This window comes from Rhodococcus sp. BP-160, from assembly GCF_019836205.1.
Lineage (GTDB): Bacteria > Actinomycetota > Actinomycetes > Mycobacteriales > Mycobacteriaceae > Rhodococcoides.
In genome coordinates this window covers 1089424-1147094 of the sequence record NZ_JABUEK010000002.1, presented here as the reverse complement: position 1 = coordinate 1147094, position 57671 = coordinate 1089424, and the positions used below count along the sequence as shown (strand labels likewise).

The 57671-nt window shown below is 69.6% G+C and carries 49 protein-coding genes and 2 pseudogenes (2 of these 51 only partly in view); 27 read left to right on the top strand and 24 right to left on the bottom strand.

What is annotated here, in order from left to right:
• Positions 1-247, top strand: the end of a protein-coding gene (locus HQ306_RS11785; protein WP_374197721.1) for a bifunctional lysylphosphatidylglycerol flippase/synthetase MprF. It extends 2294 nt beyond the left edge of the window; the window shows 247 of its 2541 coding nt (coding positions 2295-2541); the start codon falls outside the window, past its left edge; the stop codon is at positions 245-247.
• A 3-nt stretch (positions 248-250) separates the two neighbouring features.
• Here the strand turns inward: HQ306_RS11785 and HQ306_RS11780 are convergent, their stop codons facing one another.
• From HQ306_RS11780 to HQ306_RS11770, 3 genes are all read right to left on the bottom strand, one after another.
• Positions 251-1108 carry an ABC transporter ATP-binding protein gene (locus HQ306_RS11780; RefSeq protein WP_056444458.1) on the bottom strand — a complete coding sequence of 286 codons (858 nt, stop codon included), beginning with the start codon at positions 1106-1108 and terminating at the stop codon, positions 251-253.
• Positions 1105-2133 (bottom strand): iron chelate uptake ABC transporter family permease subunit, encoded by a 1029-nt coding sequence (locus HQ306_RS11775; protein ID WP_222631555.1) that lies wholly within the window; start codon positions 2131-2133, stop codon positions 1105-1107. The genes HQ306_RS11780 and HQ306_RS11775 overlap by 4 nt, the downstream gene beginning before the upstream one ends.
• A 65-nt stretch (positions 2134-2198) precedes the next feature.
• Complete coding sequence (locus HQ306_RS11770) at positions 2199-3629, bottom strand: iron chelate uptake ABC transporter family permease subunit (protein ID WP_222631553.1); 1431 nt, start codon at positions 3627-3629, stop codon at positions 2199-2201.
• 277 nt (positions 3630-3906) lie between these two features.
• Between HQ306_RS11770 and HQ306_RS11765 the strand changes: the two genes are divergently transcribed.
• The 8 genes from HQ306_RS11765 (at position 3907) to HQ306_RS11730 (ending at position 9815) form a co-directional block, all read left to right on the top strand.
• Positions 3907-4620, top strand: coding sequence for a hypothetical protein (locus tag HQ306_RS11765; protein WP_222631275.1), 714 nt, complete (start codon positions 3907-3909; stop codon positions 4618-4620).
• Positions 4621-4779: 159 nt separating this feature from the next.
• Positions 4780-5217: a PaaI family thioesterase gene (locus HQ306_RS11760; RefSeq protein ID WP_222631273.1), complete on the top strand. Its 438-nt coding sequence runs from the start codon at positions 4780-4782 to the stop codon at positions 5215-5217.
• A gap of 81 nt (positions 5218-5298) precedes the next feature.
• Complete coding sequence (locus HQ306_RS11755) at positions 5299-5601, top strand: urease subunit gamma (RefSeq protein WP_027505419.1); 303 nt, start codon at positions 5299-5301, stop codon at positions 5599-5601.
• Between the two features lie 10 nt (positions 5602-5611).
• Positions 5612-5944 (top strand): urease subunit beta, encoded by a 333-nt coding sequence (locus tag HQ306_RS11750; protein ID WP_222631271.1) that lies wholly within the window; start codon positions 5612-5614, stop codon positions 5942-5944.
• Positions 5944-7665: an urease subunit alpha gene (locus HQ306_RS11745; RefSeq protein WP_222631261.1), complete on the top strand. Its 1722-nt coding sequence runs from the start codon at positions 5944-5946 to the stop codon at positions 7663-7665. The genes HQ306_RS11750 and HQ306_RS11745 overlap by 1 nt, the downstream gene beginning before the upstream one ends.
• On the top strand, positions 7665-8327 hold the full coding sequence (locus HQ306_RS11740; RefSeq protein ID WP_222631253.1) for an urease accessory protein UreF: 663 nt from the start codon (positions 7665-7667) through the stop codon (positions 8325-8327). The genes HQ306_RS11745 and HQ306_RS11740 overlap by 1 nt, the downstream gene beginning before the upstream one ends.
• Before the next feature lie 26 nt (positions 8328-8353).
• Positions 8354-9034: an urease accessory protein UreG gene (gene ureG, locus HQ306_RS11735; protein ID WP_027505415.1), complete on the top strand. Its 681-nt coding sequence runs from the start codon at positions 8354-8356 to the stop codon at positions 9032-9034.
• A 1-nt stretch (position 9035) separates the two neighbouring features.
• The gene (locus tag HQ306_RS11730) at positions 9036-9815 is read left to right on the top strand and encodes an urease accessory protein UreD (protein ID WP_308115433.1); all 780 of its coding nucleotides are present in this window, start codon (positions 9036-9038) and stop codon (positions 9813-9815) included.
• A 169-nt stretch (positions 9816-9984) separates the two neighbouring features.
• Here the strand turns inward: HQ306_RS11730 and HQ306_RS11725 are convergent.
• Together HQ306_RS11725 and HQ306_RS11720 are read right to left on the bottom strand one after the other, a co-directional pair.
• Positions 9985-11323, bottom strand: a pseudogene (locus HQ306_RS11725) (NAD(P)/FAD-dependent oxidoreductase); the annotation flags it as partial.
• 78 nt (positions 11324-11401) lie between these two features.
• Entirely contained in the window at positions 11402-12352 is a 951-nt protein-coding gene (locus tag HQ306_RS11720) for an NADP-dependent oxidoreductase (protein WP_222631251.1), read from the bottom strand.
• Between the two features lie 90 nt (positions 12353-12442).
• Here HQ306_RS11720 and HQ306_RS11715 point away from each other — a divergent pair, with 90 nt between their 5' ends.
• Together HQ306_RS11715 and HQ306_RS11710 are read left to right on the top strand one after the other, a co-directional pair.
• The gene (locus HQ306_RS11715) at positions 12443-13318 is read left to right on the top strand and encodes an LLM class F420-dependent oxidoreductase (protein ID WP_222631248.1); all 876 of its coding nucleotides are present in this window, start codon (positions 12443-12445) and stop codon (positions 13316-13318) included.
• 1 nt (position 13319) lies between these two features.
• Positions 13320-13997: an SDR family oxidoreductase gene (locus HQ306_RS11710; RefSeq protein ID WP_222631246.1), complete on the top strand. Its 678-nt coding sequence runs from the start codon at positions 13320-13322 to the stop codon at positions 13995-13997.
• Between the two features lie 6 nt (positions 13998-14003).
• Here the strand turns inward: HQ306_RS11710 and HQ306_RS11705 are convergent, their stop codons facing one another.
• A complete protein-coding gene (locus HQ306_RS11705) occupies positions 14004-15044 on the bottom strand; it encodes an AraC family transcriptional regulator (RefSeq protein WP_261769395.1) in 1041 nt (346 codons plus the stop codon).
• Positions 15045-15098: 54 nt separating this feature from the next.
• Here HQ306_RS11705 and HQ306_RS11700 point away from each other — a divergent pair, with 54 nt between their 5' ends.
• Positions 15099-16628: an NAD(P)/FAD-dependent oxidoreductase gene (locus tag HQ306_RS11700; protein WP_222631243.1), complete on the top strand. Its 1530-nt coding sequence runs from the start codon at positions 15099-15101 to the stop codon at positions 16626-16628.
• Between the two features lie 72 nt (positions 16629-16700).
• Positions 16701-17420 carry a Clp protease N-terminal domain-containing protein gene (locus HQ306_RS11695; protein ID WP_222631241.1) on the top strand — a complete coding sequence of 240 codons (720 nt, stop codon included), beginning with the start codon at positions 16701-16703 and terminating at the stop codon, positions 17418-17420.
• Positions 17421-17437: 17 nt separating this feature from the next.
• On the opposite strand, the gene HQ306_RS11690 is transcribed toward HQ306_RS11695, so the two are convergent.
• The gene (locus HQ306_RS11690; RefSeq protein WP_037185420.1) at positions 17438-18262 is read right to left on the bottom strand and encodes an SDR family oxidoreductase; all 825 of its coding nucleotides are present in this window, start codon (positions 18260-18262) and stop codon (positions 17438-17440) included.
• Positions 18263-18388: 126 nt separating this feature from the next.
• Between HQ306_RS11690 and HQ306_RS11685 the strand changes: the two genes are divergently transcribed.
• The 4 genes from HQ306_RS11685 to HQ306_RS11670 are packed head-to-tail and all read left to right on the top strand — an operon-like array spanning position 18389 to position 22259.
• Entirely contained in the window at positions 18389-18883 is a 495-nt protein-coding gene (locus tag HQ306_RS11685) for an SRPBCC family protein (protein WP_222631239.1), read from the top strand.
• A gap of 27 nt (positions 18884-18910) precedes the next feature.
• Complete coding sequence (locus HQ306_RS11680) at positions 18911-19825, top strand: TIGR03620 family F420-dependent LLM class oxidoreductase (protein WP_037185417.1); 915 nt, start codon at positions 18911-18913, stop codon at positions 19823-19825.
• Between the two features lie 56 nt (positions 19826-19881).
• Positions 19882-20871 carry an ABC transporter substrate-binding protein gene (locus HQ306_RS11675; RefSeq protein WP_222631237.1) on the top strand — a complete coding sequence of 330 codons (990 nt, stop codon included), beginning with the start codon at positions 19882-19884 and terminating at the stop codon, positions 20869-20871.
• Positions 20872-20930: 59 nt separating this feature from the next.
• Complete coding sequence (locus tag HQ306_RS11670) at positions 20931-22259, top strand: lipase family protein (RefSeq protein ID WP_222631235.1); 1329 nt, start codon at positions 20931-20933, stop codon at positions 22257-22259.
• A 61-nt stretch (positions 22260-22320) separates the two neighbouring features.
• Here HQ306_RS11670 and katG read toward each other — a convergent pair whose 3' ends face one another.
• On the bottom strand, positions 22321-24501 hold the full coding sequence (gene katG / locus HQ306_RS11665) for a catalase/peroxidase HPI (RefSeq protein ID WP_222631233.1): 2181 nt from the start codon (positions 24499-24501) through the stop codon (positions 22321-22323).
• Between the two features lie 92 nt (positions 24502-24593).
• The gene (locus tag HQ306_RS11660; RefSeq protein ID WP_037185410.1) at positions 24594-24998 is read right to left on the bottom strand and encodes a Fur family transcriptional regulator; all 405 of its coding nucleotides are present in this window, start codon (positions 24996-24998) and stop codon (positions 24594-24596) included.
• A gap of 159 nt (positions 24999-25157) precedes the next feature.
• On the opposite strand from HQ306_RS11660, the gene HQ306_RS11655 reads away from it, so the two are divergent.
• A complete protein-coding gene (locus tag HQ306_RS11655) occupies positions 25158-25499 on the top strand; it encodes a nitroreductase/quinone reductase family protein (RefSeq protein ID WP_222631231.1) in 342 nt (113 codons plus the stop codon).
• Here the strand turns inward: HQ306_RS11655 and HQ306_RS11650 are convergent, their stop codons facing one another.
• The 5 genes from HQ306_RS11650 to HQ306_RS11630 all read right to left on the bottom strand — a co-directional run bounded on the left by HQ306_RS11650 (position 25500) and on the right by HQ306_RS11630 (position 27844).
• A complete protein-coding gene (locus HQ306_RS11650; RefSeq protein ID WP_222631230.1) occupies positions 25500-25835 on the bottom strand; it encodes a hypothetical protein in 336 nt (111 codons plus the stop codon).
• A gap of 346 nt (positions 25836-26181) precedes the next feature.
• Entirely contained in the window at positions 26182-26382 is a 201-nt protein-coding gene (locus HQ306_RS11645) for a hypothetical protein (protein WP_027505403.1), read from the bottom strand.
• Positions 26383-26387: 5 nt separating this feature from the next.
• Complete coding sequence (locus HQ306_RS11640; RefSeq protein ID WP_155956988.1) at positions 26388-27011, bottom strand: FKBP-type peptidyl-prolyl cis-trans isomerase; 624 nt, start codon at positions 27009-27011, stop codon at positions 26388-26390.
• A 15-nt stretch (positions 27012-27026) separates the two neighbouring features.
• Positions 27027-27503: an SRPBCC domain-containing protein gene (locus tag HQ306_RS11635; RefSeq protein WP_056444490.1), complete on the bottom strand. Its 477-nt coding sequence runs from the start codon at positions 27501-27503 to the stop codon at positions 27027-27029.
• Positions 27500-27844, bottom strand: a complete 345-nt coding sequence (locus HQ306_RS11630) for a helix-turn-helix transcriptional regulator (protein WP_222631228.1) — start codon at positions 27842-27844, stop codon at positions 27500-27502. The genes HQ306_RS11635 and HQ306_RS11630 overlap by 4 nt, the downstream gene beginning before the upstream one ends.
• A gap of 114 nt (positions 27845-27958) precedes the next feature.
• Here HQ306_RS11630 and HQ306_RS11625 point away from each other — a divergent pair, with 114 nt between their 5' ends.
• The 3 genes and pseudogenes from HQ306_RS11625 to HQ306_RS11615 all read left to right on the top strand — a co-directional run bounded on the left by HQ306_RS11625 (position 27959) and on the right by HQ306_RS11615 (position 30444).
• Entirely contained in the window at positions 27959-28522 is a 564-nt protein-coding gene (locus HQ306_RS11625; protein ID WP_222631219.1) for a dihydrofolate reductase family protein, read from the top strand.
• Positions 28523-28534: 12 nt separating this feature from the next.
• Positions 28535-29095, top strand: a pseudogene (locus tag HQ306_RS11620) (dihydrofolate reductase family protein); the annotation flags it as partial.
• A 164-nt stretch (positions 29096-29259) separates the two neighbouring features.
• Positions 29260-30444, top strand: a complete 1185-nt coding sequence (locus HQ306_RS11615) for an FAD-dependent monooxygenase (protein WP_222631209.1) — start codon at positions 29260-29262, stop codon at positions 30442-30444.
• Here HQ306_RS11615 and HQ306_RS11610 read toward each other — a convergent pair.
• The 3 genes from HQ306_RS11610 to HQ306_RS11600 are packed head-to-tail and all read right to left on the bottom strand — an operon-like array spanning position 30435 to position 31892.
• Positions 30435-30848 (bottom strand): VOC family protein, encoded by a 414-nt coding sequence (locus HQ306_RS11610; protein ID WP_027505395.1) that lies wholly within the window; start codon positions 30846-30848, stop codon positions 30435-30437. The genes HQ306_RS11615 and HQ306_RS11610 overlap by 10 nt on opposite strands.
• A 10-nt stretch (positions 30849-30858) precedes the next feature.
• Positions 30859-31302 (bottom strand): helix-turn-helix transcriptional regulator, encoded by a 444-nt coding sequence (locus HQ306_RS11605; protein WP_222631207.1) that lies wholly within the window; start codon positions 31300-31302, stop codon positions 30859-30861.
• Between the two features lie 11 nt (positions 31303-31313).
• A complete protein-coding gene (locus HQ306_RS11600; protein ID WP_222631197.1) occupies positions 31314-31892 on the bottom strand; it encodes a TetR/AcrR family transcriptional regulator in 579 nt (192 codons plus the stop codon).
• Positions 31893-32008: 116 nt separating this feature from the next.
• Here HQ306_RS11600 and HQ306_RS11595 point away from each other — a divergent pair, with 116 nt between their 5' ends.
• The 5 genes from HQ306_RS11595 (at position 32009) to HQ306_RS11575 (ending at position 37768) form a co-directional block, all read left to right on the top strand.
• Positions 32009-33394 carry a cytochrome P450 gene (locus tag HQ306_RS11595; RefSeq protein WP_222631195.1) on the top strand — a complete coding sequence of 462 codons (1386 nt, stop codon included), beginning with the start codon at positions 32009-32011 and terminating at the stop codon, positions 33392-33394.
• Between the two features lie 25 nt (positions 33395-33419).
• On the top strand, positions 33420-33974 hold the full coding sequence (locus HQ306_RS11590) for a TetR/AcrR family transcriptional regulator (RefSeq protein ID WP_222631193.1): 555 nt from the start codon (positions 33420-33422) through the stop codon (positions 33972-33974).
• 91 nt (positions 33975-34065) lie between these two features.
• Positions 34066-35346 carry a lipase family protein gene (locus tag HQ306_RS11585; protein WP_222631183.1) on the top strand — a complete coding sequence of 427 codons (1281 nt, stop codon included), beginning with the start codon at positions 34066-34068 and terminating at the stop codon, positions 35344-35346.
• A gap of 110 nt (positions 35347-35456) precedes the next feature.
• Positions 35457-36905 carry an aldehyde dehydrogenase family protein gene (locus HQ306_RS11580; RefSeq protein WP_056444508.1) on the top strand — a complete coding sequence of 483 codons (1449 nt, stop codon included), beginning with the start codon at positions 35457-35459 and terminating at the stop codon, positions 36903-36905.
• Positions 36902-37768: an oxygenase MpaB family protein gene (locus HQ306_RS11575; RefSeq protein WP_222631181.1), complete on the top strand. Its 867-nt coding sequence runs from the start codon at positions 36902-36904 to the stop codon at positions 37766-37768. Before HQ306_RS11580 ends, HQ306_RS11575 begins: the two co-directional genes overlap by 4 nt.
• A gap of 6 nt (positions 37769-37774) precedes the next feature.
• Here the strand turns inward: HQ306_RS11575 and HQ306_RS11570 are convergent, their stop codons facing one another.
• Positions 37775-38143, bottom strand: coding sequence for a hypothetical protein (locus HQ306_RS11570; protein WP_051613280.1), 369 nt, complete (start codon positions 38141-38143; stop codon positions 37775-37777).
• 142 nt (positions 38144-38285) lie between these two features.
• Between HQ306_RS11570 and HQ306_RS11565 the strand changes: the two genes are divergently transcribed.
• Positions 38286-38630, top strand: coding sequence for an RNA polymerase-binding protein RbpA (locus tag HQ306_RS11565; protein WP_027505388.1), 345 nt, complete (start codon positions 38286-38288; stop codon positions 38628-38630).
• 77 nt (positions 38631-38707) lie between these two features.
• Here HQ306_RS11565 and HQ306_RS11560 read toward each other — a convergent pair whose 3' ends face one another.
• The 6 genes from HQ306_RS11560 to HQ306_RS11535 all read right to left on the bottom strand — a co-directional run.
• A complete protein-coding gene (locus HQ306_RS11560; protein ID WP_222631180.1) occupies positions 38708-52234 on the bottom strand; it encodes an amino acid adenylation domain-containing protein in 13527 nt (4508 codons plus the stop codon).
• Between the two features lie 338 nt (positions 52235-52572).
• Complete coding sequence (lnt, locus tag HQ306_RS11555; protein WP_222631170.1) at positions 52573-54153, bottom strand: apolipoprotein N-acyltransferase; 1581 nt, start codon at positions 54151-54153, stop codon at positions 52573-52575.
• Entirely contained in the window at positions 54150-55739 is a 1590-nt protein-coding gene (locus HQ306_RS11550) for an amidohydrolase (protein WP_308115432.1), read from the bottom strand. The genes lnt and HQ306_RS11550 overlap by 4 nt, the downstream gene beginning before the upstream one ends.
• A gap of 43 nt (positions 55740-55782) precedes the next feature.
• Complete coding sequence (locus HQ306_RS11545) at positions 55783-56304, bottom strand: FxsA family protein (protein ID WP_222631168.1); 522 nt, start codon at positions 56302-56304, stop codon at positions 55783-55785.
• 77 nt (positions 56305-56381) lie between these two features.
• Positions 56382-57044 carry a response regulator transcription factor gene (locus HQ306_RS11540; protein WP_027505385.1) on the bottom strand — a complete coding sequence of 221 codons (663 nt, stop codon included), beginning with the start codon at positions 57042-57044 and terminating at the stop codon, positions 56382-56384.
• A gap of 10 nt (positions 57045-57054) precedes the next feature.
• Positions 57055-57671, bottom strand: partial view of a sensor histidine kinase gene (locus HQ306_RS11535; protein WP_222631167.1) — the 3' portion only. It continues 589 nt past the right edge of the window; only the last 617 of its 1206 coding nucleotides appear in the window; its start codon lies off the right edge, out of view; the stop codon is at positions 57055-57057.

Below are 57671 nucleotides of genomic sequence, written 5' to 3'. Positions count from 1 at the left end.
GTCGACACTCTCGGGGATGCTCGAGCGTCTGCTCGACGTCGTGGGCCGCACGCTCGAACCGGTCTACGGCTTCCGGTCGTTGCTGGCGTTCAAGTCGAAGTTCCAGCCGGTGTACGAACCGATGTACATGACGTTCCCCGATCCGGCTGCGCTACCGAGCATCGGCAACGCCATCGGACGGGCCTACCTGCCGGACGTGTCCTTCGGTCAGAGTGTCCGGCTCGTGAAGACGATGATCGACCGCTGACCGTCAGGCCGGTCGGATGCCGGCGCCCGCCCGGACGTGGCGGGTGCCGATGGGCACGATCAGCGGACGATCGGAGACCGGGTCGTCGATGACGGCCGCGGACAGGCCGAAGACGTCGAAGAGCATCTTCTCGGAGATGACCTCGGACGGCGTACCGCTGGCGACGATCGCTCCCTCGTGCATGACCACGAGACGGTCGCTGTAGCGGACGGCCAGGTTGAGGTCGTGCAGCACCATCACCACGGTCCGGCCCATCTCGTCGTGCATCCGGTCCACCAGGTCGAGGACCTCGATGGAGTGCGCGAGATCGAGGTAGGTGGTCGGCTCGTCGAGGAGCAGGACGTCGGTGCCCTGCGCCAGTGCCATGGAGATCCAGGCACGCTGGCGCTGTCCTCCCGAGAGCTGGTCGACGGGACGTTCGGCGAGATCCTCGATACCGGTGAGCTTCAGCGCACGCGCCACCTCGGACTCGTCGTCGCGGGACCACTGCCGGATCCAGGACTGGTGGGGATGGCGGCCTCGTGCCACCAGGTCCGCCACCGTCAGCCCCTCCGGGGCGATCGGCGACTGCGGGAGCACCCCGAGAGTGCGCGCGACGTCGCGGGTCTTCATGTGGCCGATCGCCTTGCCGTCCAGCGTCACCTGGCCCTGGCGCGGGGACAGCAGGCGGCCGAGGGCGCGCAGCAGAGTCGACTTGCCGCAGCCGTTGGGTCCGATGACCGTCGTGACGACGCCGGTGTGGATCTCGAGGTCGAGCCCCTCGATGATGATGCGGTCGCCGTAGCCCACCGAGATGTTCTCCGCGGCGAGACGGTGCGGAGGTGTGGCTCCGGTGATCTCCGGATGCGCGTGCACGCTCATACTGTCGCCTTTCGGTTGACTCGGACCAGCAGATAGAGGAGGAAGGGTCCGCCGAGGACGGACGTGACGATGCCGACGGGGAGCTCGACCGGCAGAATCGTGCGCGCCACCAGGTCGGACCCCACCACGGTGACGGCGCCGGTGAGGGCCGAGGCGATCAGCGGAGGCTCGGCGCACCGGGTCAGCCGCAGGGCGATCTGCGGCGCGGCGAGGGCCACGAATCCGATCGGGCCGGCGACGCTCGTGGCGATGGCGGCCATCGCGACCGAGATGACGAGCAGGACGGCCTGGGACCGCTGCACGTCCACGCCCAGCGAGCGGGCGGTGTCCGGCCCGAGCCGCATGGCGGACAGTCGGAACGACATGATCACCGAGCCCGCTCCGAGAACGACCACGGCGGCGGTGACGGGCCACACCTGCGACCACGTGGCGCCGGACAGCGTCCCGGTGAGCCACAGCTGGGCGCGGGTGACGTCGGTGATGTCGGCATTGACCAACATCCAGCCGATCAGCGCGACCATCATGGCGTTGATCGCGATGCCCACGAGCACCAGCCGCATGCCCTGCACTCCGCCCCGCCACGACAACAGGTACACCAGCGCTGCGGTGAGCAGCCCGCCGACGAGAGCGGCGAGGGTCACGCCGAGCGTGGCGAACAGGCCCACGGCCGTACTGGTGCCGCTCAGGACGATCAGCGAGATGGCGGCGACGCTCGCGCCGGACGTGATGCCGAGAATGTCCGGGCTCGCGAGTGAGTTGCGGGTGATCGACTGCATCAACGCGCCGGAGACGGCGAGCGCAGCTCCTACGAGCGCGCCCGTGAGGGCACGCGGCAGGCGGAGGTCCATGACGACGAAACGCTCGATCCGCGAGCCGCCGCCCACCAACACGTTCACGACGTCCGGGATCGACAGCGGGTAGTCGCCGCGCCCTACGTTCAGACAGAACACGAGGAACAGCACGATCGCGAGGGCGAGGGCGACGAGCACCCTGGCGGGGCGACGCACCGTCGACAGCGGTCCCATGCGGAAGGCCGGGCGACCCGCCACCGACGGCGCGGTCGCCGCGGAACGGACGGTCGGGTGGGCGGTCACAGCGACACCAACGTCCGACGGCGTACCAGGGCGATGAAGAACGGCGCGCCGATCAGCGCGAGCACGATGCCGACCTGCAGTTCACCGGGCCGCACGACGACGCGACCGATGACGTCGGCGAGCACGAGCAGGACACCGCCCAGCGCGCCGGCGAACGGGAGCAGCCAGCGATAGTCCGGGCCGGTGATGGCACGCGCGATGTGGGGCACCACCAGTCCGACGAAGGCCACGGGCCCACACGCAGCGGTCGCCGCGCCGGTCAGAAGTGTGATGGCCACGATGCCGACGACGCGCGTGAGGGTGATGTTGGTGCCCAGTGAGCGGGCGACGTCGTCACCGAGGCTGATCGTGTTGAGGGCGGGCGTGCCCGCGACGGCGATGATCAGCCCGATGACGATGAACGGGAGCACGGTCCAGAAGATGTCCGGCCCGCGTCCCGAGACGGAGCCGACGACCCAGAACCGGTAGCTGTCGAGGGTGGTCTGATCGAGCAGCACCACCGCGTTGGTCATGGCCTGCAGGAAGAACGCGATCGCGGCTCCCGCGAGGGCCAACGACAGCGGGTTGGCCCTCGCCCCGCCCAGAGACGCGGTACCGAACACGACGATGCTGGCCGCGGCAGCGCCGGCGAAGGCGAACCAGAGGTAGCCACCGGGGGACGTGATGCCGAAGAGGTAGATCGCCATGACGACGAAGAAGGCGGCACCGGCGTTGAGGCCGAGCAACCCGGCATCGGCGAGCGGATTGCGGGTGTGGCCCTGGATCAGGGCGCCGGCGACGCCGAGTGCGATGCCCACGACGAGTCCGAGGATCGTGCGGGGGAGGCGTAGCGACCGGACGATCACGTCGGTGTCGGTCCCGGTGGCGGAGAACAGCGCATGGAAGATCTCGGCGAAGGTGAGCGGCCGCGCACCGACGGCCACGCTCATGAGCGCGACGAGCACGATGGCGGCGACGAGGATGATCAGTCCGGAGGTTCGGCGTCGACGGGTCGCTGCCGAGGAGGTGTCCGGAGCGACCGGTTCGAAGTCCTCCGCGACCGCGACGGTGAGCCGGACCGTCTCGACACCGGGCTTCCGACGCAGCGTCAGAGCAGGTCGGACGCCCACCGCGTCACCGGTCTCGGCGTCCCGCAGCACGAGGGCGAACAGGGACTTTCCGACGCTCTGTCCGGCGCGACCGTCCCGGAACCCCCGGTTCCACACCAGCACACCCGCGGCCGCGAGCACCGCGATGACGCCGAAGACCGCGCGGTCGACCTGGCCGCCGCCGTTGTCGTCGGCGAGCGATCGGACGACGACGAGGCCGAGCACGAGGGGGAGCAGGACGACACCGACGTCGACCGCCGAGGCTGCCGCGACGGTCACCCGGCCGGGCGCCCGCCGATCCGCGTCGGCGATCGAGTAGTCGCGATCGGGACGAACCATGGTGCCGGGCTCGGGGAGGTCGTTCGGGCCGGGGTGAGATGCGAGAGGTCCGGACGCGGTGTCGGTCACGCGGTCCTCCTCGATCGGTGTGGTGGTGTCTCTCATGGAAGGTTACGCAAGCCTAAGCAGTCGTGTGGCGGCGCGGTCTCGCGGTGATGCGAACCACACCCGGTTGTCTTCGGTGTATTGGTTAGGCTTACCTTATGACTCGACCGGTCGCCTCGACCGGTCGGTGCGTGTCACCGTCCGGGCACCTGCAGACGAGGAGTTCCATCCGATGACAGTCACGATCGACACCGTCGTCTCACCGCACGATCGTCGAGCCGCGGTGTCCACCGCCTTCCGGCACACCATGACCGCTCTGCGACACCTCGATCCGGAGGCCCCCCGCGTGTACGCCGTCGCGGACATGGCCGAGCAGAGCAAGCGTCGCTGGTGGTCGTTCGCCACCGGGCTCGAGTCGGGCCGCTTCGAGGCCCTGCTGCGCCGGTCGTCGCTCGACCATCCGGACCCGCGTCGTGCGGTGGACCAGGTGGCGGCCGCACTCGTGCACGCGGTCGTGGGACGTTCGGCCGCGGCGTTCGTCGGATGCGGACGCGTGTGGGATCCCGGCCCCGAGAATCTCTGGATCCATCTCGACAGCGACGTGGGCATCGACTGGGCGGGCGTGCGGGACACGGCGCTGCGCTCGGTGTCCGGCTCGGGCGCGACCGCGGGAACGGTGGTCATGCCGTGCGACGAGGCGCTCGCGGCCTGGACCGCGCATCGCGCTGCTCGCTCGCTCGAGGTCGCCGCGGCAGGGTTGTCCGCGCTCGGTCCTCTGGACGTCACGCAGATGAGCCGCATCGTGGGCGAGTCGGTCCTCGGCGCCTCGGCACGAGTTCCGTTGCTGGGTGGCGTGTCTCGTGACGGCGGCTGGCGCAGGGGGCAGATGCTCCTCGATGCGTTCGTCGACGCGGGGTGGCGCGTTCGGTTACGGCGACCTGCGTGACTTAGGCAAGGCTATCCTGTATAGTCCGAGCCACACGAACTTCGGATCGTGCCGACGTCCTGAGGGCTGCAGCGACGTCGGCGTCCGTGCCCCGGCGGGCCTCGCGACACACTGCGAGGCCCGCCGCTTCGTGTCCGTCCACGTGATTCACTGAACGCCATGAACGATGTGTCACCGTCGGTGTCGGACGAACTTCGAGAGCAGCTGGACAGCGGTTTCGGGAAGGTGCTGGGTCTGCAGTTCCGCGAACTGGGGCCCGATCGGGTCACCGCGGAGTGGACCGTGCGCCCGGAACTCCTGCAGCCGTTCGGGATCGTGCACGGCGGCGTGCACTGCGCCGTCGTCGAGTCGCTGGCGAGCACGGCGGGCGCCCTGTGGTTGGGGGATCGCGGCCACGTCGTCGGAGTCAACAACACCACCGATTTCATCCGCGCCGCCCGCGAGGGCGTGCTCACCGCCGAGGCACTGCCCGTGCACCGCGGGCGGACCCAGCAGATCTGGACCGTCACCATCACCGATGCCGCGGACCGTCTCATCGCCCGCGGCCAGGTCCGACTGCAGAACATCGAGGACACGGGGCGGATCGGCGCGTCCTGACGCGCGTCCGGCGAGCGCGACGGCCCAGGTCGTGCCAGCATTGCCTGTCGCCGTCGTTCGCCGCGAAGGGAAGTGTCCCCCATGAGATTGTCTCCGCACGAGCAGGAGAGGTTGCTGCTCAGCTACGCCGCGGAACTGGCGCGTCGCCGGCAGCAGCGCGGACTCCGGTTGAACCATCCGGAGGCGATCGCGCTGATCACCGACCACCTGCTCGAGGGCGCACGCGACGGGCGGTCCGTGGCGGAACTGATGTCGTCGGGCCGTGAGGTGCTGACCCGCGCCGACGTGATGGACGGCATCCCGGAGATGCTGCACGAGGTGCAGGTGGAGGCCACGTTCCCGGACGGCACCAAGCTCATCACCGTTCATGACCCGATCTCGTGAAGGAGTACGCGTGATTCCCGGAGAGATCATCACCGAGGACGGGTCGATCGAGCTCAACGCCGGTCGTGCGTCGCTCACTCTCGACGTCGTGAACGACGGCGATCGGCCGGTGCAGGTGGGAAGTCACGTCCATTTCCCGCAGGCCAACGCCGCGCTGACGTTCGATCGCGTCGCCGCGCACGGGAAGCGCCTCGACATCCCGGCGGGCACCGCGATGCGGTTCGAACCGGGTATCGCTCAGGAGGTCGTGCTCGTCGACATCGGCGGTCTCCGCGAGGTTCACGGCATCTCGCTCACCCCGCCCGGCGCACTGGACGACACGACACCCCGGGACGGTCACTGATGGCGTACCTCGATCGTTCGCGCTACGCGGAGCTGTACGGACCCACCACGGGTGACCGGATCCGCCTGGCAGACACCGACCTGCTGATCGAGATCACCGAGGACCGCAGCGGTGGGCCGGGTCTCGCCGGCGACGAGGCCGTGTTCGGCGGCGGCAAGGTGATCCGCGAGTCGATGGGACAGTCGCGGGCCACGCGGGCCGACGGTGCGCCCGACACCGTCATCACCGGTGTCGTGGTGCTCGACCACTGGGGTGTGATCAAGGCCGACGTCGGACTGCGTGACGGACGGATCGTGGCGCTGGGCAAGGCCGGGAACCCGGACACCATGCCGGGAGTGCATCCCGGTCTCGTCATCGGGCCGTCCACCGAGATCATCGCCGGCAACGGCAAGATCCTGACCGCCGGCGCCATCGACTGCCACGTGCACCTCATCGCCCCCCAGCTCATGGAGGAGGCGCTCGGCGGTGGCATCACCACCATCATCGCCGGCGGCACCGGCCCCGCCGAGGGCACGAAGGCGACCACCGTGACCCCGGGTGCCTGGCATCTGGCGCGGATGCTCGAGGCCATGGACGGGTGGCCGCTGAACGTGGCGCTGCTGGGCAAGGGCAACACCGTCTCACCCGACGCGATGTGGGAGCAGTTACGTTCCGGCGCATCGGGATTCAAGCTGCACGAGGACTGGGGCTCGACCCCGGCCGCCATCGACGCGTGCCTGCGGGTCTGCGACGAGGCCGGTGTGCAGGCGGCGCTCCACTCGGACACTCTGAACGAGGCGGGCTTCGTCGAGGACACCCTCGGCGCGATCGCCGGTCGCGGCATCCACTCGTACCACACGGAGGGTGCGGGCGGCGGGCACGCGCCGGACATCATCACGGTCGCCTCGCAGCCCCACGTGCTCCCGAGTTCGACCAACCCGACTCGGCCGCACACGGTCAACACTCTCGACGAGCATCTCGACATGCTGATGGTCTGTCACCACCTCAGCCCGTCCATTCCCGAGGACCTCGCCTTCGCCGAGAGCCGCATCCGCCCCTCGACCATCGCGGCCGAGGATCTGTTGCACGACATGGGTGCCATCTCGATGATCGGCAGCGACTCGCAGGCAATGGGACGCATCGGTGAGGTGGTCATGCGGACGTGGCAGACCGCACACGTGATGAAGAAGCGTCGTGGCTTCCTCGCCGGTGACTACCGTGCGGACAACAACCGCGCGATGCGGTACGTCGCGAAGTACACGATCTGCCCGGCCGTGGCGCACGGACTCGACGGCGAGGTCGGATCCGTCGAGCCCGGCAAGTTGGCCGACCTCGTGCTGTGGGAGCCGGCGTTCTTCGGTGTCCGGCCGCATCTGGTGATCAAGGGCGGCATGATCGCGTGGGCCACCATGGGCGACGCCAACGCCTCGATTCCGACACCGCAGCCGGAACTGCCGCGACCGATGTTCGGAGCGGCACCCAAGGCGGCGGCCGCCACGTCCGTGCACTTCGTCGCGCCCCAGGCGCTCGACGACGGGCTGGCCGATCGCCTCGACGTCGCGCGTCGATTCGTTCCGGTCGGGAACGTCCGCGGCATCGGAAAGGCACAGATGGTGAACAACGACGCGGTTCCCCGCATCGAGGTCGATCCGGACACCTTCACCGTCCGCATCGACGGCGACGTCTGGACCGAGCAGCCGGCGACGGAGCTGCCGATGGCGCAGCGGTACTTCCTGTTCTGATGACGAATCCGCATTCCGGTGTCGGCCTCGCCACGTTGCTCACCCTCGCCGACTCACGGCTCCCGATCGGTGGGCACGTGCACTCGGGGGGAGTCGAGGAGGCGATCGCCGAGGGACTCGTCCGGGACCTGCCGACGCTCGAGGCGTATCTGCTGCGGCGTATGCGCATCAGCGGCGCCGTGGCGGCGTCGGTCGCTGCCGCTGTGGCCGCCGGTGTCCTGCCCGCGGACGCCGCCGATCGCGAGACCGACGCCCGCACGCCGTCTCCTGCGGCTCGCGCCGCGTCCCGCGCCCAGGGGAGGGGGTTGCGTCGCCTCGCCGAGACGGTATGGCCGGACCACGACTGGACGGCGGTCGGACGGCGCCCGCACCTGCCCGTCGTGGCGGGAGTCGTCGGTGCCGTCACCGGCGCGGGACCGTACGAGACGGCGTCCGTGCAGATCTACACGGCCATGACGGGCGCCGCCATCGCCGCCCAGCGACTTCTCGCGTTGGACCCGGGCGCCGTGGCGGGGTGCACCGTGGCGCTCGCGGCCGAGTGCGACCGGATCGCGGCGTCGGTGGCACGCGCGCTCCCGGCTCTGTCCGACGAATCGGATCCGCTGCTGGACCACCTCGGCGAACGTCACGTCCGGCGCGAACGCCCGCTCTTCGTCTCCTGATCACCCCACAGAAAGAGAGAACACCCATGCCTCCGCATCTCATCGACGGCGAGCCCCACTCCCACGCCCTGGACCGGCCCAAGCGCGTCCGCACACCCGGAGAAGCGCTGCGCGTGGGTATCGGCGGTCCCGTCGGATCCGGCAAGACCGCACTGGTGGCGGCGCTGTGCCGCCAGCTGCGCGAAGAATTGTCACTGGCCGTGCTGACCAACGACATCTACACGACGGAGGACGCCGACTTCCTGCGCCGTCACGCAGTTCTGCCGGACGAGCGCATCACGGCCGTGCAGACCGGCGGCTGCCCGCACACGGCGATCCGTGACGACATCACGGCGAACCTGGATGCCATCGACGACCTGGTCGACGCCAATCCGCCGCTCGATCTGATCCTCGTCGAGTCGGGCGGCGACAATCTCACCGCGACCTTCTCGTCCGGGCTGATCGACGTGCAGATCTTCGTCGTGGACGTCGCCGGCGGTGACAAGGTGCCGCGCAAGGGCGGTCCCGGCGTGACGTTCTCGGATCTTCTCGTGATCAACAAGACCGATCTCGCCCCCATGGTGGGTGCCGACCTCACGGTCATGGAGAACGACGCGGTGCGGGTGCGCGAGGGTCGTCCCACCGCTCTGATCTCGCTCACGGAGGATCCTGCCGCGACGGTGGTGCTCACCTGGGTGCGCGAGCAGCTCGCTGCCGTCGCCGCCTGACGTGACGACGCACGGCGCGCTGCGCTCGACGGTGCTCGTCGTCGCGTCGCGGAGCAGGTCACCGCGCATCGAGGCGGTGGGCGGGCTCGCCGTACGCCGGACCGGAGTCGACCGTGTCCACCTCGTCGGCTCGGCCGCGACCCCGCTGGGTGGGGACACCATCGACGTCCGGATCGTGGTCGAGGCGGGGGCGCGGCTGCACGTGTGCAGTGTCGCCGCCTCGGTGGCGTTGCCCGGGCGCTCGACCGACGTGTCGCACGCGTCGTGGACCGTGGACGTCGAGGACGGCGCCGAGGTGATCGTGGACCCGGAACCCACCATCGTCGCCGGATCGGCGGACCACCGATCGTCGGTGTCGCTGCATCTCGGCGACCGGGTGCGCGCCGCCGTGCGCGAACGAATCCAGATCGGCCGGACCGGGGACATTGACGGCCGGTGGTCGGGTCTCTTTCGAGTCGACGGCGTGGCCGGTCCGGTGCTCCGCCACCGACTCGACCTGGGTAGGGGCGCTGCCGGGCACGACGCGCTCTTCGCGCCGACCGCATCGATCAGTACGTTGACCTGGCCGGAGTGTCTGGCGGACAGTCCTTCCGGAGACGCCGTGGCCGGTCTGGAGACGACGATGCCGATGGCCGGAGGCGGAACACTGTCCACCTGGCTCGGCCATCGGCTCCCGGTCACCCGGTCGGTCGCTGCGCTCTCGGCGCGGGGAGATCAGCCTGCGCGCTTGGCCTCCGCGGTCTCCGCCGCTCCGTCGTTCGCGGAGGGCTCCTCGCCCTGACGCTCCGCCGGTGTGGGTGAGGCGCCGGAGGCGGCCCGCTTCTCCGTGCTGTCGAGCTGCTTGCTCTGTTCCGCTGCATCGGCCGTGGCACCGGACTCGCGGTCCGCCGCCTTCGAGGTCGCCTCGACCGTGCGGGTGGGGATCGCCACGCCGTCGACGCGGTTCTCCTGCTCGAGCGTGTGGAGTTGCTCGATCGCGAGGCGCGCGAACACCTGCTGTTCGGTGGACGCCATCTGCGCCCGACCCTTGCCCAGGAAGGTGACGAACCAGGAGATCACCGTCGTCAGACGGTTCCGGTATCCCACCTGGTAGAAGAGGTGGAGTCCGAGCCATGCGACCCAGGCGATGAACCCGCCGAACTCCAGCTTGCCGACCTTGCACACGGCGCTGAATCGCGACACGGTGGCCATCGACCCCTTGTCGAAGTACGAGAAAGGCTTGCGCTCGGACGGGTTCTGTCCGTCGAGTGACGCCTTGATCTGCTTCACCGCGTACTTGGCGCCCTGGATCGCGCCCTGCGCCATACCCGGGACGTCCTTGACCGACATCATGTCGCCGACCACGAACACGTTGGGGTGTCCCTTGACGGTCAGATCCGGCTCCACCACGACACGGCCCGCGCGGTCGACCTCGGTGCCGTCCGACTGGTCGGCGAGCTGCTTGCCCAGCGGGCTGGCCTGCACGCCGGCGGACCAGACCTTGCACTGCGCCTCGATGCGGCGTTCGGTGCCGTCCTTGTCCTTGACGGTGAGACCGTCGTTGTCGACGCCGGTGACCATCGCGTTGAGCTGGATGTCGACACCGAGCTTGGTGAGGCGCTTCGCGGCCTTCTCGCCCAGCTTCTTGCCCATCGGGGGGAGCACGGCGGGCGCCGCGTCGAGCAGCACCACCTTCGCGTCCTTGGCGTCGATGTTGCGGAAGGCTCCGTCGAGCGTGCGCGTCGCGAGCTCGGAGATCTGGCCCGCGAGCTCGACGCCGGTGGGGCCTGCGCCGACTACGACGAACGTCATCAGGCGCTCGCGCTCGGCCGGATCGGTGGACAACTCGGCCTGCTCGAACGCGCCGAGGATGCGTCCGCGCAGTTCCAGGGCGTCGTCGATCGTCTTCATGCCAGGTGCGAACTCGGCGAAGTGGTCGTTGCCGAAGTAGGACTGCTGGGCGCCCGCAGCCACGATGAGGCTGTCGAACGGCGTCACGGTCTCGCGCTCGAGCAGCCGCGAGGTGACGGTCTTGTTCGTCAGGTCGATGGTCTCGACGTCACCCATCAGAACCTCGGCGTTCTTCTGCTTGCGCAGGATGACGCGGGTCGCGGGGGCGATCTCGCCGACCGAGAGGATGCCCGTGGCCACCTGGTAGAGCAGTGGCTGGAACAGGTGGTGGGTGGTCCGCGCGATGAGCGTGACGTCCACATCGGCTCGCTTGAGGGCCTGTGTGCCGAAGAGGCCACCAAAGCCGGACCCGATGACGACGACGCGGTGGCGCTTCTTCTCGTTCGTCTCGACGCTCATGTATCCGCTCCTAGATGTCTATGCGTTCTGAGCTCAACGGTAGTCTCCCCACCCCCGCGCGTCTCCGCGAGGCCGTCGTCAGGGGACGAGGACGTACTTGCCGCGCGGGTGGTGCGTCTGCAGTTCGCGGTGGGCGGTGGCCGCCTCCGCGAGGGGAAACGTCCCGGCCACCGTCACGGTGATCACCGATCCGGCCAACTCGAGCAGAGGTAGACGCGCCTCCTTGCGCCGTGCGGCGCTCTCGTTGTTCCCGCCGCCCGCGGACCGGAAACCCTCGTCGGCTGCCCGACCGAAGGCAGTGATGGTCACGATGCGCGTCCGGTCCTGCACCACCGCCAGGGACACGTCGATCGCCTCGTCGGTGCCGGCCGTGTCCAGCGCGGCATCCACGCCGTCGGGCGCCGCGGTGCGTACCCGGTCGAGCAGACCGTCGCCGTACGCGACCGCGACGGCGCCGAGGGCGCGCACCGCGTCGAGGTTGCGAGGACTCGCGGTGCCGATCACCTGTGCTCCGCGGTGCAGGGCGAGCTGGACCGCCTGCGAGCCGACGGCGCCGGATGCTCCGTGGACCAGGACGCGGTCGCCCCCCTCGACGTTCGCGAGCTCCGCCATGTCGTAGGCGGTGGCCGCAGTGAGGGAGTACCCGGCCGCTTCCTCCCAGCCCAGCGCCCGCGGTTTCGGCAGCACCGCGTCGGCATCGACGAGAAGGCGATCGGCGTAGGCGCCGTCTGCCAGAACGATGACCTCGTCGCCGACACGGACGGGACCCGCCGGTCCGACGGCATCGCGCCCCACCGCGGACACCACGCCCGACGCCTCGCTGCCGAGGTGCAGCGGGAGTGTGCTCTCGTCCGTCCCGAATGCGCCGCTGTAGAGCTTGTGATCGAACGGATTGACGCCGGCGGCGCGAATGTCCACGACGACCTGTCCGGGACCCGGTTCGTCGACCACCTCGTCGCGGATCGCCAGGACGTCGGGTCCACCGAAGGCCGTGGCGACCACGGTGCGTGTCGTTCTCGAACCAGTCATACGAGGACCAACGGTGCCCGGTGCTCCGAATGTTCCCCGGGAGTGCACCGCGTCGGCGGAGTGCTGATCCGACCATCGAGGAGAACCATCGTGCAGTTGGCAGTCCACTATCCCTACTTCACCCTTCAGGGTGGCTCCGCGGCCACGGCGGGACTGCTCTCCGACTCCGCGCGCGCTGCGGAGGACGGCGGGTGCACGCTGTTCACGCTCATGGACCACTGGTTCCAGATGGAGAATCTGGCGACCGCGCAGGACCCCATGCTCGAGGGCTACACCTCGCTGGGCTTCCTCGCGGGCCGGACCGAGAGCATCCGCCTGGGCCTGCTCGTCACGGGCGTGACCTATCGGCATCCGGGGCTCCTGGCGAAGACGGTCACGACCCTGGACGTGCTCTCCGGCGGTCGAGCGATGCTCGGCATCGGTGCGGCCTGGTACGAGCGCGAGCACCGCGGCCTCGGTGTGCCGTTCCCGTCGATGTCCGAGCGGTTCGAGCGTCTCGAGGAGACGTTACGCATCTGCAGACAGATGTGGAGCGACGACGACGGACCCTTCGAGGGCACGCACTACTCGCTGGCCGAGACGCTCTGCGAGCCGAGGCCGCTGCAGAGTCCGGGTCCGCCCATCATGGTCGGCGGGTCGGGGGAGAAGAAGACACTCGCGTTCGTCGCGCGGTACGCCTCGCTGTGCAACCTCTTCGCCCCCGACCAGGAGACCGTGGCACACAAGCTCGACGTGCTGCGCGGTCACTGCGAGCGCGAGAACCGCGACTACGCGGAGATCGAGAAGACCATCATCACCTCGCTCGACCCGGTGGCCGACGAGGCCGGCTTCCTCCGGGAGATGGAAGGGTTCGCCGCGCTCGGAGTCGACACCGTGTGCGTGAGCCCGCAGGGACAGGACCCGGTGACCTGGACCCGGTCCGCCACCGCAGCCGTGGTCGACACACTCGCCGGATTGGAGAACTGACATGGACCTCCCGGGCAAGCACTTCCTGGTGACCGGCGCTTCCGGCGCTCTCGGATCGCGCATCACTCGCCGCCTGCTCGACGCCGGCGCCACCGTCACCGCGTCCGGCCGCTCGGAGCAGACGCTGGCCGGTGTCGACCTGGGCAGCGCGCACCTCGTGGCGTCGGACCTGACCCACCCCGCGGCCCCGGCCGACCTGATCGCGGCGGCCAAGAGCCACACCGGAACGCTCGACGGCGTCGTCATCGCCTCGGGCGTGGTGGCGTTCGGACCCGCGGCCGAGGTGGACGACGACACCGTCGACGATCTGCTGCTGGTGGATCTGCTGGCGCCTCTGCGGCTGGTGCGATCGGCACTCACCGAGGTGGAGTCCGGGGGCGTCGTCGTCAGCATCAGTGGAGTGATCGCGGAGAAGCCCGTCGGCGGGATGGCGGCGTACTGCGCGGCGAAGGCCGGCATCAGCGCGTTCGTCGAGGCGGCGCGACCGGAAGCGCGTCGGCGGAAGCTGCGCGTGGTGGACGTACGTCCGCCGCACACCGAGACCGGTCTGGCCGGGCGCGCGATCGCGGGCACGGCGCCCACCATGCCGGACGGTCTCGATCCGGACGCTGTCGCCGACCGGATCGTCAAGGCCATCGTGGACGACGAGAAGGATCTGGCGTCGACCGACTTCAGTTGAGTCGGGTCAGAGAGCGCCGCGGCGGACGGTGGTGGGCGTCGCGTTCCACCACCGTCGGCACGCACGAGTGAAGGCGGACTGCTCGGACAGTCCCACAGCGGCCGCGATCTGACTCATCGGCAGCGACGTCGTCGTGAGGTACCGATGGGCCTCCGTGCGGCGCACCTCGTCGACGATCGCCGCGAACGACGTTCCCTCCCCGGCCAATCGGCGTTGCAACGTCCGCGGGTGCAGGTTCAGCAGATGTGCGGCACCGTCGATGTGCGGTGGGGTGGTGCCGAGGGACTGCTGCAGGATGGTGCGCACCCGCGGAGCCACCTCGGTGGTGGGTCCGGCGCCCTGCCGAGCGAGGAAGGCCAGGGCCAGCCGTTTGAGGTTCGAGTCCCCGCCGTGGAGCGGTCGGTTCTGGAGTGTGGCCGGGACCCGGAGGACGGCGGCGGGACGGCCGACGCTGACCGCGACGCCGAAGAAGTTCTCGTAGACCGACACCGGAGCCGCCGGCACGTAGGGGAGCTCGACCGAGCGGAGTCCGTACGACCCGCCGACCAGTGCGATGGTGGCGCGGTGGAGGAACCCCAGCCCCATGTCGGTGCCCTGGACGGGCGCGACGACCCCGGGCTTCGTTCCGTACCGCAGCGCGACGATCCCCGGCGTCCCGTACGGGTCGGGTTCGGCACGCAGGCTGAGTGACTGGGCATGGATGAACAGGTAGTGCTCGGTGCACTCGAGTGCCTCGCCCACGGTCGAGGAGTTCTGGATCGCGAGTGCGAGCGGCCCGAGCATGCCGAGATCCTGGCGCCGTGCGATCCGCAACCCCAGATCGGGGCACGCCAGCTCCGCCGCGGCGATCTCGAGAACCGCGGCCATGGCGACGTCCTCGACGAGGAGGTCGTCGGCGTCGAGCGCGTCCACGGGCAGCCCCGCCGCGACCGCGTACGCCTCGGCGTCCCCGCCCAGTTCGGCCACGGTCGCGCGGAAGCCGCGGAGACCGGCGGAGCGGATGGCGGGCACAGCGCTCACCTTGGGGTAGCTGTCGTCTGAAGTCAACTAGTTGTCGTGTGGTGTCAAGCCATCGGGTGGTGGCACGAGGACACTGGAGTCATGACGTCCACCACCGATCGACTCGACTCGTCCCCGACCGACACCACCCTCGAGCATCTCGACGTGATCGTCGTCGGCGCCGGGCTCTCCGGCGTCGGTGCGGGCTACCGCCTGTCGACGGAGCATCCCGGCAAGTCGTGGGCCATCCTCGAGGCGCGGTCCTCGATGGGCGGCACCTGGGATCTGTTCCGCTACCCCGGTGTGCGCTCGGATTCCGACATGTACACGCTCGGCTACCAGTTCAAGCCGTGGCGCGAAGCGAAGTCCATCGCCGACGGGCACTCGATTCTGAAGTACATCGAGGAGACCGCTGCGGAGTTCGGGATCGACGAGCACATCCGGTACGGGACCCGCGTCGTCCGCGCGGATTTCTCCACCGCGGAGGCTCGCTGGACCCTGACTCTCGACGTGACCGACGAGTCGGGAACCTCGCAGCAGCAGATGACGTGTGGCTTCCTGTACTGCTGCTCGGGCTACTACGACTACGCCAAGGGCTACAACCCCGACATCCCGGGACTCGACACGTTCGAGGGCACCGTGGTGCATCCCCAGTTCTGGCCCGACGATCTGGACTACGCCGGCAAGAACGTGGTCGTGATCGGCAGTGGCGCCACCGCGGTGACTCTCGTGCCGTCGATGGCGCGCGACGCCGGTCACGTCACGATGCTGCAGCGTTCACCCACCTGGATCAGCGCGGTCCCCGGACGTGACAAGCAGGCGGACAAGATTCGTGATCTTCTCCCGGCTGGTCTGGCGCACAGCGTGATCCGGGTCAAGAACATTCTGTTCAGCACCGGCTTCTATCAGTTCTGCCGGCGTCGTCCGCAGGCGGCACGGCGACTCCTCACCAACCTCTCGACCAAGATCCTGGGTGACGAGAAGCTGGTGGCCGAGCACTTCACGCCCGAGTACAACCCGTGGGATCAGCGACTGTGCGCCGTCCCCGACGCCGATCTGTTCAAGGCGATGAAGAAGGGGAAGGCGTCGGTGGTCACCGACCGCATCGCCTCCGTGCGCGCCGACGGTATCGACCTGCAGTCGGGCGCCTCGTTGCCCGCCGACGTGATCGTCACGGCGACGGGGCTGCAACTGCTCGCCTTCGGCGGCATCGAACCCAAGGTGGACGGCGTGACCGTCGATCTGTCGAAGCAATTCGTGTGGCAGGGCGCCATGATGACAGGTGTCCCGAACTTCGCCATCTGCATCGGATACACCAACGCGTCGTGGACTCTGCGCGCCGATCTGACGTCGCGTCTCGTGTGCCGCGTGCTCGGCTACATGGACGACAAGGACTTCGCGTCCATCGTCCCGCAGCCCGACGGCCCGCTCGAGGAGCGTCCGCTGCTGGACCTGCAGTCCGGCTACGTCCAGCGCTCGATCGACGCCTTTCCCCGGCAGGGCGATCACGGCCCGTGGCTGGTGCGTCAGAACTACATCCTCGACTCCATCACCACGCTGCGGGGCGACCTCGGCAAGACCCTCTCGGGAACGCCGCGTCGGTCGGTGCGACGCGCCGCCGGAGTCGCCTGACCCGCCATGCACAGGACCACCCATCGTCAACTTGGGGTTGACGGTGGGTGGTCGTCACCCTACGGTTGACGCATGACCGATACCGATCCCGCGCCCGGCGTGCGCCTCGACGATCTGATCGTCGCCGTCTCTCGCACCGATACCGACCCCCTGATCCAGCTCTCGCGAGCCGTCGTCGCCGCCGAGCGACTCGGCGACGTGGCCGACCATCTCGTCGGACACTTCGTCGACCAGGCTCGTCGGTCCGGGGCGTCCTGGACCGACATCGGCCGCAGTATGGGAGTGAGCAAACAGGCCGTGCAGAAGAAGTTCGTGGCCAGGCCGCACGCCGACGAGGCATTGAACGCGAGCCAGGGTTTCGCTCGTTTCACCGAGCGCGCGAAGAACATCGTGGTGGCGGCGCAGACCGAGGCCCGAGCGCAACGAGCATCGTCGATCACTCCCGACCATCTCGTCATCGGACTGGTGCAGGACCCCGACTCGTTCGGCACCCGTCTGCTCGCGACACAGTCGGTGACGCCCGACGACGTACGCGCCGCCGTCGCGGCACGAGGTTCGTCCGCGGGGGAGCACGGTGACCCGCCGGCACTCGTTCCGTTCGACGCTGCGACGGCGAAAATTCTGGAACTGACGTTCCGCGAGGCGCTACGCCTCGGCCACGACTACGTCGGCACCGAACACGTGCTCCTCGCGCTGCTGGAGTTCGAGAACGGGACGGGGCTGCTCAGTGGTCTGGGCGTGACGAGGGACCAGGTGGAGACCGACCTCGCTGCCGCTCTCGATCTGTCCTGAGAGCGGCAGCGCGTCCGTCACATGCCGCGGCGCATCACGGCGTAGTAGGCGGACGGGAACACGCGGGCGAGGATGTCGACGGTGTGGGCACTCGCGGCGATGAGGACCCGTCCCTTGCGCTTCTCGACCCCGTCGAGGATGCGGAGTGCAGCCTTGTCCGCGGGATAGGTGAGCAGTTTGGCGAAGGTGGCCTTGCCGTCCGCGATCTCCTTGTCCGTCGCTCCGGCGGCCGAACCGGCCGTCTCGGCGATGCGGGTCTTGATGCCGCCGGGGTGCACCGACGTCACGCCGATCGTCGGCGCCAGTTCGTGGCGCAGGCACTCGGTGAACCCGCGGATGGCGAACTTCGACGACGAGTAGGCCGACTGCCCCGGAGGCGCCACGATGCCGAACAAGCTCGACACGTTGACGATGTGCGCGCCCGTGGATCGGCGCATCGTCGGCAGCAGACGTCGGGTGATGTCCACCGGCGCATGGAAGTTGATGGTCATCACCGAGTCGAAGTCCTTGGCGGTGAGTTGCTCGAACGAGCCGCCGAACGCGATACCGGCGTTGTTGATCAGCAGGTCGATGCGCTCGTGCCGCTCGATCACACCGTCGATGACCACGCCGAGCGCGTCGAGGTCGGAGAGGTCCGCGACGACGACGTCGACGCTGCGTGCCGGTGAGGCGGACTCGATGGCGCGTGCGACGTCGGCGAGCCGATCGGCGTCCCGGTCGAGCAGGATCAGATCGGTGCCCCGTCGCGCGAGCTCGTGGGCCATCTGCTCACCCATGCCACTGGCGGCGCCGGTGACGAGCGCGGTGGCGCCGGGAAAGCGGAAGGGGGGCAAGGACGACATGACAACTCCTGAGCTCGGCGGTACCAACGTCTCGATCATCGCGGACGGCGGGCCGTCGTTCTTGACTTCAGGCGACACCGTCGTCGATCGCCCGCATCGAGGCTGTCGGGTCGCTACGGTGCACCGGTGACGCCTGACTCGACCGCTCCGCTCGCGTCCGGATCCGTGACGGTCCGCGCCGATGCCGAGGACGTGTACGCCCTCCTGACCGATCTCGACCGACTCGCCGATCTGGCGGACGAGACGCACTCGATGCGGTGGGTGGGGAGCTCCGGCGCCCGTCCGGGTGCGTCCTTCGTCGGTCGAAATCGCAACGGTCTGCATCGATGGTCGACCACATGCACCGTGACCGCCGCCGACCCCGGAGCAACCTTCGCCTTCGACGTGCACTACGGCCCGTTCTCGCTGCCGATCGCGCACTGGCGCTACGACATCGACGGCGGTGGCGACGGCGGCGAGACCACGGTGACCGAGCGGATGTGGGACCGGCGTCCGCGGTGGTTCGTCGGCGTCGGCGGACTGGCGACGGGTGTCCGCGACCGCGCCACGGTCAACGGCGACCACATCGCGGCCACCCTCGAACGGCTCCGGCAGACCGTCGACGGTCCCCTGGATTCGTAGGGTGCGAGTGCGGGCACACTGGACGCCATGACGGCACACGCGACGATCGGCATCTGGACCGGAACGCTCGACGGGGTCTCCGCCTCGGCGGTTCCCGACGTGGTGGGGGAGGTGGAGTCGCAGGGCTGGCACTCGCTCTGGTTCGGCGAGGCCTACGGCCGCGAGGCGCTCACCGCCGCGCAGATGTACCTCGGCGCCTCGTCGTCGCTCATCGTCGGTACCGGCATCGCGAGCATCTACGCCCGCGACGCCGTGGCGACCGCATCGGCGGCACGTACCCTGCATGCCGTCTCGGGTGGTCGGTTCGTCCTGGGACTCGGCGTGTCGCACGCTCCGCTGGTCGAGCGCATGCGCGGTCACAACTACGGCAAGCCCGTCGCGGCGATGCGGGAGTATCTCGACGCACTCGACAACGCACCCGCGGCAGTGGCGGGGGAAGAGCAGAACCCACCACGACTGCTGGCGGCGCTGGGTCCGAAGATGCTCGAGCTGTCCCGCGATCGCACCGCGGGGGCGCATCCGTACCTCGTCACACCGGAGCACACGGCGACGGCCCGCGAGATCCTCGATGCCGGAGACGGCGAGAAGCGCCCGGAACTGGTCGTCGAGCAGGCGGCGGTGGTGGACCCGGTCGCCGACACCGACGCGGAGGTGTGGGCCGAACGCGCGCACGCGCATCTGAACATCTACACCGGGCTGCCCAACTACCGGAACAACTGGGAGCGTCTGGGTTTCGGGCAGGACGACTTCGTCCGCGGCGGCAGCGAGAAGCTCGCCGAGGCGATGGTGACGCGCGGACTCGACGCGACTGTGGCCCGAGTGCGCGAGCACATCGAGGCGGGAGCCACCAGCGTCCTCGTCCAGGTCCTCGGATCCGCGATGAACGTTCCGCCGGTGGACGACTGGCGTCGACTGGGTGAGGCCCTCGAGCTCTCCCGTTGAGCTGAGGGTAGCCTTACCGCAAGCCTGCTCCACCAGTCGTCCCCGAAAGGTTCTTCATGCGCGTCTCCGTCGGTGTGTCCGTCGCGGCCACCGTTCTTCTGCTCGGAACGGCGGCGTGCAGCTCGTCGGACACGGACTCGGCGCCGGCCGCGGACGCGTCGCGAGCCTTCCCGGCCGAGGTCACCGACAAGTTCGGGACCGTGACGGTCGAGGGTGCGCCGGAGCGTCTGGTGACCGCCGGGTACAACGACCAGGACTTCGCGCTCGCTCTCGGTGTCACACCCGTGGCCACCCGCGGATTCACGGGGTACGACTACACCACCCGACCGTGGGCCCAGCAGCAGCTGAACGGTGCCACGATTCCCGAGGTGGGAAGCGACACACTCGATCTCGAAGGTGTCGCGGCCGCGGAGCCCGACCTCATCATGGCGACGTACGCCTATCTGGAGGAGCCCGAGTACCAGCAGCTCGGACAGATCGCCACGACGGTCGGCGACATCCCCGGCTCGGACGGGTCGGAGACCCCGTCGTGGCGAGACCAGTTGGCCGCGTACGGAACCGCCCTGGGCAAGACGGCCGAGGCAGAGACCGTGCGTGACGAGGTCGACGCGACGTTCGTAGACGCCACGACCGAGAACCCGTCCTTCGCCGGCCGCACGGCTGCGGTCGCGCTCTATCTCGACGGCACCTTCTACATCCTCGACAGCGGTGACCCGCGGAACAGGTTCTTCACCGACCTCGGCTTCGCGACGCCCGAGACCACCGGGACGGTGAGCCCGGAGCGCTACGACCTGCTCGATCAGCAGACTCTCGTGCTGCTGGGCGTCACTCCCGAGGACGTCGCCGGTGATCCGCTGCTGCAGAGCCTGAACGTGGTGAAGGAGGATCGCACCGTCTACGTCGGCGAATTCGGGACCACCGTGCCGGCCGCTCTCGGTTTCGCCAGCCCCCTCAGCCTTCCGTACGCGGTGGACGCGCTCGTCCCGGTGCTCGCACGGGCCTCGGACGACGATCCGGCCACCCGCGTCGGCACCGTCGAGGGCTGATCGGTCCTGCTCACGGGTCGGAAGGTTAGTGTGACCCGACGACAGGGGTAACCGTGGGCATGAGCATCGAGCAGTACGACAGGGACGCGGGCGGCCCGCCCGAGACCGAGCACTGGTCCGAGGGCCCGGTCACCACCCCGGAGCGAGACCCGTTCTACGCCGCGCCCGACGGTTTCGAGAGTGCCGCGTGCGGCGACGTCCTGCGCACCAGACCCGTGCGCATCGGTGTGTTCGGCCGGGTGCGGCAGCGCGTGCAGGCCTGGCAGCTGCTGTATCGCACCGAGGATCTCGAGCGCGTGCCACGCGTGAGTGTCACCACGGTCTTGCTGCCCGCCGGAGCCGTCCCCGACGCGACGCGACCACTCCTGTCGTATCAGTGCGCCATCGACGCCGTGTCCGGTCGATCGTTCCCGTCGTACGCGCTCCGGCTCGGGTCACGTGCGCGCGGCACGGTGCCGCAGTACGAGTTCCTGCTCGTCCTGCACGCCCTGCGCTTGGGTTGGGCGGTCTCGATCCCGGATCACGAAGGTGCCGAGGGGCATTGGGGCGCCCCGCTCGAGCCCGGGTACTGCACTCTCGATGCCGTCCGGGCCGCGCTCTCGTTCGACGAGCTCGGTCTCGACACGACCACACCGGTCGGACTGTGGGGATACTCGGGTGGTGGGCTCGCGTCGTCCTGGGCGGCGGAGGCCGCGGAGGAGTACGCACCCGAGATCGATGTCGTCGGAGCCGTTCTCGGGTCGCCGGTGGGTGACCCGGCGTCAGCGTTCTTCCGGCTGAACGCCACCCGCTACGCCGCGCTGCCGACTCTCGTCATCGAGGGGCTGCGGCGTACCTACCCGGCCCTGGACGACGTGATGCAGGAGTTCGTCACCGAGGAGGGTCTCGAGCTGCTGGCGTCGACGAACAAGATGACCACGATGCAGGCCATCATCGCGCTTCGCGGATTCGACCTCGACGACTACTCGACCATTCCCATCGCCGACGTCATGGCTCGTCCGGAGATGGTGACGATCTTCGAGGAGATCCAGCCGGGCCGCTCGGCGCCCGGGTTCCCGCTGCTCGTCCTGCAGGCCACGCACGATCAGATCATCGCCGTGGACGATGTCGACGGGCAGGTGACGCGCTACCGGGACGCGGGTGCCTCCGTGCAGTACATCCGAGACCGGACCAGCGAACACATCACGCTGCTGCCGCTGTCGGTCCCGCTGACGCTCCGATGGCTCGACGACCGGTTCGCCGGGCGCCGACCGGGACCCGCGGCCACCAGGACCGTCTTCTCGGTGGCGGCGTCGTGGCGCAGCGCCGCGGGCTATCTGGCCATGGCAGGCTCGGCGGCGAGAGCGCTGACCGGGCTCCCCATCTCCGTCCGCCGCACCCGACGCTGAGACGACACCACCCCCGCACCGAGGACTCGGTGCGGGGGTGGTGTGGTGTTCAGGAGCGAGATCAGGCCAGTTCGAAGCGATCCAGCATCATGACCTTGTCCCACGCGGCGACGAAGTCCTGGACGAACTTGTCCTTCGCGTCGTCGCAGGCGTACACCTCGGCGATGGCGCGGAGTTCGGAGTTCGAGCCGAACACCAGGTCGTTGCGGGTGCCGGTCCACTTCGTCTCACCGGTGGCAGCATCCTTGGCCTCGTAGATGCCGTCCTCCGACGTGGGAACCCACTCGGTGCCCATGTCGAGAAGGTTCACGAAGAAGTCGTTGGACAGTGTGCCGACCTTGTCGGTCAGAACGCCGTGCGACGAGTTCTGGTAGTTGGCGCCGAGAACACGCAGACCACCGACGAGGACGGTCAGCTCGGGTGCGCTGAGTGACAACAGGTTCGCCCGGTCGACGAGGGAGTACTCCGCCGGCAGCTTCTGGCCCTTGCCGAGGAAGTTACGGAAGCCGTCGGCCTTCAGCTCGAGGTCCGAGAACGAATCGACGTCCGTCTGCTCCTGCGTGGTGTCCATGCGGCCCGGGGTGAACGGAACGCTGACGCCCGATGCCTTCTCGAGTGCCGCGACGCCGCCGAGGACGACGAGGTCGGCAAACGACACCGTTCCGGAGAACGACTCCTGGATGCCCTCGAGCACGCGGATGACCTGTGCCAACTCGTCAGGCTCGTTGACCTCCCAGCCCGCCTGCGGCTGCAGGCGCAGGCGACCGCCGTTGGCGCCGCCGCGCTTGTCGCTGACGCGGAAGGACGATGCTGCGGCCCACGCGGTCGAGATGAGCTGCTCGGTGCTCAGTCCGGAATCGAGGATGGTGGACTTGAGCTCGGCGATCTGTGCATCGTCGATCAGTTCGTGGTCGACGGCCGGGATCGGGTCCTGCCACAGCAGGGTCTCCGACGGCACCTCGGGTCCGAGGTACCGGCTGACAGGTCCCATGTCGCGGTGGGTGAGCTTGAACCACGCCTTCTGGAACTCTTCTGCGAGCTCCTCGGGGTGGTCGAGCCAGCGACGGGTGATCTGTTCGTAGATCGGGTCGACGCGCATCGCGATGTCCGAGGTCAGCATCGACGGATGGCGACGCTTCGTCGGGTCGGCGGGGTCGGGAACCAGGTCCGCACCCTCACCGTTCTTCGGACGCCACTGGTGTGCGCCGCCGGGGCTCTTGTAGAGCTCCCACTCGAAGCCGTAGAGCGTCTCGAGGAAGGTGTTGTCCCACTGCGTCGGGGTCGGGGTCCAGATGACCTCGAGGCCACTCGTGATCGCGTCTGCGCCGACACCGCTCTGGAAGCTGTTCTTCCAGCCCAGGCCCATCTGCTCGATCGGGGCGCCCTCGGGCTCGGCTCCGATGTGCGCATCGGGGTCGGCCGCACCGTGGGTCTTGCCGAAGGTGTGTCCGCCGACGGCCAGTGCTGCGGTCTCGACGTCGTTCATGGCCATGCGGCCGAAGGTCTCGCGGATGTCCAGTGCGGACTGCACGGGATCCGGGTTGCCGTTCGGGCCTTCGGGATTGACGTAGATCAGGCCCATCTGCACGGCTGCCAGCGGGTTCTCGAGGCTCGTACGATCACCGTCGTAGCGCTCGTCGCCCAGCCAGGTCTGCTCGGGGCCCCAGTAGACGTCCTCGTCCGGCTCCCAGGCGTCGACGCGACCGCCGGCGTAGCCGTAGGTGGGCAGTCCCATGGACTCGATGGCGACGTTGCCTGTCAGGACGATGAGGTCGGCCCAGGAGAGCTTGCGGCCGTACTTCTGCTTCACGGGCCAGATCAGGCGACGGGCCTTGTCCAGGCTCGCGTTGTCCGGCCAGCTGTTCAGCGGTGCGAAGCGCTGCATGCCGGCTCCGGCTCCGCCGCGTCCGTCCTGCTTGCGGTACGTGCCGGCTGCGTGCCACGCCATACGGATGAAGAAGGGGCCGTAGTGGCCGAAGTCCGCGGGCCACCACGGCTGCGAGTTCGTCATGACCGCTTCGATGTCGCGCTTGACCTCGGCGAGATCGAGCGAGTTGAACTCGGCCGCGTAGTCGTAGTCGGCGCCCATCGGATCGCCGACGGCGGGGTTCTTCTTCAGGATCTTGAGGTTCAGTGCCTTGGGCCACCACTCGTGGTTGGTGCCACCCTCGACCGGCATCGGCATCTTGTCGTGCATGACAGGGCAGCCGCCGGACGCGTCCTGCGGCTGGTCCTGGTTCATCTCTTTTTCGCGTGTTGTGTGGTCCTCGGACACGAGTTTCCCTCCAAGAGAAGATGAATGAACTGATTTCGCGGCGCCTTCGCGCCTCGAGATCAGGGGCTGACGCTGGTGGAGCAGTTCTCGCACAGGCCCCAGTAGATGACCTCTGCCTCGTCGACGACGAAACCATGGGCCTCCGACGGAGTGAGGCACGGAGCCTCGCCGACGGCGCATTCCACGTCGGCGATGGTGCCGCACGCGCGGCACACGACATGGTGGTGATTGTCGCCGATTCTGCTCTCGTACCGCGAGACCGAGCCGGACGGCTGGATGCGCCGTACCAGTCCCGCGGTGGTGAGAGCGTGGAGCACGTCGTACACGGCCTGGCGGGAGACGTCGGGCAGGGTGGCCCGAACGGCTCCGTAGACGGTGTCGGTGTCGGCGTGCGGATGTTCGTGCACCGCGTCGAGCACCGCCAGACGGGGGCGGGTGACTCGGAGCGCGGCACCACGCAGCATCTCCGGGTAGTTCGACGATGGGCTCACGTCGAACAGTATGCACGACTTTTCTGGAATGAGTCAGGAAACGGGGCGCGAACACGGGTCGAACGGCGTGTCGTCCGGCCCCCGCGGGGGCATGATGCGAGGCGACATCCATCGCTCGCAGGGGGTACGAAGATGACCGCGTTCCAGACCGTCGCCAACGTCGCGAACCAGGTCGTTCGACCGCTGATGCGACTGCCTGTGCTGTCCGCCGTTCTCGGGCGTGGCCTGGCCACCATCACCTACACCGGCCGACGGTCGGGCCGGACCATCTCGCTGCCCGTCTCCTACCGGCGATCGGGCGACAGGGTCACCGTGATGGTCGCGGCACCGAGCCAGAAAGCCTGGTGGCGCAACTTCCATCCCGACCCCGCCCCGGTGACCGTCGACATCGCGGGCCATCAGCATCGGGGGAGCGCACAGGCGGTGGTCGCCGACAAGGGTGGCGTGCGTGTGGTGATCACCCTCGACAGCTGATCAACGGAGTACGACGAGCTGCTGGGTCGCGCGGGTCATCGCCACGTGCCGATCGACGGCGCTGTCCGCACTCGACCGGTCGACGAGATCGAACCCGAGGCCCTTCGCCGATCGTGCGCTCGACGATCGGATCCTCGCGGTGTCCGGTAGAGACGGCATCCCGATGACGCAGGCCACACCCTCACTCGTCGCGGCCCGCTCGTCCAGCACCGCCGCCAGGTCGTCGACGTCGGCGTGCCGGACGCCCACGCCGGTGGTGCGCACCGAGCGTGGCACGAGCGCGGCGCGCGCGCATCGCCGTCGCCCGTGGATCGCCGAGGCGGCGACGAGCGACATCGAGGACCGGGAGATCTGCTGTGGTCCAGGGGGACCCGACGTTCCTGCGGACCGCCGCCCTGTCATCGTCGTCGAGCCAGGGTGCGCAGTGGCGTAGGTACGCCGGCACAGTCCAGAGGTCGGCGACGAGATCGGGAGCATCGATCACCGTCCACGACGACTCCACTCGGTCGCAGAGCTCGTCGATTTCACGCAGCGACGACGCCAGCTCGCGGGCCGACACGTTCGCGACGAGGCGGTCGACGAGGATCTCGCCCAGAACCGCCCAGATCTCCTCTCGCGCATCGTTGTGCGGAGTCTCCGCCTGCGGTGCCGCAGTGCCGCGTCGATTCTGGCGAGGTTCCCCTCATCGCCGATCGTCGCGTGCCTCGGCCAACCGCCTGATCGCGGACGGCCCCACTCCGTGTAGCGCGGACAAAGTCGCGAGGTTCGCCGGGAGGTCGTGCACCGTGCGATACCCCGCGTCGATCAACGCACCGGTCGCCGGCCGGCCGATGCGGACACCGTCGAACAGCGGTCCGCGGTCGACCGGCACGTCCCTCGTCATGCTGCTCAGCTGACGCCGAGAACCTTGATCGCGAAGATCAGAGAATCGCCCTGCTGGATGCCCGCGCGCGGCTGACCGTTGGGGTAACCGTCCGCGGAGGTCACCGCGACGCCGATCGTCGATCCCACGGTCTGGCCGGCGATGGCCTTCTGGAAACCGGCCACGACACCGTCGAGGGGGAATTCGACCGGGGCGCCGCGCTCGTAGCTGCTGTCGAAGGTGGATCCGTCGCGTCCGTTGACGCCCATGTAGCAGACGGAGACGGTGGCGTCCGCCGCGACGACGGGGCCGTCGCCGGCCTGCAATGTCTGCACCTGCGTCTCCGCGACGCTGAAGGGTGCCTCGACGGTGACCAGGGGAGCGGCATCGTCGGTGGACCCGGTCACCGCGATGCTGCCCGTGTCACCGTCGAGGTCCCACTCGGCCGCGGCACCGGACTCGGGCGCCGCGGTGGGGCACGACTCGGCAGCTGCGGTCGACGACGACCCCGCGGACGAGGATGCGGCGCTGGAGGAGGTGGCGGCAGATGGCGTGTCGTTGTCGGAGCTGCATCCGGACAGCACCAGGACGAGCGACGCGGACGAGGCCAGCAGGACACCGAGGGTACGAGAGGAGTTCACGCCCGACACGCTACAGCCGCCCGACTACTCGACCAGCCGGGCGAGTGCTGCGGTGACCGAGCCCCACCCTTCCGCGAACCCGAGGCTCGCGTGACGATCGCGTGTCGTCGGATCTCCGTGACGGACGACGGCCCGGTAAGCAGTGCCGCGCGGGTGGTCGGTCAGCGTGATCTCCGCTGACATCGCGACCGGCTGCGGCGACGCGGGGCGCCACCCGCTGTCGAGAGTGTTGGTGAACACCAGCCGGGTGTCGGGCTCGACGACGAGGAACACGGCGTCGGTGTGGGGCACGAATGTCGTTCCGTCGTCGCTCATCTCGGTGACGAACGCCCCGCCCGGTCGCACCTCCAGGTGGTCCACCCGAGTGACGGTGGGTGCCGGTGTCCACCACTGTGACAGCAACGACGAGTTCGTCCATGCCTCCCAGATGCGGTGACGAGGAGCCGCGATGACGCGATCGAGTACGAGGTCGAGGGCAGGATCGATCGGGAGCGCGGTCATGAGTCTTCTTCCGTCGGAGTCGGGGAGGTGACGAGTTGTTCGAGCCGATCCGTGCGGCTCTCCCAGAGGTGTCGTTGATCGTCGAGCCAGTCCTGGACGAGGTCGAGTCGTTCCCTGTGCAGAGTGCACGTCCGGACGCGTCCTACTTTGGCCGTGCGAATGAGCCCGCTCGACTCGAGACTGCGGACGTGTTTGAGGAAGGTGGGAAGCGCGATCGGGAACGGCGCCGCCAGTTCACCGACGCTTGCCGGACCGGCACCGAGACGCCGGACGACTGCTCGCCGCGTCGGATCTCCGAGGGCGGTGAGCACGGCGTCGAGTTCTGCCGTATGGTTAGTCATAAGGGTAAGTATTACAGGCGATCCGGGGTGTGGCGCAACCGATGACTTTCGACGTGTGCGTCGGTCGGAGTGTTCGTGGGCCGACCAGCGCCCACGGGGAACGAAGGAGTGCACATGCGCACGTTGATCGTCACCGCGTTCGTCTCGCTCGACGGCGTGATGGAGGCGCCTGGTGGAGAGGCCGGATACCGCAATGCGGGCTGGACCTTCACGGACGTCGAATTCGACGAGGCCGCGTACGAGATCAAGGGGCGGGAGCAGGGGGAGGCCGCCGCGCTGCTGCTCGGTCGCCGGTCCTACGAGGCGTTCGCGCCCGTGTGGCCCACGATGGAGGACTTCGCCGGATACAACGCCATGCCGCGGTACGTGGTCTCGACGACGCTCGATGATGATGATTCGCGTTGGCCTGCAACGGTTCTTCGATCACTCGACGACGTCGCCGCGCTGAAGGAGACCGAGGGCGGACCGATCCTCGTGCACGGGAGCGCGACGCTGGGACGTGCGTTGGCCGACGCCGGGCTGGTCGACAGGTACCACCTGCTGGTGTTCCCGTTGCTGCTCGGCGCCGGCCTGCGCCTGTTCAGCGACACGGACAAGGGCGCCACGGTGCTGACGCTCGTCGAGCACGAGGTGTACGGCAACGGTGTCCAGAAGCAGGTGTTCGATGTGCGCCGCTGACGGGGAAACGTCATGCGCACACTGAGATTCGCGATGAACACGAGTGTGGACGGTTACGTCGCGGCGCCCGATGGCGACCTCGGCTGGAGCGTGCCGAGCGACGAGGCGTTCCAGTGGTGGTCCGACCGCGTCGACTCGACGGGCCTCACGCTCTACGGGCGGAGGCTGTGGGAGGCGCTGAACGCGCACTGGCCGACGGCCGATCGGCAGCCAGGGGCGACGCCCGCGCACGTCGAGTACGCCCGTCGGTGGCGCGACATGCCCAAGGTGGTGTTCTCGTCGACCCTGGACGCGGTGGAGGGCAACGCGCGGCTCGTCACAGGTGACGCCGTGGCGGAGATCGTCCGTCTGAAGGCCGGCGACGGTGGCCCGATGAACATCGGCGGCGCCACACTGGCCGCGGCGGCGATGAGGGCCGGGCTGATCGACGAGTTTGTGATCATGACGCATCCCGTTCTGGTGGGCGCCGGTACGCCGTTCTTCACGGTGCTCGACGAGTGGGCGGGCCTGGAGTTGGCGGAGACGCGGACGTTCTCGGGGGGACTGCACCTGATGAGGTACCTGACGCGGCAAGGGGTGGGGAGATTCCCGGGAGTTGACATAATGTCGATTATCGGCACGATTTGGTATCACCTGGAACCCTGCCTGAGCGTCGCACGTCGACCGACGTACCGTCGGTCGACGAAGTCCTTCCTGTACCGCACAGGTCGTGAGCACGGAAGGCGAAGATCGTGACTGTGGAACGACGTGTACTGATCACCGGGGCCAGCATCGCCGGCCCGACCCTCGCGTACTGGCTCGCGAGGTCGGGTCGTGCCGTGACGGTCGTCGAGCGCGCGCCGTCGCCTCGGCTCGGCGGGCAGAACATCGACATTCGTGGTCCCGGCCGCGAGGTCGTGCGCCGCATGGGTCTGGAGGACGCTCTCTTCGCCGCGACCACGACGGAACAGGGCACCCGGTTCGTCGATCGACGGGGCGCGACGATCGCGGCGTTCCCGGCCGGTACGGCGGACAGCGGAGGCGCGACGGCCGAGCTGGAGATCCTCCGCGGTGAACTCGCGCGCATCCTCGTCGACGCGTCGGGACCGGACGTCGAGTACCGCTACGGCGACCGGGTCGTGGGCTGCGATCAGGACGCCCACGGTGTCGACGTGACGTTCGAGCACGGCGCTCCCGAGCGCTACGACCTCGTCGTGTTCGCCGACGGAGTGCGGTCCGGGAGCCGGGAGATCGTCTTTCCCGGCGAGGCCGTCACGCGAGATCTCGGGCTGTACACCGCCTACGGGGTGCTCCCCCGCACCCCGGACGACGATGCATGGTGGCGCTGGTACAACGCGACCGGCGGACGTGTGGCCGGCTTGCGCCCGGACAACCAGGGCACCACGCGCTTCAGCCTGTCCTGGTTGTCGGGGCCGACCGGCCTCGAGCGGGCAGGGCAGCCGGAGGTCGTCGCCGCCCTTCGGGCGACGTTCGCCGGCGCCGGCTGGGAGACTCCCCGCATCCTGGAGTCGCTCGATTCCGCCTCGGAGCTGTACGTCGACCGCCTCGCTCAGGTCCACGCCCCACGGTGGTCGTCGGGCCGGGTCGCGATGGTGGGCGACGCGGCCTGGTGCGCGACTCCGGTGAGTGGGATGGGCACGACACTGGCCATCACCGGTGCCTACGTACTGGCCGCCGAACTCGCCCGCACCGATGATCACCGGGCCGCGTTCACGGCGTGGGACGCGCGGATGCGGCCCTTCGTCGACACGGTGCAGTCGCTGCCGCCGGGAACGCCGAGGCTGGCGCACCCGAAGACGGCAGTGGGGCTCGCGGTCTTCAACTCTGCTGTGCGACTGGCCGGTTCGGCGCCGGTGCGAGCGCTGGCCGGCAGGTTCGGCGGCTCGGACGACGCGAACCTCGATCTGAGCGACTACCGCTGACGCTGCTGGATGCGGATCAGGTTGCCCGCGGGATCACGCACCGCGCAGTCCCGGATCCCATAGGGCTGGTCGGTCGGTTCCTGCACGATGTCGGCATCCGCGGCCTGAAGTGCATCGAAGGTCGCCTCGAGGTCGTCGCTCGCGAGCAGGATGCCGCCGTACGTGCCCTTGGCCATCATCTCGGTGATGGTGCGGCGCTCGTCCTCGGTGATGGCGGGGTCGACCGCGGGCGGTGTCAGAACGATGGCGGTGTCCGGCTGCCCGGGCGGGCCGACGGTGAGCCACCGCAGGTTCTCGTACCCGACGTCGAGGCGGACCTCGAAGCCGAGAAGGTCGCGGTAGAAGGCCAGTGCGGCCTCCGGATCGTCCTGCGGGAGGAAGCTGGAGGCGATGGTGAGTGTCATGGCGACGACACTAGGTTCGCCTGGCGCGGTCCGCTTCTCGATTCCTGATCGGTCGGGTGACCACTTTCTCGACACACGACGGCGCGCCGGCCTCCGTGGACTGGTTCTGCTGCCGATACGCGGACGGGGACAGTCCGGTCAGTTCGGAGAAACGGGTACTGAAGGTGCCCAGTGAGGAGCACCCCACCGTGAAGCAGATCTCCGTCACCGACCTCTCCGACCCCCGGAGCAGCGCCATGGCTCGTTCGATGCGCCGCGTCATCAGGTACGCGTAGGGCGACTCTCCGTACGCGGCGCGGAACTGCCGGCTCAGGTGCCCCGCGGACATGTGCGCGTCGCGCGCGAGGGTCTCGAGGTTCAGTGGCGTGGCGTACTCGCGGTCCATTCGGTCCCGTACTCGACGGAGACGACGCAGATCGTCGAGGTGTCGCGAGTCCGCACCGGTGTCGGTCACGCGTCCTCCTCTCAGGAATGCCGCAGCAGTCCGTGCAGTGCGCGCATGCAGAGATCATGCACCTCGTCGGCCGAGATCGACTGCCTGTCCACCCAGTCCACGCACACGGCGCGAACGAACGACACCCACCCGGCCACGGCCACCCGGGTCACCTCGTCCGCGCCGTCGTCGGGTCCCAGAGCCGCCAGGATCCGTTGCTGCTGCGTCTCGAACTCGGCCGTGAGGATCGCCTGGATACCGACGTCGCCCGACATCGTTCCTCGATCGATGGCCCGTAGTCCGTGAGCGTGATCGGTGGAGTAGCGGATGTAGGCGCGCAGTCCGGCGGACACCTGGTGCTCGACGGGCAGCGTGGTGTCGGGAGCCGTGATCTCGACCATCCGAGCGGATTCGAGCCGGATGATGTCGGCGAAGAAATCCCTCTTGGACGAGAAGTAGTGATACATCAGCCCACGCGAGACGCCGGCCAGGTCGGCGACCTCCTCGATCCACACCTCGTCGTAGGGCCGTTCCGCGAACAGTCGTGACCCGATCTCGAGCAACTGGTGCCGACGCTGATCGGGTGACAGGCGTTTGCGGGGAGTGGTCATGACCTGCGCCATGTTACGGGACTGCTCGTGATACTTGACACGCGTTCAGTAGGGGGTACCGTCCGCTGTTGTATCCCGGTTCAGTACGCCGGCCACCCACGCGAAAGGGTCCGACCGTGGTCACCACGATCTCGTCCACTTCTCCGCTTCCCCATCCCCCTCGACGACTCCCGGTGCTGGGCGACGTGCTGGGCGTACACGCGAGCACCCCGGTGCAGGACTCGGTGGCGCTGGCCGCGCAGCTGGGCCCCATCTTCGAGCGGGTGGTCCTGGGGCGCCGGTTCGTGATCGTGTCGGGCGCCGATCTCGTGGAGGAACTCAGCGACGAGTCGCGGTTCGTCAAGCACGTGGCACCCGCGGTCGCCGGACTGCGCTCGATCGGCGGGGACGGACTGTTCACGGCGTACTCGCACGAACCGAACTGGCGCAAGGCCCACGATCTCCTCCGGCCGGCGTTCACGCAGTCGGCCATGCGGAGCTACCACGACATCATGGTGGACGTCGCCGGACAGCTGGTGTCGCACTGGTCGTCCCGTGATCGGGTCGACGTCTCCTCGGACATGACCAAGTTGACGCTCGAGACCATCGGCCGCACGGGGTTCAGCTACAGCTTCGACTCGTTCACCCGCGCCGAGACGCATCCGTTCGTCGGGGCCATGGTGCGGACCCTGCAGCACAACCAGCGCCGCGCACTGCTGCCGCTCCCCGTCGTCGGCGACCTGGTGTTCCGGCGTCGCGAACGGCGGAACGATGCCGACAAGGCCTTCATGGCCGAGCTGCTCGACGACATCGTGCGGGCCCGCCGGGACGGTGAGTCGAGCGGCGACGGCGATCTGCTGGACATCATGCTCGAGGCGGCACGCGACGGTGATCCCAACGCGCTGGACGAGGTGAACATCCGGCATCAGATCGTCACCTTCCTCATCGCCGGACACGAAACGACCTCCGGCTCACTGTCGTTCGCCCTGTACTACCTGTCGAGGCATCCCGAGATGTGGGCTCGGGCGCGTGCGGAGGTGGACGAGGTGTGGGGTGCGGACACGCCGTCCTTCGAGCAGGTGGCGAAGTTGCGCTTCGTCCGACGGGTTCTCGACGAGGGACTGCGCCTGTGGCCGACGGCCCCTGGTTACGCGCGCGAGGCACGCCACGACACGACGGTCGGCGGGCGTCCCATGGCCGCGGGCGACTGGGCCCTGGTGCTGATCCCCGGTCTGCATCGCGATCCCGTATGGGGGCCGGATCCCGAAGTGTTCGACCCGGACCGCTTCCTGTCGGCGAACGTGCGGGCCAGGCCGCCGCACGCCTACAAGCCGTTCGGCACGGGCGAGCGTGCCTGCATCGGGCGCCAGTTCGCTCTCCACGAGTCGCTGCTGGTGCTGGGCACGATCCTCCAGACCTTCGACGTCGCTCCCGATCCGGGCTACGAGCTCGCCATCGACGAACGCCTCACCCTCATGCCGGCCGGGTTCGAGCTCGAGGTGGCTCGGCGCGACCGCAGCTGACGTGAGGATCCCGCACACTGGTCCCATGCGATCGCGCGGCAAGATCATGGAGGCCACCCTCGAGGTGATCGCGGAGCACGGTTTCGACGGCGTCACCATCGCGGGTGTGTCCGCCGCTGCCGGGGTCTCCCGACAGACCGTGTACTCCATCTTCGGCACGCGCGAGGTGTTGGTGACCCGCACGATGGAGCATTTGGCGGTCGAGGTCATGACCGAGATCCGGTCGCGCCTCGACGGCCCGGAGACCGTGCGCGACTACGTCGTGGAGATGGTGATCGGTGGTCGGCGGGCGGTGCGCGACATTCCCGCGATGGGAGCGCTGCTGCGGTTGGACGGCATCAACCCGGTGCTGCATCCCGATGTCGTCCAGCACGCCATTCCCGTCGTGCGAGATCTACTGTCCCCGCTGACCGCACTCGACCCCCGGGTCGCGGAGGTGTTGGACGACATCGTCCTCATCACCACTCGTCTCGGACTGTCCGTCGTGCTCTTCGACGATCCGTCCATCGCGGACGACGACGACCTCCGCGCCTTCCTCCTGCGGTGGCTCCCGGCGTCGATGACCGTGCCGCCGGAGTGACGGGCTTCACCTCGTGACCTTGACACCTGGTGCCAGAACTGTCTAACTTCAGGGCGCCTGCCGGGGGGTCTGCGCAGCGGGAAGGAAGTCGATGACACTGTCACGCAGTCTGATCGTCGGAGCCGTGCTCGTGGCGTTGGTCGGTGTCGCACCCGCACTCGCCGACGCAGCCCCCGGTGACGACTTCTACTCCCCACCGACGGACGTCGCTGGTGCGCCGGGCACGGTGCTCCGCACCGAGCCGATGTCGCTCTTTCTCGCTGCGCCGGGAGTGGACGGTCGCTATCCCGCCACCGCGCAGCGCGTCATGTACACCTCGCGGACCGAGAACGACGAGCCCGTCGCGGTGACCGGAACGTTCATCGACTCGGCCGTTCCCTGGCGCGGCGTCGGCCCCAGACCCACCGTCGTGGTCGCTCCGGGGACGGTGGGGCAGGGCGACCAGTGCGCGCCGTCGCGGGCGTTCCCGCTCGGGCTGAACCTCACGACGGACCCCCTGTCCCTCTCGGCGAACCAGGAACTCGTGTCGTCGACGCTCTGGGGGTCGATGGGCGCGCGCGTCTTCGTGACCGACTACATCGGTCTCGGCACGCCGGGATTGCACACCTACGTCAACCGGCCGGAGGAGGCGCACGCGGTGCTCGACGGCGCGCGAGCGGCGAACGCGCTGGCGGGCGACCCCGACTCCCCCATCGGTCTCTGGGGCTATTCGCAGGGCGGCGGCGCCACCGCCGCCGCGGCCGAGTCGGCGGCGAGGTACGCACCGGAACTGAACATCAAGGGCACGTGGGCGGGCGCACCGACGGCCGACCTGCTCGACGTGCTGAACACGGTGGACGGCACTCTCATCGGCGGAGTCATCGGGTACGCACTGAACGGAGTCCTCGAGCGAAACCCGTCGTTGCGGGCCCGCGTCGAGGAGCGCGTCTCCGATCACGGCAAGACGGTGCTGAACGACCTGTCGACCCAGTGCATCGCCGACACGATCCTGACGTATCCGTTCCTGCGCACCGAGACGCTGACGAAGGACGGGCGCTCGATGTCGGAGAATCTGAGATCCGTGCCCGAGGCCGGTCCCATCTTCGAGAAGCTGCGTACGGGCACCCTGCGGCCGTCGGCCCCGGTGTTGATCACCAGCGGCATCAACGACGACACGGTGCCGTACGGGCAGGCGCGGGAGTTGGCGGAGGAGTGGTGCGGCCAGGGTGCGTCGGTGACGTTCCGGTCGAACCCGCTGCCGCCGATCCTGCCGGGTGCGGTGCTGCCCAATCACTTCGGTCCGCAGATCATCGACGGCTACGGCGGTGCGGCCGCGGCGTACCTGATGGACAGGTTCGCCGACGTACCCACCGACGGGTGCGACATCGCCTGACGGTCGGTTCGGGTCACCGACCACGGTCGGCTCGGTCATTGTCGCGGACGGCGATCAGCCATAGTGTCACCGATCACAGTGGATCATTCGGCTGACTGAGGGGTACACACATGACGGTCCAGCACTCTCCGGAACGCACCGCGGCACCGACGCCGTCCGACGGAGAGGTGCACGCGGCCGTCGCCCGCGCGCGTGACGCGGCACTGTGGTGGGGCGCTCTCGATTTCACGGATCGCAAGGGGTGGCTGCTCGAGTTCCGATCCAGGATCGCCCGGACGTCGGGGTCGCTCGTCGACACCGTGCGCGAGGAGACGGGCAAGCCGAAGGACGACGCTCTGCTCGAGGTCATGCTGGCGGTAGAGCATCTCACGTGGGCCGCGAAGAACGCGCGACGTGTCCTGCGGGAGCGGTCCGTCTTCCCGGGTCTGGTGAGCATCAATCACGCTGCCTCCGTGCGGTATCAACCGATGGGTGTCGTCGGCGTGATCGGCCCGTGGAACTATCCGGTCTACACACCGATGGGGTCGCTCGCGTACTCGATGGCCGCCGGCAACGCCGTCGTCTTCAAGCCCAGCGAGCTCACTCCCCGCACCGGCACCTGGCTGGCCGACGCCTGGGCGTCGCTGGCGGCGCCGCACCAGGTGCTCCAGACCGTCACCGGCGACGGTCGGGTCGGCGAGGCGCTGTGCCGCTCGGGAGTGGACAAGCTCGCCTTCACCGGGTCCACCGCGACGGCGAAGAAGGTCATGGCGGTGTGCGCGGAGACGCTCACGCCGATCGTGGTCGAGGGCGGCGGCAAGGACGCGCTCATCGTCGACGCCACCGCCGACCTCGAGGCCGCGGCGACCTTCGCCGCGTTCGGCGCCATGGGCAACGCGGGCCAGACCTGCGCGGGTGTGGAGCGCATCTACGTGGTCGAGGAGGTCGCCGATCGTTTCGTGGACATCCTGACCTCCCGTGTACGCGACCTCCGGGTCGGCGACGCGGACGATGCGCAGTACGGACGCATGACGTTGCCGAAGCAGGTCGACATCGTGCGGGACCAGGTCGAGGACGCCCTGGCGCGCGGTGGTCGCGCCGTCGTCGGCGGACTCGAATCCGTCCGGGCGCCGTACGTCGATCCCATCGTGCTGCTCGACGTGCCGGAGGACAGCTCGGCCGTCGCCGAGGAGACGTTCGGTCCGACCGTGGTGGTCAACCGCGTCCGTGATCTCGACGAGGGCATCGAGCGGGCCAACGCCTCGAAGTACGGGCTGGGCGCGTCGGTCTTCACCGCGTCGAAGGCCGCGGCCGAGCGGGCGGCGGACCGGCTCCGCGTCGGAGTGGTGACGGTCAACTCCGTGCTGGGCTTCGCAGCGGTGGGCGCGCTGCCCTTCGGCGGAGTCGGCGACTCGGGCTTCGGACGGATCCACGGCGCCGACGGGTTGCGGGAGTTCTCCCGGGTGAAGTCGGTGACGAAGCAACGCTTCGCCGCCCCGCTGGGCCTGGTGACGATGACGCGCAAGCGGCGTGACGTCGCGGTCGCGCGCCTGTTGCTGACCAAGGTCTACGGGCGATGACCACCCTCCCCCGGCCGCGCTTCGGGCGGTTCGGGTGGGTGCGGGTGATCGACGAGCTGGATCCGGTGGCGGACGCGGCCACCGTCCTCAAGATCACGGCGGGGTGCGAGTTTCCCTGGGACTATCAGCGCGCGTTGGAGTTCGCGCTGTTCCGCACGTACTGCGTGCCCACCATCTCGGCGTTGCTCCGCAGGACGGGAGAGTTCGAGCACCGCCCCCAGAAGCGGTACGACGACACCGCGCTGCTGATGTCGGAACTCGTGGAACACGGGTACGACTCCGAGCGCGGGCGCGCGTCGCTCCGCGCGGTCAACCGCATGCACGCGCGCTACGACATCTCGAACGACGACATGCTGTACGTGCTCTCCACCTTCGCGTTCGATCCGCTGGACTGGATCGACCGTTACGGGTGGCGGCGCCTGCATCCGCACGAACGGATCGCGAGCGTCGCGTTCTACCGCGAGGTCGGGATCCGGATGGGCATCCGGGACATTCCCGCGTCGACAGCCGACTTCCACGCCTTCAAGGTGCGGTACGAGCGCGAGCGGTTCGTCTACTCCGACGACAACAGGGCCATCGGCGAGTACACCCGCGACCTGCTGGCGTCGTGGTACCCGCGCCCGGTCCGCTCCGCGGTGCGCGGCGCCGTGCTGTCGATGATCGATCAGGACATGACCCGCGCCTTCGGGTTCGGCGACCCGGTCCCCGCCGTGCGCCCGGCGCTCGAGTCGGCGCTGCAGGCCCGAGGCCGCGTGGAGCGTCTGCTGCCCAAGCGGACGGCATCGCGGTCGGCGCAGGATCCGCGCAACCGGACGTACCCCGGGTATCCGCAGGGCTACCACCCGAGCGACCTGGGTGTCTGATCAGGATCAGCGCAGTCGTTCCGCGTCCTTGGCCAGGGTGACCAACCGGTCGCAGAGCTCGGCGAGTTCGGCCGCGTCGGCGCCCTCCGCGACGGCCGTGGCCACGTCCTCGGCGGCGCACCGGACTCCGAATGCGCGATCGGCGGCGGCACCGGCCTCGGCCTCCGTGAGCACCACGGCGTCGTCCGCGACGACGGTGTCCTTCAGCGACGTCCGCTGTTCGTAGGCACGCTGACGGCAGGACTGACGGCAGTACCGTCGGCGCCGGCCCGCAGCGCCCTCGACCACCGGCCGACCGCACCACAGACACGTGCTCGGGCGCCGTGCGCGGGACCGACCGATCCCACCGCCCACCGTCCCGGATTCACCCCGCATCGACCCGACGATACCGACGTGCGCGGACCCTGCCGCATCACCGGTTAGAATGGGGTGTTCGCGTGCGGGAACGTTCCGCGCACCACGCGCGTTGAATTCGACGGACGCGACATGCGTACCACGATCGAGAGAGGACTCCACCATGGCAGATCGCGTTCTACGAGGTAGTCGACTCGGAGCGGTGAGCTACGAGACCGATCGCGACCACGACCTCGCGCCCCGGCGCATGGCTCGATACCGGACGGACAACGGCGAGGAGTTCGACGTTCCCTTCGCCGACGACGCCGAGCTGCCCGGCACCTGGCTCTGCCGCAACGGTCTCGAGGGCAGTCTGATCGAGGGCACCGCGCCCGAGGCCAAGAAGGTCAAGCCCCCGCGCACCCACTGGGACATGCTGCTCGAGCGGCGTTCGGTGGAGGAGCTCGAGGAACTGCTCAAGGAGCGGATGGATCTGCTCAAGGCGAAGCGTCGCGGCGCCGGAGTCTGACCGCCTCTCCCCTGTCGTCACCGAGGGCCCCGGAGCATCTACTCCGGGGCCCTCGGTGTGTCTCGGGTCCGTCGAGATCAGCGCAGGTGCTGCGCGACGATCGGTCCGATGATCGCGAGTGCCTGCGGATCGGTCATCGCGGAGTGTGCGACCGGCACCGCGTGATCGTGGATGGCACCGCGGACGTGTCGACGCCAGGCCGAGGCGGTCCGCCGTACGTCGTTCCGGTTCACCTCGTCCTCGGTCGCGGTGAAGAACAGCACGTCGCAGTCCACGACGCCCGGTGAGTACCCGTGCGCCAGCGAGGTCCCGTTCACGTAGCCCGCGTACAGCCGCTCGAGGGTGTCGACGGTCATCGCCGCCATCGGACCACCCTCGGACCGCAGCGCGGCCGCCGCCTCCGCGACCGTCGGTTCCACGCCTGCCGGCAACTCGTGGCCGGTGAACTCCTCGATGAGATCCCGCACCGACGGTGTCGACTCGAGGTACTCGTCGGCGAGCACGTAGCTGTCGAGCATGGTCAGCGTCGCGACGCTCTCCCCCACCCGCTGCAGCTCGACGGTCATCGCGTGGGCGATGAGGCCTCCGAGCGACCAGCCCAGCAGGTGGTACGGACCGTGCGGCTGGATCGACCGGATCTCGCGAACGTAGTACCGGGCCAGCTCCTCGACCGTGTCGAACTCCTCGGTGCGTCCCGAGACGACGGGTGACTGCAGGCCGTACACCGGCTGATTCGAGTCGAGGTGGGCGAGCAGACCGCTGTAACTCCAGGACAGTCCGAACGCCGGATGAATGCAGAACACCGGTGACGCGGAACCCTGCGGGCGCAGCGGCAGCAGCATGTCCAGTGACGCCGTGGCCGTCGCCGCGACCTCGTCCGCCGACAGATGCGCGGTGTCGTCGATGCGCGCGGCGAGAGCTGCCGGCGTGGAGTCGGTGAACAACCATTGCATCGGAACCGTGGTGCCGAGGGTCTCTTCGAGTCGAGCGACCACGCGCGTCCCCACCAGCGACGTGCCGCCGAGTTCGAAGAAGCTGTCGTCGAGTCCGACTCCGGCCACCCCCAGGATGTCTTCGTAGACAGCGCAGACGGCGCGCTCGGTCGCGGTGCCCGGATCGCGATGCTCGCCGGTGACGGCGAACTCCGGAGCGGGCAGCGCCCGCCGATCGAGTTTGCCGACGGAGGTCAGCGGCAGCTCGTCCAGCAGCATGATCGACTGCGGCACCATGTAGCCGGGCAGTCGCTCCTGCAGATGGCGACGCAGCGACGCCGTGTCGACCGACGACTCCCGGTGCGGCAGGACATAGGACACCAGGACGGTGTCCCCTGAGGGCAGGACGTGGCCCATCGTGGTCGCGAAGTCCACGCCGTCGTGCACGTCGAACGCGGCGTCGATCTCACCCAGCTCGATGCGGAACCCGCGGATCTTGACCTGATGATCGGTCCGGCCCACGTAGGACAGGGTCGGGTCGCCGTCGGCGGACTCGCGCCAGCGCACCAGGTCACCGGTGCGGTAGAGGCGCTCACCCGGCTTGCCGTGCGGATCGGCGACGAACCGCGACGACGTCAACGCTGTGCGCCCGAGGTATCCCCGAGCGAGTTCCGGTCCGGCGAGGTACAGCTCGCCGACGACGCCGAACGGCACCGGTTGCAGCTGGCGGTCGAGGACCTGCGCCGCGACACCGCGGATCGGTCCACCGATCGTGACCGGACCCTTGGGCACCATCGGCGCACTCATCGTCGTGACGATGGTCGTCTCCGTCGGCCCGTACACGTTGTACAGCGAGCGTCCCGGAGCCCAGCGCTCCACCAGTTCCGGTGGGCACGCCTCGCCGCCGACGAGAATGTGTCGCAACGACGTCGCGCTCGCCGGGTCCGCGGTCGACAATGCCGCGGTCGTGATGAAGGCGTGCGTGATGCGTTCCGATCCCAGCAGGTCGCCCAGTTCGCGGCCGCCGTAGACCCCGGGCGGTGACACGACGAGTGTCGCGCCGGATCCGTACGCGAACAGCTGGTCCATGACGGCGGCGTCGAAACTCGGTGTCGCGAAGTGCAGTACGCGTGCCGTTTCGTCGACCTCGAATCGATCGCGCAGCTCGCCGGCGAAGTTCGACAGGCCGGCGTGGGTGACGACGACGCCCTTCGGTGTCCCGGTCGACCCCGAGGTGTAGATGACGTACGCGGGGTGCACGAGAGCGATGGGTCCGAGAAGCTCTGCGGGCGTGAGGGGTTCGTCGGACGTACGAGCCAGCTCGGCCAGGGTGTCCGCGTCGTCGAGCACGAGCCACCGTGTCGACGAGACTCCGTCCACGGCCGCCCGGTGCTCCGCGGTCGTCAGTCCCCACGTGGTCGCCGAGTCCGTCAGCATGTGACGGACGCGGTCGGCCGGGTAGTGCGGGTCGACCGGGACGAAGGCGCCGCCGGCCTTCGCGACGGCCAGGACCGCGACGAGAGAGTCGAAGGATCGCGTGAAGCCCAGGGCCACCAGTGATTCCGGTCCGACACCGCGCCGGACGAGAGCTCGGGCCACCGTGGTCGAACGTCGGTCGAGCTCGCCGTAGGTGATGTGGGCGCCGAGGTACTCCGCCGCGATGCGGTCGGGAACCCGGCGTGCGGTCTGCTCGAACACCTCGGACAGGGTCAGCGACGGATCAGGATCGGTCTCGCCGCCGTGCACGGGCACCAGATGGGCTCGCTCCTGCGAGGTCAACATCTCGACGCTGCCGATGCTGCGGTCGGGTTCGGTGGCCAGGACGCCCAACACGCCCACCAGACGATCGAGCATGGTGCTCACGGTGGCGGCGTCGAACAGATCGGTCGCGTAGTCGGCGGTGACGGTCAGCCCCGCCGGCTCCCGGTCGTCGGTGCGCCGGTCGGTGACCGTGAACTGGATGTCGAACTTGGCGACGGCGACGTCCACCTCGGCCGCGTCGACGGTCACCTCGCCCATGCGGGCAGTCGTCGGAACGTCGTCCTGCAACGACAACATGATCTGGAACAACGGGTGATGGCTCGTGCTGCGCTGCGGGTGCAGCACGTCCACCAGACGTTCGAACGGAACGTCGGGGTGCGCGAACGCGTCCAGATCGACCGCGCGCACGTGCTGCAACGCCTCGGTCAGCGACGCGGTCGGCGAGACCCGCGTGCGCAGGACCAGCGTGTTGACGAACATTCCGACCAGCGCGTCCAGTGCCTGGTCGCCGCGGCCGGCGACCGCGGTACCGACGGACGTGTCGAAGCGGCCGGCGAGACGGCCGAGCACGACGGCGAGGGCGGTGTGGACGGCCATGAACAGCGTCGCGTTCTCCCGCCGCGCAAGGTCGACGAGCCGCCGGTGCGTGTCGACACCCACCGTGGTGGTGACCACCCCGCCCCGGTGAGACGGCACGCTCGGCCGCGGACGGTCGGTGGGGATGTCGATACGGTCGGGAGCTCCGGTCAACGCCGCCGTCCAGTACGCCAGTTGCGTCGAGACGAGGCTCGACGGGTCGTCCTCGGAGCCGAGCCGGTCACGCTGCCACAGCGTGTAGTCCGCGTACTGCACCGGCAGTGGCTCCGTCGCGGGTGCCGTGCCGGTGGACCGCGCGGTGTAGGCGGTGAGCAGGTCGGCGGCGAGCGGCGCCAGCGACCAGCCGTCCGCGGCGATGTGGTGCAGCGTGACGACGAGGACGTGCTCGACCCCGGCCGTCACCTCGAGCAGGTCCACCCGCAGCGGTGCCTGCGTGGTCACGTCGAACCCGCGGGCCGCGCTCGTGACGATCGCGGCCGTCACCGCGGAGGGCTCGGTCACGACGGGCTCCAGCGCCACCGGCACCTCGTCCGCAGGCAGGATCACCTGGTGCGGGCCCTCGGGCGAGTCCGGGTACACGGTCCGGAGCACCTCGTGGCGGTCGACGAGGTCGCGCAGCGCGGCTTCCAGCGCGGCGATGTCGAGCGGTCCCGTCAGGCGCACCGCGAAGGGCACGTTGTACGCCCCCGACGCCCGGTCGAACCTGTTGAGGAACCACAGGCGTTGCTGCGCCGAGGACAGCGGGATCCGGTCGGGTCGAGGCCGTGCCTCGAGAGCGGGGCCGGCGGACTCGGCGAGCCCGTCGATGTGCGCGGCGAGGGCTGCGACCGTCGGGTGCTCGAAGAGTGCCCGGACCGGAACCCGAACGCCGCGAGTGGAACCCAGGCGGGACGCGACCTGTGTGGCCAACAGGGAGTTGCCACCGAGTGCGAAGAAGCTGTCGTCGCGTCCGACCTCGACGTCGAGGTCCAGCACTGCCGCCACGGTCTCGGCGACGGTCCGCTCGGTCTCGGAGGCCGGCGCGTCGTGAGTGCGGTCGACGGCCACGACGACCGGGGCGGGAAGCGCCCGCACGTCCAGCTTGCCGACGGGAGTGAGAGGGATGCGCTCGAGAACCGTCATCGATGCCGGCACCATGTGGCCGGGCAGAACGGAGCGGACGCCGCCCGTGACCGCGTCGACATCGATGTCGTGTCCGGTGGCGGCGACGACGTAGGACGCCAGCGAGGCGCGACCGGAGGCATCGGTGTGCACCAGAGTGTGCGCGAAGCCGACGGACGGGTCCCTCGTCAGTGCGGCGTCGATCTCACCGAGCTCGATGCGGAATCCGCGGATCTTGACCTGGGTGTCCGAGCGTCCGACGTAGTCGAGCCGGCCGTCCGCAGTCCACCGCACGACATCGCCGGTGCGGTACATCCGCTCCCCCGCTGTGCCGTACGGATCGGCCACGAACCGGCCCGCCGTCAGTCCCGCGCGGTCGAGGTAGCCGCGAGCGACGCCGACACCCGACAGGTACAGCTCACCCGTGACGCCGACCGGCACCGGATGCAGACGCGCGTCGAGCACCACGGCGCGGACTCCGGCGATGGGCGTACCGATGGTGACCGGTTCGTCGGCACGCAGTTCCGCGATGGCGGCGACGATGGTCGCCTCCGTCGGGCCGTACCCGTTGTACAGCGAACGTCCGACCGACCAGCGCCGCACCAGGTCTGCGGAGCACGTGTCGCCGCCCACCACCACGGTGGTGAGACTCGGCAGTGATCGGGCGGCGACGTCGACGGTCGCGAGCGCGGCCGGGGTGACGAAGGCGTGCGAGACCGACTCGCGGTCGATCAGTTCGGCCAGCTCCGCGCCGCCGTAGACGTCGCTCGGGGCGACGACGACGGTGGAGCCGGCGCCCATCGCCATCAGGATCTCGAGCACCGACGCGTCGAAGCTCGGCGAGGCGAAGTGCAGGGTCCGCGATGTTCCGGTGATGCCGAACGTCGTGCGCTGCACCTCTGCGAACGAGGAGAGTCCCGAGTGCGTCACGGCGACGCCCTTGGGCAGTCCCGTCGATCCGGAGGTGTAGATGACGTAGGCCGGATGGTCGACACGCAGCGTGGACGTCCGGTCACGGTCGGTGACGGGTTCCGTCGACCGGGTCGCGATGTCGGCGACGGTGGCCGGGTCGTCGAACACGATCCAGTCGACGTCCCGTCCTGCCGCCGGGCGGTCGGCCACGGTGCAGACACCGAGGTCGGCCCCGCTGTCGGTGAGCATGTGGTCGATGCGGTCCGCAGGGTAGCGCGGATCGACGGGGACCCAGGCCGCGCCCGTCATCGCCACGGCGAGCATCGCCGCGACGGACTCCGCCGACCGGGTGAGCGCCAGGGCGACGACGCGCTCGGGTCCGGCTCCGCGTTCGAGCAGGACCCGGGCGAGACGGGTGGCGTCGGCATCGAGCTCGGCGTACGTGCGCGACCGCCGAGCCGTGACGTCGACGCCGTGGGACGGATCATGCACCAGCGCAGTGGTGTTCGCGTTCTCCCGCGCGACGGCGGCCCACAGGTCGGGCAGCAGTACCGGTGCGCCGGGACGCTCGCCGGCCCGTGTCGTCAGCTCGCGGGACTCCTGATGGGACAGGAGTTCGATGTCGCCCACGGTCACCGACGGGTCTCGGGCCACCGTGGTGAGCACGGCGCTGACACGGTCCGCGAAGGCGGCGATGGTGCTCTCGTCGTAGAGATCGCGCGTGTAGGTGACGCGGAACCGCCACGACCGCTCGCCGTCGGCGTCGGTGCTCTCCGTGACGGCGAGCTCGACGTCGAACTTGCTGCGCTGCAGGTCGATCTCCGACGCGGTGACGGTGAGACCGTCGAGTTCGCCGCTGGTGACACCGTCGGACTGGAAGGCCAGCACTACCTGCACGAGCGGGTGCCGACCGGCCGTCCGCGACGGCGACAGAGCGTCGACCAGACGCTCGAACGGCAGGTCCGCGTGAGCGAACGCGTCGAGATCGGTGCTGCGGACCCGGCCGAGAAGGTCGGCGAAGGTGTCGGACGGCGCCACGTCGGAGCGCAGGACCAGGGTGCCGACGAACATGCCGACCAGCTCGTCCAGTGCGCGATCGCGTCGGCCGGCGATCGGGGTGCCGATCACCACGTCCCGGGTGTCGGCGAGCCGAGCGAGCGTGACCGCGAGTGCGGCGTGCATCGCCATGAACGTGGTGCCGCCCCGGCGCTCGGCGACGGCCGACAGTGCGGTCATCACGGCCGGATCGACGGCGAACTCGTGGACGCCGGCCCGGTGGGACGGCGCCGCCGGGCGGCCGCGATCGCCGGGCAGGGCGCACTCGTCCGGAAGGTCGGCCAGAGTGTCGGTCCAGAAGGAGAGGTCGCGGTGTGCCCGGCTCTCCGGGTCGGCCTCGTCACCGAGCACGGCTCGCTGCCACAGGGTGAAGTCGCTGTACTGCACCGGAAGTGGGGTCCACTGCGGGGCAGCTCCGCGGGTGCGGGCAGCGTAGGCGACCATGACGTCGCGGGTCAGCGGTCCGAGGGACCACCCGTCCGCGGCGATGTGGTGTACGACGAGACCGAGCACGTGCTCCGTCTCGGAGATCGACAGAAGAGTGGTGCGCAGCGGGGTCTCGACCGTGAGATCGAACCCGCGACGGGCGAACCGGGTCAGCGCGTCCGCGACGTCGCCGCGGTCCACGACGGTCGTCGTGAGCGGTGCGGGTGCTGCCGGTGCGACGACCTGGTGCGGTCCGTGATCGCTCTCGGGGAACACGGTCCGCAGGCTCTCGTGCCGTTCCACCACGTCGGCCAACGCCAGTGCCATCGCGGGGGCGTCGAGGACGCCGTCCAGGTGCACCGAGAACGAGATGTTGTAGGCGTCGGAGGTGGGGTCGAAGCGGTTGAGGAACCACAGCCGTTGCTGCGGCGACGACAGCGGGATCCGGTCAGGACGGCTCGCCGCCGGAATCGCGACGAGCGGGATCCGCGACGCCGCACCGCTGTCGGCGTCGAGGTGAGCCGCGAGCGCCTCGACGGTCGGGGCCTCGAAGAGAGTGCGCACCTCCACCTCACGGCTCAGCGCGGCGCCGATCGCACTCGTGACACGGGTCGCCATCAACGAGTTGCCACCGGCGTCGAAGAAGCTGTCGTCCAGACCGACCCGGGGCACCGTCAGGACGTCCGCGAACACGCGGGCGACGGTCCACTCGGTCTCGGTGCGGGGCTCGCGGTACGCCGTCTCCGCCGTCTCCGGTGTGGGCATCGGCAGCGCGCGGCGATCGAGCTTGCCCGACGGGGTGAGGGGCACCTCGTCGAGCACGACCACCGCGGACGGCACCATGTACCCGGGCAGGGTGCGGCGGGCGTGCTCGAGCACCGGTTCGGTTCCGGCGGCGCCAGGCGCGAGCGTGAGGTGCGAGACCAGGCGGGCGTCGGCCCGGCCCGCGTTCTGCACGCTCGTGACGGAGAACGTGACCGACGGATGACGCTGGAGCACCGCGTCGATCTCGGCGAGTTCGATGCGGTGACCCCGCACCTTGACCTGGTCGTCGGCTCGGCCGCGGAACACCAGTTCGGTTCCCGCGGTGGTGGTCACGGCGGCGACGACGTCGCCGGTGCGGTACATACGGTCACCCGGCGTGCCGAACGGATCGGCGACGAAGCGGGTGGAGGTCAGCGGCAGGCGCCCGAGGTACCCGCGGGCCAGCGCCGGCCCGGACAGGTAGAGCTCGCCGGGAACTCCGGGGACCACCGGGCGCAGACGACGATCGAGCACCCGCACGTCGACACCGCGGCGCGGGGCGCCGATGGTGACGGGCGAGCCGGGTGCCATCGGCGGTGTCAGGGTCGCGACGACGGTGGCCTCGGACGGCCCGTACAGGTTGAGCATGCGGCGGCCGGGCGCCCACCGTTCGACGAGGGCGGGACTGCAGACGTCGCCGCCGACCCCGACGAAGGTCAGAGCGTCGAGGTCCGCAGGGTCCACCGTCTCGAGAGCAGCAGGGGTGACGAAGGCGTGGGTCACCCGCTGATCACGCAGCAGTGCGGTGAGGCGGTCGCCGCCGTAGACGTCGGTACCGGCGACCACGACGGTCGCGCCCGCGGCGAATCCCATGAGCAGTTCCAGGATCGAGGCGTCGAAACTCGGCGAGGCGAAATGCAGTGTGCGCGATCGCGGTCCGACTCGGTAGGTCGCCACCTGCTCGCGGGCGAAGTCGGCGAGGCCGCGGTGCGGCACCACGACCGCCTTGGGGGTGCCCGTGGATCCGGACGTGAAGATGAGGTATGCCGGGTTCTCCGGGCGCACCCGTACGGGCAGTGCCGCCGAGGACTCGTCGGATCGGTGATCGACGGTGACCCACCGGACCGCGACGGGCAGTGCGGCTCCCGCGGCAGCGATGCCGAGGGACGCGGCGACGTCGGTGACCATGCGCTCGATGCGGTCCGCCGGGTAGCGCGGATCCACCGGGAGGAAGGCGGCGCCGGTCTTCGTCACGGCCCAGGTCGCGACGATCGAGTCGATCGAGCGCTCGAGACACACGGGCACGATCGATTCCGGGCCGACTCCCTCGGCGATCAACGCGTGCGCCAGAAGGTCCGACGCGTCGTCGAGTTCGCCGTACGTGACGGAGCCGTCCGCCGTGACGACGGCGGTGGCGGACGGATCGCGCCGCGCGGCCGAGACGAGGATGTCGGCGAGCGACGAGGTGGGCCCGGCTGCCGCGCCCACGAGGACGGCAGGAGCGTCGGTGGACGTGGACAGATCGATGTCGCCGATCGCTCGGGTGGGATCCGCCGCGACCGATCGCATGACGGACACCAGTCGCTGCGCCATCGTCGCGGCTGTCGCGTCGTCGAACAGATCGCGGGCGTAGCCCAGGCGCGCATCGACCCCGTCGGGCCGACCGTCGACCGTGGTGCGCTCCGAGAGCTGCAGCGTGAGGTCGAACTTGGCTGTGCCGGAGTCGATTTCGGCGACCTCGACATCCAGTCCGGCCATCTCGACGCGGACCGGCGCGAGGTTCTCGAAGGAGAGAACGACCTGGAACAGCGGGTGGCGCGACGTCGAGCGCTCCGGTGCCGCCGCGTCGACGACACGCTCGAACGGGACGTCCGCGCGGGCGAACGCCTCGAGGTCGTGATCGCGTACCTCGCGGAGGAGGTCGGTGAACGGGACGTGCGGCGCGGGCGTCGACCGCAGCACCAGTGTGTTGACGAACATGCCGACGAGTCCGTCGAGCGCGCGGTGGCCGCGACCGGCGATGGGCGACCCGATCGCGACGTCGTCCGAGTCCGCGAGCCGTCCCAGCAGCGCGGACAGTGCCGCGTGCAACACCATGAACAGGCTGGCCGAGGTGTCCGATGCGAGCACGAGGAGCTGCTGGTGCAGATCGGCGTCGATGTGGAAGTCGTGGGCGCCGCCGCGGTGCGACGGTGCAGCGGGACGGGGGCGATCCGTCGGCAGCTCGAGCGTGTCGGGCAGGCCGTCCAACCGCGCGGTCCAGTAGTCGATCTGACTGCGCAGGATCGAGGTCGGATCGTTCTCGTCTCCGAGTGCGGCGTGCTGCCAGAGCGTGAAGTCCGCGTACTGCACGTCGAGCGGTGCCCACAGCGGCGCACTCCCCTGCGTCCGCGCAGCGTAGGCGGTCATGACATCGGTCGCGAGGGGGCCGAAGGAGAACCCGTCCGACGCGATGTGGTGCAGCACCACGGCCAGCGTGTGCGACGTCGGCGAGGTGCGGAACAGGCGGACACGGACCGGGTGCTCCCGCGTGACGTCGAATCCGTGAGACGCGAACTCCCGCACGGTGTCGGCCAGCGCCGAGTCGTCGGTGTCGATCGGCGCGAGGTCGTGGTGCGCGGGGTCCTGCACCACCTGGTGCGGACCGTCGGCGGAGTCGGGATACACGGTGCGCAGCGTCTCGTGGCGCTCCAGGACGTCGGCGAGCGCGACACTCAGAGCGTCCGCGTCGAGGTCGCCGTGCAACGTGATGGCGAACGGCATGTTGTACGCCGGGGACGCCGAGTCGAACCGGTTCAGGAACCACAGTCGCTGTTGGGCGAGCGAGAGGGGAATGCGATCCGGGCGAGGTCCTGCGACCAGCGGCGGCCCGGTGGTGACCACGGGCGCATGGGCGACGCGATCCGCCAGACGTGCCACGGTCGGCGCCTCGAAGAGGTCCTTGATGCCCACGTCGGCACCGAGCTCGGCGCTGATGCGGGAGACCACGCGCGTGGCCAGCAGCGAGTTGCCGCCGATCTCGAAGAAGCTGTCGTGGACACCGGGAACGGGGACGTCCAGCACGTCGGCGATGGTCTCGGCGATGCGTCGCTCGACCTCTGTGCGCGGCGGGACCGAGGGCACGTCGGCCCGGCGGCGCACCGGTTCCGGCAGTGCCTTGCGGTCGACCTTGCCGTTGGCGCTCAACGGAAGTGCGTCGAGAACGATCACCAGCGACGGCACCATGTAGGACGGGAGGCGGTCGGCGACGGTCGCGGCGACAGCGCGGACCTCGACGCTCGCCGCGTCGGTGCCGGGCTCGGGTGCGACGTACGCGACGAGCGTGGTCTCGCCGCGCTCGTCGACGTGGGCCACGGCCACCGCGTGGTGCACGGCGGGATGCGCGACCAGAGCCGCCTCGACGTCGCCGAGCTCGATCCGCAGTCCGCGGATCTTGACCTGGAAGTCGGTGCGGCCCAGGTACTCGACGGCGCCGTCGGCCCGCCAACGCGCCAGGTCGCCGGTGCGGTACATGCGGGTGCCGTGCGCCGACAGCGGGTCGGCGACGAACCGGTCGGCGCTCAGATCGGGCCGACCGACGTAGCCACGGGCGAGCTGGTCGCCCGCGAGGTAGAGCTCGCCCGCCGTTCCCACCGGAACCGGCTCGAGCCGGGCGTCGAGGATCTGCAACGCGGTGTTCCACACCGGCCGTCCGATCGGCACCGTGACGGCGTCGGCGTCGGTCACCTCCCAGTAGGTGACGTCGACGGCGGCCTCGGTCGGCCCGTAGAGGTTGTGCAGCGCGGACCCGGTGAGCGAGCGGAATGCCGATGCCGTCTCCGCGGGCAGTGCCTCACCGCTGCAGAACACCTGACGCAGGTCACCGAGCCGGGCGTCGGACGCGCGCAGTTCAGCGACGAAGGCGCCGAGCATCGAGGGCACGAAATGTGCCGTGGTGACGCCTGATCCGGCGATGATCGAGGCGAGGTAGCGCGGATCGCGATGCCCGTCGGGCTCCGCGATCACCAGGCGGGCGCCGACCTGGAGCGGCCAGAAGAACTCCCACACCGAGACGTCGAACGTCGCCGGAGTCTTCTGCAACACGGCGTCGTCGGCGCCGAGGTAGTACTCGTTCTGCATCCACAGCAATCGGTTGACGATCGCCTGGTGCGACACCCCGACACCCTTGGGGCGGCCCGTGGAACCCGACGTGAAGATCACGTACGCCAGCGAATCGGGTCGCAGAGTCGCCGTGCGCTCACTGTCGCCGACCGGCGTGTCGGCGAGTCCGGCGAGATCGAGCGTGTCGACGTCGACGCGCGCAGCGGTGTCGGGCAGGACGACACCCTGCGTGGACACCGTCAGCACGCACGCGGGCCGGGCGGTGTCGAGGACGTGGCCGAGACGCTCGGCGGGATGATCGGGGTCGAGCGGTACGTAGGCGCCGCCGGCCTTCTCGATCGCGTACATCGCGACGACGAGGTCGAGCGAGCGCTGCATGGCCAGGCCCACGAGCACGTCGGGTCCGACGCCGCGGGCGATCAACGCCCGCGCCAGGCGGGACGAGCGACGATCGAGTTCCGCGTACGTCAGTGCGGTGCCGGCGAACTCCAGGGCCGTCGCGTCCGGGGTGCGCCGCACCTGTGCGTCGAACAGCGCGGGCAGCGTGGTCCGCGGAACGCTCACGGCTGTGTCGTTGAACTCGGTGACCACACGGTCGTACTCGTCGGGCAGCACGACGTCGAGACCGGAGACGCGAGTTCGTGCCCCGCGTCCCAGGAAGTTCTCGAAGAAGGCGAGGAACCGCCGATGATGGGCAGCGAGGGTGTCCTCGTCGTACAGCGACGGGTTGCCCTCGAAGTCGATGTTCAGCGAGTTGCCGCCGCTGTTGTAGACGTTGAAGGTGAAGTCCTCGATGGGACCGCTGGAGAGCAGGTGCAGCCGGCCCACCAGATCGCCCAGACCGACGGTCCAGTCGAACAGCATGATGTTCACCATGGGTCCGAAGAACCCGCGGTGCATGGTCGAGCTGCCGTGGTCGCGGCGGATGTCCTCGTGGCGGTATTTCTGGTGGCGCAGCGCACCGGTGATCTCGAGGGTCACCGACGACACCAGGTCGCCGATGTTCATGTCGGGCGAGATGTGCACGCGGATCGGTACGACGTTGGACACCATGCCGCCCGAGCGGCGCAGCGCCGCGGTGGTGCGGACGGACACCGGCAGACTCATGACGACGTCGGCGCGCCCAGTGACCCGGTGCAGGTAGGCGGCGAAGGACGCGGCCACGACGGCAGCGGCACTGGCGTCGAATCGCTCCTCCGCGGAGGTGAGCATGTCGCCGACGGTCTCGTCGGTGACACCGTTGAGTCGCAGGCGACTCGGCGCGGCCGGGGCGGTGCGATCGGCGAGGGAGAAGGTGTCCGGCAGACCCTGGAGCGTGTCCTGCCAGAAGGCGCGGTCGGTCTCGAACCTGGTGGAGGTGCGGTACGCGCGTTCTGCCGCGTAGAGCGTGGCCAGGTCGCCGGCCTTGCTGTCCGGGGTGGGAACACCGGCCTGCTCGTTGGTGTACAGCTCGGCGACGCGCTTCATGGCGGTGACGGCGCCGTATCCGTCACCGGCGATGTGGTGCATGCGGGTGTACCAGAAGTAGCGGTGGTCCTCGACGCGGAAGACGACGTTGACGGTCAGCGGATCGCGGTCCAGATCGACCGGGGAGCGCATCTCCTTCTGCATCCAGGCCAGGGCCGCGGCGATCGGGTCCGCCTCGGACCGGACGTCGAGCCGAGTGGTGCGCACGGTGGCTGCCGGGTCGACGACCTGATACGGCTGACCGTCGATCTCCACGAGCCTGATCTCGCCGGACTGGAGTTCCGCGGCCGCGCGGGCACCCACGCGTTCGAGCAGGTCGATGTCGAGGTCACCCTGCACGTCGACGTACTGCGCGACGGTGAGGGGAACCTCGGGAGCGAGCTTCTGGGCGAACCACAGGCTGGCCTGCGCCGGGGAGAGCGGGAAGGGATCGGACGCTGTCCGGTTCACGGTAGGTGTCGTGTCGGCCGGTTCGGTGGTTCTCGGTGCGCTGTCCGACGTCGTCATCGTTCGCTCCTCCTCGTCGGTCCCGTGGCCGAGGAGCGGTCCTGCTCCCCGGGCTGTGCGAGACGACGCACACTTCCACCGAACGGACGCAGAGAGCATCGACGCCGCGGCCGATCAGGCCGCACGTCTGCGTGCTGTGTGTGACTTCCGGTGTCCCCGACCGTGGTCGCACTCTGTACTGAGCTGTATGTGGCATTCGCTCAACCACCCGTCGTGGATGGGTGAGACTTACCAACTTCTCGGTTTGCGGACCCGAAACGTTACGTCCATCGCGGTGACAGATCACCAAAAGTGCGGAAAGACCGCCCCGACCAGCGGACGCGGAGCCGTGTGCCCGGTCAGCGGGCCAGGCGCCGTCGAACGTTCGGTATCGTGGCGCCGATCACACTCAGGACGCCGAGGGCCACGAACACGTACTCGACGGTGGATCCCAGCCGCGTCGCGAGTGTGGTGTCGGTGCGCAGACCCACCGTGGCGACCAGATGGTCGGCGTCGAAGAGAGCGGTCCGAGAGGTCACGGAACCATCGGGCGCGATGACGGCGCTGACCCCGCTGGTGGCGGCGACCACGACGGTCCTCGAGTGCTCCACCGCCCGGACTCGCGACATGGCCAGCTGCTGGTAGGTCATCTCCGTGTCGCCGAAGGTCGCGTTGTTGGTGGGCACCGCGAGAATCTGGGCGCCGGCGCGCACCGCCTCGGTGGGTGCGCGGTCGAAGGCCACCTCGTAGCAGGTCGCGACACCCACCGCGAGAGCCCGCTGCTCGCGATCCGTGCCGGCGGGCACGTGCACGACGCCGTCGCCGTCGCCGGGCACGAAGTTGCCCGCCGAGTCGGCGTACGAGGAGAACAGCCGGAAGAAGCTGCGGTACGGCAGATACTCCCCGAACGGTTGGACGATCTTCTTGTCGTGGCGCTCCCCCGGTCCGGCGGCTCCGTCCCAGGCGATGACCGAGTTGGTGGAGGTGCCGTCGGCATTCGACAGCACCGCGCCCACGAGAATCGGTGCGTCGATCCGCACGGAGGCGGCGGTGATCTCGGCCGCTGCGGTCGCGTCGCGGGTGGGATCGACGTCCGACGCGTTCTCCGGCCAGATGACGACGTCGGGCTTCGGGGTCCGCCCCGCCTCGACCTCCTCCGCCAGCCGGAGAGTCTCGTTCACGTGGTTGTCGAGCACCTGGCGGCGTTGCGCGTTGAAGTCGAGGCCCAGCCGGGGAACGCTGCCCTGGATGGCCGCGATGGTGATCGTGTCGTCACCGTCCTGTGGACCCGCGAGCGTGGGGCGCACGGCGAGTGCGACGACCGGCGCCACGGCGGCGAGCGCGACCAGCCCGGCGACCGAGGTGACGGCGAAGCCGGTGCGCAAACTCCTGCACAGCAGCGTCAGGCACACACCGATCAGTGCCACCGCGGCGCTGAGCAGCGGGGCGCCGCCGAGTGCGGCCAGCGGAAGCAGGGGTGACTCGGACTGACCGAAGGCCAGACGGCCCCAGGGGAATCCGCCGAACGGGACCGTGCTGCGCAACCACTCCGTCAGTGACCACACCATGGTGATCCACACCGCGGCGAACGGCAGGCGGGACACCACCACGGCGAGCAGTCCGAACAGACCGAGGAACAGTGACTCTGCGACGGCAAGCGCGATCCACGGCAGCGGTCCGACGTACACGCCGATCCACGGGAGCAGCGGCAGGAAGAAGCCGAGGCCGAAGGCGAACCCGTACAGGAAGCCGCCCTTCAGCGACAGGGCGCGCGCCGGATCGTCGACCCGCCGCTCGGTCAGGACGAACGTGACGAGCGCCAGGGCGACAGGCGCGAGAAACCACAGTGATCGCGGTGGGAACGACGCGAACAGGAGCGCGCCGGCGCCGGCCGAGAGAACGAGCCGCGCGGGTGGGATCAGTCGAGCGGGAACGCTCACGCGCGGTACACCGTGGTGCCGCGGTGCACGGTCTCCAGGCACACCGGGTCCGGCGCCTCGGGATCGAGGCGAGGCAGGGCCGGAACTCGTGACCGCGGGTCGGTGGACCAGCGCTGCACCGAGTCCCGTGGTGCGCTCACGACCAGTTCCGCGGCGTCCCACACCGCATAGCTGGCCGGCGCGCCCGGCACCAGCGTGCCGGCCAGGCCGTCGCGTACTCCCCCGGCGCGCCAGGCGCCGCGCGTCGCCGCGGAGAACGCGGCGCGGGGCGAGACGGCACTGCCCGGTGTGCGGTGGTTGACCGCTCCGCGGACACCGCGCCACGGCTCGAGCGGCGTGACGGGTGCGTCCGACCCGATGGCCAGCGACACCCCGGCGGACGCCATCATCGCCAGCGGGTTGAGTGCGCGAGCGCGCTCCGCGCCGAGTCGAGTGGCGTACAGGCCCTCCTCACCGCCCCAGTAGGTGTCGAACACCGGTTGCACGCTCGCGATGACACCCCACGCCGCGAGGGCGTCGGCCTGCTCGGACGACACCATCTCGATGTGCTCGAGGCGATGGCCGCGAGACGCCACGGCGGGGCCGCCGAGCTCGGCCACGACCCGCCCGAACGCCTCGACCACGGCACTGGTGGCGGCGTCGCCGATGACGTGGAAGCCGGCCTGGATCCCGGCGCGGGTGCAGGCGGAGACGTGCGCCGCGATCGCGTCGACGTCGAGATACGAACGGCCGCAACCGGAGTGGTCAGCATAGTGGTCGTGCAGCCAGGCGGTGTGCGAGCCGATCGAACCGTCGACGAAGAGGTCGCCGCCCAGGGCGTGCGCGCCGGTCGCGGCCAGGAGTGCCGTCGCCTCGTCCGGGGTCGAGACGGCCTCGCCCCAGTAGGCGCGCACCTCGACGCCGTGCTCGAGGGCGAGGAGTTCGGCCAGGTCGACGCGGCCGGAGATGTCGGGGCCGGCGCACTCGTGCACGGCGGCGACCCCGTGCGCGGCAGCATGATCGAGCGCGGCGACGCGGGCGCGGTGCCGGCCCGCGGGGCTCAGCAGGTCCAGCGCCCGGGTGCGCACGGCATGGTGCGCCTCCGCGATGAGCGGCCGTTGCGGATCTGCGGTGGCGACCACGTCTCCGGCGGCGCGACGCAGCACCGTCGAGCACGCCGCGGAGTGCGCGTCGATGCGCGAGAGGTACACGGCCCGTCCGGGTGCTGCGGCGTCGAGCTCCGCGGTGGTGGGGCCGCGCCCCTCCGGCCACGTCGACTCGTCCCAGTTCTGTCCCCAGATCAGGGTGCCCCCGTCCTCGGCCGCGTACGCGGCGAGAGCGCGCAGGCACTCGTCGAGAGACCGAGCGCCGCTCAGATCGAGTCCGATGAGCGCCAGACCTGTCGCGGTGGTGTGGACATGGGTGTCCACGAACGCGGGAGTCACGAACTCCCCGTTCAGTTCCACCACCTCGGCGTCGGGATGCAGCGCCCGCGCGGGGCGATCCTCACCGATCCAGACGACGGTGCCGTCGGTGACGGCCATGGCTGTCGCGTCGGGCGCGGACGGGCTGTAGATCCGTCCGCCGACCAGCAGATGCGTACTCACGCTCGCCAGTGTGCCCGGTGTCGGGCGGCCGGGGTGTCGGGGGTCAGCGCTCGTCGCGGCCGGTGGTGCCGTCGATCACACCGCGGGTGTCGCGAGGGGCCGAATTCCCGCGGTCCGGCATCACGTCGCCGTCGATGACCACGTGACCGGCCCCAAATCCCTGCGGCCCGAATCCACCGGGCGGGAACGTACGGCCCGAGGCCACGGCCGTCTCGACGCGCCGGGCGGCGGACCGCGCGATGACCGGACGAAGCAGCGCGCGGGTCAGCGGGATCATCAGCAGCAGGCCGAGGACGCTCGAGACGAGACCGGGGATCGTCAGCAGGACCGAGCCGAGGGCCACGAGCGCGCCGTCCGCGACCGCGCCGCCGGGTGAGCGGCGTCCGGCGTTGGCCGAGCGCAGTTCCGAGAGCACGCGCCGACCCTGGGAGCGGATCGCGACCATGCCCAGAGCGGACAGTGCGATCACCACGAACACCGTCCACAGGATGCCGATCGCCGAGCCGAGCCACACGAGGGCGCTGATCTCGACGACGAGGTAGAGGAAGAAGTAGAGCAGTGGCATCGCGGGAGTCCTTTCGGCGACTGGTCGAACCCGTCTGCCGTGTCAACGCGCGACCGCCTCGTTTTTCTCCCGGCCGGTCAGGCGCCCGGAGTGACCAGTCCGAGCTCGTAGGCGAGCACGACGGCCTGGACGCGATCGCGCAGCCCGAGCTTGGTGAGCATGCGGCCGACGTGGGTCTTGACGGTCGCCTCGGACAGGAACAGCTCACCCGCGATCTCGGCGTTCGACTTGCCGGCGGCGATGAGCAGCAGCACCTCGCGCTCACGGTCGGTGAGCGATTCGACGGCTGCCGATCGTCCGGGAACATCGCGCGGTTGCCCGGCGACGATGCGGGAGAGCAGACGTCGGGTCACCCGCGGCGAGACGACGGCGTCCCCTGCCGCCACGCTGCGGATCGCGGACACGAGGTCCTCCGGAGGCGTGTCCTTGAGGAGGAATCCGCTGGCACCGGCACGCAGTGCGCCCAGGGCGTGTTCGTCCAGGTCGAAGGTCGTCATGACGATGACCCGCACCTCGGGTTGCGCCGCGATGATGCGTTCGGTGGCCGAGACACCGTCGATACCGGGCATGCGGACGTCCATCAGCACGACGTCCGGTTCGAGGCGCGCGGCCGCGGCGATCGCGGAGGCACCGTCGGGCACGTCGCCCACCACGTCGATGTCGGGCTGCGCGCCGAGAACCATCGACAGACCCATGCGCATCAGTTCCTGATCGTCGACCAGGAGCACCGAGATGGACACGGGAGACAACCTAGCGGTCCGGGTGGTCCTGGTCGACGCCCAGCGCGGCCTTCAGTTCGAGGGGCAGCGTCGCGGCCACGCGCCACCGGCCGTCCGGCAGCGGACCGGCTCGGAGCTCTCCGCCCAGCACGGCGACACGTTCGCGCATGCCGATGACGCCGAAGCCGCTGGTGGTGGGTGCGGCGTGGATGTCGACGGCCGGGCCGGTGTCGTCCGAGGAATTGATCACCGACACCGTCACCGCGGACGGTTCGCGGCGCACGGCCACCACGGCTCGGGGCCGCTCACCGCCGTGGCGCAGCACGTTGGTGAGCGATTCCTGCACCAGCCGGTGCACCCCGAGCGACACCGCCGGCGGCAGGTCGTCGAGTTCGCCCGTCTGCTCGATGGACACCCGCAGCCCGGCGGCGCGCATCAACTCCACGATCTTGGCGAGGGCCGCGGTGCCGTACTCGGGGTGGGACTCGGACGACTCGTCGGTCCGCAACAGCGACACCGTGCGTCGGAGTTCGGTGAGTGCGGTGCGGCCGGTCGCGGAGATGTTCGCAAGTGCCGCCGCGGCCCGCTCCGGGTCCGACCGCAGCGCGTAGGACGCCCCGTCCGCCTGCACGATCATGACGCTCACCG

Excerpts from the sequence above, each read along its gene's own strand:
- HQ306_RS11720 (WP_222631251.1), bottom strand. The coding sequence starts at position 12,352 with ATGACTGGTTCGAGAACGACACGCACCGTGGTCGCCACGGCCTTCGGT.
- HQ306_RS11775 (WP_222631555.1), bottom strand. The coding sequence starts at position 2,133 with ATGGGACCGCTGTCGACGGTGCGTCGCCCCGCCAGGGTGCTCGTCGCC.
- HQ306_RS11670 (WP_222631235.1), top strand. The coding sequence starts at position 20,931 with ATGAGCATCGAGCAGTACGACAGGGACGCGGGCGGCCCGCCCGAGACC.
- HQ306_RS11635 (WP_056444490.1), bottom strand. The coding sequence starts at position 27,503 with ATGACCGCGCTCCCGATCGATCCTGCCCTCGACCTCGTACTCGATCGC.
- HQ306_RS11655 (WP_222631231.1), top strand. The coding sequence starts at position 25,158 with ATGACCGCGTTCCAGACCGTCGCCAACGTCGCGAACCAGGTCGTTCGA.
- HQ306_RS11630 (WP_222631228.1), bottom strand. The coding sequence starts at position 27,844 with ATGACTAACCATACGGCAGAACTCGACGCCGTGCTCACCGCCCTCGGA.
- HQ306_RS11650 (WP_222631230.1), bottom strand. The coding sequence starts at position 25,835 with ATGTCGCTCGTCGCCGCCTCGGCGATCCACGGGCGACGGCGATGCGCG.
- HQ306_RS11600 (WP_222631197.1), bottom strand. The coding sequence starts at position 31,892 with ATGACCACTCCCCGCAAACGCCTGTCACCCGATCAGCGTCGGCACCAG.
- HQ306_RS11570 (WP_051613280.1), bottom strand. The coding sequence starts at position 38,143 with ATGCGGGGTGAATCCGGGACGGTGGGCGGTGGGATCGGTCGGTCCCGC.
- HQ306_RS11765 (WP_222631275.1), top strand. The coding sequence starts at position 3,907 with ATGACAGTCACGATCGACACCGTCGTCTCACCGCACGATCGTCGAGCC.
- HQ306_RS11590 (WP_222631193.1), top strand. The coding sequence starts at position 33,420 with ATGCGATCGCGCGGCAAGATCATGGAGGCCACCCTCGAGGTGATCGCG.
- HQ306_RS11645 (WP_027505403.1), bottom strand. The coding sequence starts at position 26,382 with ATGACGAGGGACGTGCCGGTCGACCGCGGACCGCTGTTCGACGGTGTC.
- HQ306_RS11575 (WP_222631181.1), top strand. The coding sequence starts at position 36,902 with ATGACCACCCTCCCCCGGCCGCGCTTCGGGCGGTTCGGGTGGGTGCGG.
- HQ306_RS11660 (WP_037185410.1), bottom strand. The coding sequence starts at position 24,998 with ATGCTGCGTGGTGCCGCGCTCCGAGTCACCCGCCCCCGTCTGGCGGTG.
- HQ306_RS11675 (WP_222631237.1), top strand. The coding sequence starts at position 19,882 with ATGCGCGTCTCCGTCGGTGTGTCCGTCGCGGCCACCGTTCTTCTGCTC.
- HQ306_RS11740 (WP_222631253.1), top strand. The coding sequence starts at position 7,665 with ATGACGAATCCGCATTCCGGTGTCGGCCTCGCCACGTTGCTCACCCTC.
- HQ306_RS11545 (WP_222631168.1), bottom strand. The coding sequence starts at position 56,304 with ATGCCACTGCTCTACTTCTTCCTCTACCTCGTCGTCGAGATCAGCGCC.
- HQ306_RS11610 (WP_027505395.1), bottom strand. The coding sequence starts at position 30,848 with ATGACACTCACCATCGCCTCCAGCTTCCTCCCGCAGGACGATCCGGAG.
- HQ306_RS11780 (WP_056444458.1), bottom strand. The coding sequence starts at position 1,108 with ATGAGCGTGCACGCGCATCCGGAGATCACCGGAGCCACACCTCCGCAC.
- HQ306_RS11700 (WP_222631243.1), top strand. The coding sequence starts at position 15,099 with ATGACGTCCACCACCGATCGACTCGACTCGTCCCCGACCGACACCACC.
- HQ306_RS11760 (WP_222631273.1), top strand. The coding sequence starts at position 4,780 with ATGAACGATGTGTCACCGTCGGTGTCGGACGAACTTCGAGAGCAGCTG.
- HQ306_RS11770 (WP_222631553.1), bottom strand. The coding sequence starts at position 3,629 with ATGGTTCGTCCCGATCGCGACTACTCGATCGCCGACGCGGATCGGCGG.
- HQ306_RS11580 (WP_056444508.1), top strand. The coding sequence starts at position 35,457 with ATGACGGTCCAGCACTCTCCGGAACGCACCGCGGCACCGACGCCGTCC.
- HQ306_RS11690 (WP_037185420.1), bottom strand. The coding sequence starts at position 18,262 with ATGTCGTCCTTGCCCCCCTTCCGCTTTCCCGGCGCCACCGCGCTCGTC.
- HQ306_RS11710 (WP_222631246.1), top strand. The coding sequence starts at position 13,320 with ATGGACCTCCCGGGCAAGCACTTCCTGGTGACCGGCGCTTCCGGCGCT.
- HQ306_RS11695 (WP_222631241.1), top strand. The coding sequence starts at position 16,701 with ATGACCGATACCGATCCCGCGCCCGGCGTGCGCCTCGACGATCTGATC.
- HQ306_RS11565 (WP_027505388.1), top strand. The coding sequence starts at position 38,286 with ATGGCAGATCGCGTTCTACGAGGTAGTCGACTCGGAGCGGTGAGCTAC.
- HQ306_RS11680 (WP_037185417.1), top strand. The coding sequence starts at position 18,911 with ATGACGGCACACGCGACGATCGGCATCTGGACCGGAACGCTCGACGGG.
- HQ306_RS11585 (WP_222631183.1), top strand. The coding sequence starts at position 34,066 with ATGACACTGTCACGCAGTCTGATCGTCGGAGCCGTGCTCGTGGCGTTG.
- ureG (WP_027505415.1), top strand. The coding sequence starts at position 8,354 with ATGCCTCCGCATCTCATCGACGGCGAGCCCCACTCCCACGCCCTGGAC.
- HQ306_RS11560 (WP_222631180.1), bottom strand. The coding sequence starts at position 52,234 with ATGACGACGTCGGACAGCGCACCGAGAACCACCGAACCGGCCGACACG.
- HQ306_RS11745 (WP_222631261.1), top strand. The coding sequence starts at position 5,944 with ATGGCGTACCTCGATCGTTCGCGCTACGCGGAGCTGTACGGACCCACC.
- HQ306_RS11625 (WP_222631219.1), top strand. The coding sequence starts at position 27,959 with ATGCGCACGTTGATCGTCACCGCGTTCGTCTCGCTCGACGGCGTGATG.
- katG (WP_222631233.1), bottom strand. The coding sequence starts at position 24,501 with ATGAACCAGGACCAGCCGCAGGACGCGTCCGGCGGCTGCCCTGTCATG.
- HQ306_RS11755 (WP_027505419.1), top strand. The coding sequence starts at position 5,299 with ATGAGATTGTCTCCGCACGAGCAGGAGAGGTTGCTGCTCAGCTACGCC.